This window comes from Mycobacterium sp. NGS61 (assembly GCF_059812325.1).
In genome coordinates this window covers 1-54,697 of the sequence record NZ_JCALCL010000010.1, presented here as the reverse complement: position 1 = coordinate 54,697, position 54,697 = coordinate 1, and the positions used below count along the sequence as shown (strand labels likewise).

Annotated in this window: 64 protein-coding genes and 1 tRNA gene (1 of these 65 cut by a window edge); 25 read left to right on the top strand and 40 right to left on the bottom strand. The window is 66.9% G+C overall.

Translation table 11 applies throughout. From position 1 onward, the window contains the following. The 4 genes in view from AC5Y3Z_RS19405 to ssd are tightly spaced (each overlapping or abutting the next) and all read right to left on the bottom strand, a layout consistent with a single transcriptional unit that may run on beyond the window. Positions 1–301 carry the 5' portion of a type II secretion system F family protein gene (locus tag AC5Y3Z_RS19405; protein ID WP_473139887.1) on the bottom strand. The gene continues 281 nt to the left of window position 1, outside the view, so only the first 301 of its 582 coding nucleotides appear in the window; it begins with the start codon at positions 299–301; its stop codon lies off the left edge, out of view. Beyond that, entirely contained in the window at positions 298–1,098 is an 801-nt protein-coding gene (locus tag AC5Y3Z_RS19400) for a type II secretion system F family protein (RefSeq protein WP_473139888.1), read from the bottom strand. Before AC5Y3Z_RS19400 ends, AC5Y3Z_RS19405 begins: the two co-directional genes overlap by 4 nt. Continuing rightward, positions 1,095–2,261 (bottom strand): TadA family conjugal transfer-associated ATPase, encoded by a 1,167-nt coding sequence (locus AC5Y3Z_RS19395; RefSeq protein ID WP_473139889.1) that lies wholly within the window; start codon positions 2,259–2,261, stop codon positions 1,095–1,097. Before AC5Y3Z_RS19395 ends, AC5Y3Z_RS19400 begins: the two co-directional genes overlap by 4 nt. After that, a complete protein-coding gene (gene ssd, locus AC5Y3Z_RS19390) occupies positions 2,258–3,310 on the bottom strand; it encodes a septum site-determining protein Ssd (RefSeq protein ID WP_463828774.1) in 1,053 nt (350 codons plus the stop codon). Before ssd ends, AC5Y3Z_RS19395 begins: the two co-directional genes overlap by 4 nt. 482 nt (positions 3,311–3,792) lie before the next feature. Here ssd and AC5Y3Z_RS19385 point away from each other — a divergent pair, with 482 nt between their 5' ends. Next, positions 3,793–4,650 carry an HAD-IB family hydrolase gene (locus AC5Y3Z_RS19385; protein WP_463828765.1) on the top strand — a complete coding sequence of 286 codons (858 nt, stop codon included), beginning with the start codon at positions 3,793–3,795 and terminating at the stop codon, positions 4,648–4,650. Positions 4,651–5,107: 457 nt separating this feature from the next. On the opposite strand, the gene AC5Y3Z_RS19380 is transcribed toward AC5Y3Z_RS19385, so the two are convergent. Genes AC5Y3Z_RS19380 through AC5Y3Z_RS19360 form a run of 5 tightly spaced genes read right to left on the bottom strand, consistent with a single transcriptional unit; the run spans position 5,108 to position 10,879 of the window. Next, the gene (locus tag AC5Y3Z_RS19380; RefSeq protein WP_463828773.1) at positions 5,108–5,860 is read right to left on the bottom strand and encodes a Fic family protein; all 753 of its coding nucleotides are present in this window, start codon (positions 5,858–5,860) and stop codon (positions 5,108–5,110) included. Positions 5,861–5,895: 35 nt separating this feature from the next. Continuing rightward, the gene (locus AC5Y3Z_RS19375; protein ID WP_473139890.1) at positions 5,896–7,530 is read right to left on the bottom strand and encodes a dipeptide ABC transporter ATP-binding protein; all 1,635 of its coding nucleotides are present in this window, start codon (positions 7,528–7,530) and stop codon (positions 5,896–5,898) included. Then, positions 7,527–8,348: an ABC transporter permease gene (locus AC5Y3Z_RS19370; protein ID WP_463828763.1), complete on the bottom strand. Its 822-nt coding sequence runs from the start codon at positions 8,346–8,348 to the stop codon at positions 7,527–7,529. The genes AC5Y3Z_RS19375 and AC5Y3Z_RS19370 overlap by 4 nt, the downstream gene beginning before the upstream one ends. Continuing rightward, positions 8,341–9,267, bottom strand: coding sequence for an ABC transporter permease (locus AC5Y3Z_RS19365; RefSeq protein WP_463828762.1), 927 nt, complete (start codon positions 9,265–9,267; stop codon positions 8,341–8,343). Before AC5Y3Z_RS19365 ends, AC5Y3Z_RS19370 begins: the two co-directional genes overlap by 8 nt. Before the next feature lies 1 nt (position 9,268). Next, a complete protein-coding gene (locus AC5Y3Z_RS19360; RefSeq protein WP_473139891.1) occupies positions 9,269–10,879 on the bottom strand; it encodes a peptide ABC transporter substrate-binding protein in 1,611 nt (536 codons plus the stop codon). Positions 10,880–10,905: 26 nt separating this feature from the next. On the opposite strand from AC5Y3Z_RS19360, the gene acs reads away from it, so the two are divergent. Next, positions 10,906–12,858: an acetate--CoA ligase gene (gene acs / locus AC5Y3Z_RS19355; protein WP_473139892.1), complete on the top strand. Its 1,953-nt coding sequence runs from the start codon at positions 10,906–10,908 to the stop codon at positions 12,856–12,858. A gap of 1 nt (position 12,859) precedes the next feature. Here the strand turns inward: acs and AC5Y3Z_RS19350 are convergent, their stop codons facing one another. Continuing rightward, positions 12,860–13,522, bottom strand: coding sequence for a S1 family peptidase (locus AC5Y3Z_RS19350; RefSeq protein WP_463828772.1), 663 nt, complete (start codon positions 13,520–13,522; stop codon positions 12,860–12,862). A gap of 245 nt (positions 13,523–13,767) precedes the next feature. Between AC5Y3Z_RS19350 and AC5Y3Z_RS19345 the strand changes: the two genes are divergently transcribed. Further along, positions 13,768–14,292, top strand: coding sequence for a phage holin family protein (locus AC5Y3Z_RS19345; RefSeq protein WP_463828759.1), 525 nt, complete (start codon positions 13,768–13,770; stop codon positions 14,290–14,292). After that, positions 14,293–15,237 carry an alpha/beta fold hydrolase gene (locus tag AC5Y3Z_RS19340; RefSeq protein WP_463828758.1) on the top strand — a complete coding sequence of 315 codons (945 nt, stop codon included), beginning with the start codon at positions 14,293–14,295 and terminating at the stop codon, positions 15,235–15,237. Here AC5Y3Z_RS19340 and marP read toward each other — a convergent pair. The 4 genes from marP to nth are packed head-to-tail and all read right to left on the bottom strand — an operon-like array spanning position 15,230 to position 18,593. Further along, a complete protein-coding gene (marP, locus tag AC5Y3Z_RS19335; protein ID WP_463828757.1) occupies positions 15,230–16,426 on the bottom strand; it encodes an acid resistance serine protease MarP in 1,197 nt (398 codons plus the stop codon). The two genes, AC5Y3Z_RS19340 and marP, sit on opposite strands and share 8 nt — an antisense overlap. Positions 16,427–16,431: 5 nt before the next feature. Next, entirely contained in the window at positions 16,432–17,259 is an 828-nt protein-coding gene (locus AC5Y3Z_RS19330) for an NUDIX hydrolase (protein ID WP_463828756.1), read from the bottom strand. Then, complete coding sequence (locus AC5Y3Z_RS19325) at positions 17,256–17,903, bottom strand: TlpA family protein disulfide reductase (protein WP_473139893.1); 648 nt, start codon at positions 17,901–17,903, stop codon at positions 17,256–17,258. Before AC5Y3Z_RS19325 ends, AC5Y3Z_RS19330 begins: the two co-directional genes overlap by 4 nt. A 9-nt stretch (positions 17,904–17,912) precedes the next feature. Then, entirely contained in the window at positions 17,913–18,593 is a 681-nt protein-coding gene (nth, locus tag AC5Y3Z_RS19320; RefSeq protein WP_463828771.1) for an endonuclease III, read from the bottom strand. Positions 18,594–18,776: 183 nt separating this feature from the next. Here nth and AC5Y3Z_RS19315 point away from each other — a divergent pair, with 183 nt between their 5' ends. Both AC5Y3Z_RS19315 and crp read left to right on the top strand, forming a co-directional pair. Then, positions 18,777–19,079 carry a hypothetical protein gene (locus AC5Y3Z_RS19315; RefSeq protein ID WP_463828770.1) on the top strand — a complete coding sequence of 101 codons (303 nt, stop codon included), beginning with the start codon at positions 18,777–18,779 and terminating at the stop codon, positions 19,077–19,079. A 108-nt stretch (positions 19,080–19,187) separates the two neighbouring features. Then, positions 19,188–19,862 carry a cAMP-activated global transcriptional regulator CRP gene (gene crp / locus AC5Y3Z_RS19310; RefSeq protein ID WP_463828754.1) on the top strand — a complete coding sequence of 225 codons (675 nt, stop codon included), beginning with the start codon at positions 19,188–19,190 and terminating at the stop codon, positions 19,860–19,862. Here crp and AC5Y3Z_RS19305 read toward each other — a convergent pair. The 3 genes from AC5Y3Z_RS19305 to sp36 are packed head-to-tail and all read right to left on the bottom strand — an operon-like array spanning position 19,859 to position 21,273. Beyond that, positions 19,859–20,653 (bottom strand): MBL fold metallo-hydrolase, encoded by a 795-nt coding sequence (locus tag AC5Y3Z_RS19305; RefSeq protein ID WP_463828753.1) that lies wholly within the window; start codon positions 20,651–20,653, stop codon positions 19,859–19,861. The genes crp and AC5Y3Z_RS19305 overlap by 4 nt on opposite strands. A gap of 6 nt (positions 20,654–20,659) precedes the next feature. Further along, positions 20,660–21,115 carry a RidA family protein gene (locus AC5Y3Z_RS19300; protein WP_463828752.1) on the bottom strand — a complete coding sequence of 152 codons (456 nt, stop codon included), beginning with the start codon at positions 21,113–21,115 and terminating at the stop codon, positions 20,660–20,662. After that, entirely contained in the window at positions 21,112–21,273 is a 162-nt protein-coding gene (gene sp36 / locus AC5Y3Z_RS19295) for a Sp36 family protein (RefSeq protein ID WP_120794267.1), read from the bottom strand. Before sp36 ends, AC5Y3Z_RS19300 begins: the two co-directional genes overlap by 4 nt. A 76-nt stretch (positions 21,274–21,349) precedes the next feature. On the opposite strand from sp36, the gene bagA reads away from it, so the two are divergent. Both bagA and bagB read left to right on the top strand, forming a co-directional pair. Beyond that, on the top strand, positions 21,350–22,372 hold the full coding sequence (gene bagA / locus AC5Y3Z_RS19290) for an ATPase BagA (RefSeq protein ID WP_463828751.1): 1,023 nt from the start codon (positions 21,350–21,352) through the stop codon (positions 22,370–22,372). Then, entirely contained in the window at positions 22,369–23,511 is a 1,143-nt protein-coding gene (gene bagB, locus AC5Y3Z_RS19285; RefSeq protein ID WP_473139894.1) for an ATPase BagB, read from the top strand. The genes bagA and bagB overlap by 4 nt, the downstream gene beginning before the upstream one ends. A 469-nt stretch (positions 23,512–23,980) precedes the next feature. Here bagB and AC5Y3Z_RS19280 read toward each other — a convergent pair whose 3' ends face one another. Beyond that, positions 23,981–24,331 (bottom strand): WhiB family transcriptional regulator, encoded by a 351-nt coding sequence (locus tag AC5Y3Z_RS19280; RefSeq protein ID WP_463828749.1) that lies wholly within the window; start codon positions 24,329–24,331, stop codon positions 23,981–23,983. Between the two features lie 360 nt (positions 24,332–24,691). On the opposite strand from AC5Y3Z_RS19280, the gene ponA2 reads away from it, so the two are divergent. From ponA2 to AC5Y3Z_RS19260, 4 genes are all read left to right on the top strand, one after another. Next, complete coding sequence (gene ponA2, locus AC5Y3Z_RS19275) at positions 24,692–27,124, top strand: transglycosylase/D,D-transpeptidase PonA2 (RefSeq protein WP_463828748.1); 2,433 nt, start codon at positions 24,692–24,694, stop codon at positions 27,122–27,124. 43 nt (positions 27,125–27,167) lie between these two features. Further along, a complete protein-coding gene (locus tag AC5Y3Z_RS19270; protein WP_463828769.1) occupies positions 27,168–28,127 on the top strand; it encodes a metallophosphoesterase in 960 nt (319 codons plus the stop codon). Continuing rightward, positions 28,124–29,230, top strand: coding sequence for an L-cysteine desulfhydrase Cds1 (gene cds1 / locus AC5Y3Z_RS19265; protein WP_473139895.1), 1,107 nt, complete (start codon positions 28,124–28,126; stop codon positions 29,228–29,230). The genes AC5Y3Z_RS19270 and cds1 overlap by 4 nt, the downstream gene beginning before the upstream one ends. Positions 29,231–29,283: 53 nt before the next feature. Continuing rightward, positions 29,284–29,357, top strand: a tRNA-Pro gene (locus AC5Y3Z_RS19260). A 65-nt stretch (positions 29,358–29,422) separates the two neighbouring features. Here AC5Y3Z_RS19260 and AC5Y3Z_RS19255 read toward each other — a convergent pair. The 5 genes from AC5Y3Z_RS19255 to AC5Y3Z_RS19235 form a co-directional block, all read right to left on the bottom strand. After that, the gene (locus AC5Y3Z_RS19255) at positions 29,423–29,578 is read right to left on the bottom strand and encodes a hypothetical protein (RefSeq protein WP_463828746.1); all 156 of its coding nucleotides are present in this window, start codon (positions 29,576–29,578) and stop codon (positions 29,423–29,425) included. 68 nt (positions 29,579–29,646) lie between these two features. Next, the gene (locus AC5Y3Z_RS19250; protein WP_473139917.1) at positions 29,647–31,032 is read right to left on the bottom strand and encodes a cytochrome P450; all 1,386 of its coding nucleotides are present in this window, start codon (positions 31,030–31,032) and stop codon (positions 29,647–29,649) included. 25 nt (positions 31,033–31,057) lie between these two features. Further along, positions 31,058–31,357 carry a DUF4193 domain-containing protein gene (locus AC5Y3Z_RS19245; RefSeq protein ID WP_463828745.1) on the bottom strand — a complete coding sequence of 100 codons (300 nt, stop codon included), beginning with the start codon at positions 31,355–31,357 and terminating at the stop codon, positions 31,058–31,060. A 135-nt stretch (positions 31,358–31,492) separates the two neighbouring features. Further along, a complete protein-coding gene (locus tag AC5Y3Z_RS19240) occupies positions 31,493–31,786 on the bottom strand; it encodes a hypothetical protein (protein ID WP_473139896.1) in 294 nt (97 codons plus the stop codon). Between the two features lie 158 nt (positions 31,787–31,944). Next, positions 31,945–32,223, bottom strand: coding sequence for a WGxxGxxG family protein (locus tag AC5Y3Z_RS19235; protein WP_473139897.1), 279 nt, complete (start codon positions 32,221–32,223; stop codon positions 31,945–31,947). Between the two features lie 191 nt (positions 32,224–32,414). Between AC5Y3Z_RS19235 and AC5Y3Z_RS19230 the strand changes: the two genes are divergently transcribed. Next, positions 32,415–32,954 carry a cysteine hydrolase family protein gene (locus AC5Y3Z_RS19230; RefSeq protein ID WP_463828742.1) on the top strand — a complete coding sequence of 180 codons (540 nt, stop codon included), beginning with the start codon at positions 32,415–32,417 and terminating at the stop codon, positions 32,952–32,954. A 33-nt stretch (positions 32,955–32,987) separates the two neighbouring features. Further along, a complete protein-coding gene (locus AC5Y3Z_RS19225) occupies positions 32,988–33,158 on the top strand; it encodes a hypothetical protein (protein ID WP_473139898.1) in 171 nt (56 codons plus the stop codon). Between the two features lies 1 nt (position 33,159). Here the strand turns inward: AC5Y3Z_RS19225 and AC5Y3Z_RS19220 are convergent, their stop codons facing one another. Genes AC5Y3Z_RS19220 through AC5Y3Z_RS19200 form a run of 5 tightly spaced genes read right to left on the bottom strand, consistent with a single transcriptional unit; the run spans position 33,160 to position 36,971 of the window. Continuing rightward, complete coding sequence (locus tag AC5Y3Z_RS19220) at positions 33,160–33,921, bottom strand: endonuclease/exonuclease/phosphatase family protein (RefSeq protein WP_473139899.1); 762 nt, start codon at positions 33,919–33,921, stop codon at positions 33,160–33,162. Between the two features lie 2 nt (positions 33,922–33,923). Then, positions 33,924–34,553 (bottom strand): SAM-dependent methyltransferase, encoded by a 630-nt coding sequence (locus AC5Y3Z_RS19215; RefSeq protein WP_473139900.1) that lies wholly within the window; start codon positions 34,551–34,553, stop codon positions 33,924–33,926. Then, positions 34,550–35,302, bottom strand: a complete 753-nt coding sequence (locus tag AC5Y3Z_RS19210; protein ID WP_473139901.1) for a PIG-L deacetylase family protein — start codon at positions 35,300–35,302, stop codon at positions 34,550–34,552. The genes AC5Y3Z_RS19215 and AC5Y3Z_RS19210 overlap by 4 nt, the downstream gene beginning before the upstream one ends. Further along, positions 35,299–36,246, bottom strand: a complete 948-nt coding sequence (locus tag AC5Y3Z_RS19205) for an acyl-CoA dehydrogenase family protein (RefSeq protein WP_473139902.1) — start codon at positions 36,244–36,246, stop codon at positions 35,299–35,301. Before AC5Y3Z_RS19205 ends, AC5Y3Z_RS19210 begins: the two co-directional genes overlap by 4 nt. Next, entirely contained in the window at positions 36,243–36,971 is a 729-nt protein-coding gene (locus AC5Y3Z_RS19200) for a glycosyltransferase family 2 protein (RefSeq protein WP_463828736.1), read from the bottom strand. The genes AC5Y3Z_RS19205 and AC5Y3Z_RS19200 overlap by 4 nt, the downstream gene beginning before the upstream one ends. An 86-nt stretch (positions 36,972–37,057) precedes the next feature. On the opposite strand from AC5Y3Z_RS19200, the gene AC5Y3Z_RS19195 reads away from it, so the two are divergent. Both AC5Y3Z_RS19195 and AC5Y3Z_RS19190 read left to right on the top strand, forming a co-directional pair. Beyond that, on the top strand, positions 37,058–37,597 hold the full coding sequence (locus AC5Y3Z_RS19195; protein ID WP_473139903.1) for a hypothetical protein: 540 nt from the start codon (positions 37,058–37,060) through the stop codon (positions 37,595–37,597). Between the two features lie 29 nt (positions 37,598–37,626). Next, the gene (locus AC5Y3Z_RS19190) at positions 37,627–37,770 is read left to right on the top strand and encodes a hypothetical protein (protein ID WP_463828734.1); all 144 of its coding nucleotides are present in this window, start codon (positions 37,627–37,629) and stop codon (positions 37,768–37,770) included. Between the two features lie 7 nt (positions 37,771–37,777). On the opposite strand, the gene AC5Y3Z_RS19185 is transcribed toward AC5Y3Z_RS19190, so the two are convergent. Further along, complete coding sequence (locus AC5Y3Z_RS19185) at positions 37,778–38,035, bottom strand: DUF7218 family protein (RefSeq protein ID WP_473139904.1); 258 nt, start codon at positions 38,033–38,035, stop codon at positions 37,778–37,780. A 185-nt stretch (positions 38,036–38,220) separates the two neighbouring features. Here AC5Y3Z_RS19185 and mbp1 point away from each other — a divergent pair, with 185 nt between their 5' ends. The 3 genes from mbp1 (at position 38,221) to AC5Y3Z_RS19170 (ending at position 40,818) form a co-directional block, all read left to right on the top strand. Further along, entirely contained in the window at positions 38,221–38,451 is a 231-nt protein-coding gene (mbp1, locus tag AC5Y3Z_RS19180; RefSeq protein ID WP_463828732.1) for a microaggregate-binding protein 1, read from the top strand. Positions 38,452–38,634: 183 nt separating this feature from the next. After that, the gene (locus tag AC5Y3Z_RS19175; protein ID WP_473139905.1) at positions 38,635–39,831 is read left to right on the top strand and encodes a glycosyltransferase; all 1,197 of its coding nucleotides are present in this window, start codon (positions 38,635–38,637) and stop codon (positions 39,829–39,831) included. 6 nt (positions 39,832–39,837) lie between these two features. Further along, a complete protein-coding gene (locus AC5Y3Z_RS19170) occupies positions 39,838–40,818 on the top strand; it encodes a helix-turn-helix transcriptional regulator (protein WP_473139906.1) in 981 nt (326 codons plus the stop codon). Here AC5Y3Z_RS19170 and AC5Y3Z_RS19165 read toward each other — a convergent pair whose 3' ends face one another. The 5 genes from AC5Y3Z_RS19165 to AC5Y3Z_RS19145 all read right to left on the bottom strand — a co-directional run bounded on the left by AC5Y3Z_RS19165 (position 40,819) and on the right by AC5Y3Z_RS19145 (position 44,242). Further along, the gene (locus AC5Y3Z_RS19165) at positions 40,819–41,457 is read right to left on the bottom strand and encodes a PAS and ANTAR domain-containing protein (protein WP_463828729.1); all 639 of its coding nucleotides are present in this window, start codon (positions 41,455–41,457) and stop codon (positions 40,819–40,821) included. Between the two features lie 49 nt (positions 41,458–41,506). Continuing rightward, the gene (locus tag AC5Y3Z_RS19160; protein WP_463828728.1) at positions 41,507–42,562 is read right to left on the bottom strand and encodes a DNA topoisomerase IB; all 1,056 of its coding nucleotides are present in this window, start codon (positions 42,560–42,562) and stop codon (positions 41,507–41,509) included. A gap of 66 nt (positions 42,563–42,628) precedes the next feature. Next, a complete protein-coding gene (locus AC5Y3Z_RS19155; RefSeq protein ID WP_463828727.1) occupies positions 42,629–43,123 on the bottom strand; it encodes a DUF6328 family protein in 495 nt (164 codons plus the stop codon). A gap of 65 nt (positions 43,124–43,188) precedes the next feature. Continuing rightward, entirely contained in the window at positions 43,189–43,587 is a 399-nt protein-coding gene (locus AC5Y3Z_RS19150) for a heme-binding protein (RefSeq protein ID WP_473139907.1), read from the bottom strand. A gap of 286 nt (positions 43,588–43,873) precedes the next feature. Continuing rightward, positions 43,874–44,242 carry an STAS domain-containing protein gene (locus AC5Y3Z_RS19145; RefSeq protein ID WP_463828725.1) on the bottom strand — a complete coding sequence of 123 codons (369 nt, stop codon included), beginning with the start codon at positions 44,240–44,242 and terminating at the stop codon, positions 43,874–43,876. Positions 44,243–44,397: 155 nt separating this feature from the next. Here AC5Y3Z_RS19145 and AC5Y3Z_RS19140 point away from each other — a divergent pair, with 155 nt between their 5' ends. From AC5Y3Z_RS19140 to AC5Y3Z_RS19115, 6 genes are read left to right on the top strand one after another with little or no spacing between them, the layout of a single operon-like run. Next, positions 44,398–45,279 (top strand): STAS domain-containing protein, encoded by an 882-nt coding sequence (locus AC5Y3Z_RS19140; RefSeq protein WP_463828767.1) that lies wholly within the window; start codon positions 44,398–44,400, stop codon positions 45,277–45,279. A gap of 11 nt (positions 45,280–45,290) precedes the next feature. Beyond that, positions 45,291–45,680, top strand: coding sequence for an STAS domain-containing protein (locus AC5Y3Z_RS19135; RefSeq protein ID WP_463828724.1), 390 nt, complete (start codon positions 45,291–45,293; stop codon positions 45,678–45,680). Then, the gene (locus AC5Y3Z_RS19130) at positions 45,670–46,080 is read left to right on the top strand and encodes an anti-sigma regulatory factor (protein WP_463828723.1); all 411 of its coding nucleotides are present in this window, start codon (positions 45,670–45,672) and stop codon (positions 46,078–46,080) included. The genes AC5Y3Z_RS19135 and AC5Y3Z_RS19130 overlap by 11 nt, the downstream gene beginning before the upstream one ends. Before the next feature lie 31 nt (positions 46,081–46,111). Beyond that, on the top strand, positions 46,112–46,711 hold the full coding sequence (locus AC5Y3Z_RS19125; RefSeq protein WP_463828766.1) for a SpoIIE family protein phosphatase: 600 nt from the start codon (positions 46,112–46,114) through the stop codon (positions 46,709–46,711). Continuing rightward, complete coding sequence (locus AC5Y3Z_RS19120) at positions 46,708–48,927, top strand: SpoIIE family protein phosphatase (protein ID WP_500001844.1); 2,220 nt, start codon at positions 46,708–46,710, stop codon at positions 48,925–48,927. The genes AC5Y3Z_RS19125 and AC5Y3Z_RS19120 overlap by 4 nt, the downstream gene beginning before the upstream one ends. 17 nt (positions 48,928–48,944) lie before the next feature. Next, positions 48,945–49,964, top strand: a complete 1,020-nt coding sequence (locus AC5Y3Z_RS19115; RefSeq protein ID WP_463828721.1) for an iron-containing redox enzyme family protein — start codon at positions 48,945–48,947, stop codon at positions 49,962–49,964. Here the strand turns inward: AC5Y3Z_RS19115 and AC5Y3Z_RS19110 are convergent. The 6 genes from AC5Y3Z_RS19110 to AC5Y3Z_RS19085 form a co-directional block, all read right to left on the bottom strand. Then, positions 49,957–50,163: a CDGSH iron-sulfur domain-containing protein gene (locus AC5Y3Z_RS19110; RefSeq protein ID WP_473139909.1), complete on the bottom strand. Its 207-nt coding sequence runs from the start codon at positions 50,161–50,163 to the stop codon at positions 49,957–49,959. The genes AC5Y3Z_RS19115 and AC5Y3Z_RS19110 overlap by 8 nt on opposite strands. After that, on the bottom strand, positions 50,160–50,852 hold the full coding sequence (locus tag AC5Y3Z_RS19105; RefSeq protein ID WP_463828719.1) for a HemK2/MTQ2 family protein methyltransferase: 693 nt from the start codon (positions 50,850–50,852) through the stop codon (positions 50,160–50,162). The genes AC5Y3Z_RS19110 and AC5Y3Z_RS19105 overlap by 4 nt, the downstream gene beginning before the upstream one ends. A 56-nt stretch (positions 50,853–50,908) precedes the next feature. Continuing rightward, positions 50,909–51,469 (bottom strand): type 1 glutamine amidotransferase domain-containing protein, encoded by a 561-nt coding sequence (locus tag AC5Y3Z_RS19100; protein ID WP_463828718.1) that lies wholly within the window; start codon positions 51,467–51,469, stop codon positions 50,909–50,911. 13 nt (positions 51,470–51,482) lie between these two features. Next, on the bottom strand, positions 51,483–52,652 hold the full coding sequence (locus AC5Y3Z_RS19095) for a zinc-dependent alcohol dehydrogenase (protein ID WP_473139910.1): 1,170 nt from the start codon (positions 52,650–52,652) through the stop codon (positions 51,483–51,485). After that, complete coding sequence (locus AC5Y3Z_RS19090) at positions 52,649–53,500, bottom strand: SRPBCC family protein (protein ID WP_499960853.1); 852 nt, start codon at positions 53,498–53,500, stop codon at positions 52,649–52,651. The genes AC5Y3Z_RS19095 and AC5Y3Z_RS19090 overlap by 4 nt, the downstream gene beginning before the upstream one ends. 169 nt (positions 53,501–53,669) lie before the next feature. Beyond that, entirely contained in the window at positions 53,670–54,656 is a 987-nt protein-coding gene (locus AC5Y3Z_RS19085; RefSeq protein ID WP_463828715.1) for an LLM class F420-dependent oxidoreductase, read from the bottom strand. Positions 54,657–54,697: the final 41 nt, after the last annotated feature.

Genomic DNA, 54,697 nt, shown 5'->3' with positions numbered 1-54,697 from the left:
ACCAGGCGACGCCGGCGTCAGCGCCCAGCGCCAGCAGGTCGGCGGCCCGCCGCAGCACCGCAGCAAGGCGAGGCGGCGCGGATCCGGCGGTGGCGGACGCTGCCGTCGACACCGCCATGCCGGCCGTCAGGCATACCGCGAGCACGTCCAAGGTGGATGCCGCCCCCAGCGGATCCGGCCCGCCCGACGCGCGGGGCGGCGACTGCGCCGCGTGGGCAGCCAACCCGGCCCGATGACGTGCCGCCGCAGGTCCCGCCCCGCACCACAGGGCGGCGGCCAGCAAGAGCGCGGCGCTAGTCATGACGGAGTCACCCGATCGGTGATCCGATCCGACCACCACAGCCCGGTGCAGATCAGCGTGGTACCGACAAGCAGGAACCACCCCCCGGGCGCGGAGCACAGAAACGTCAACGGCCGCGCCCCGATCAGTTGCCCGAGCGCCACGCCGAGCACCGGCAGCCCGGCCAGAATGACCGCAGTGGCGCGCGCACCGGCCAGGCCCGCACCCACCTTTGCCGAAAACCGTTGCCGCTCAGTGATATCGCGTTGCGCGGCCCGCATCAGCCCGGCGATAGCCAGGCCGTGTTCACTGGCCAGCTGCCAGCACACCGCGATGCGTTCCCAATGGGCAGGCATTGCCGACGTGTGCGCGGCCGCGCGTAGGCCGGCCGGCACGTCGGCACCCATCCTGGCCCGCGCCGCGACGCCCCGCAGCGCGACCGACACTGCGCCGCCGGTTTCCCCGGCGGCGGCCTCGAAGGCCCGCACCGGGTGGGCACCCACCCGGAGTTCGCCGACCAGGACCTCGAGGGCGGCTTCCAGCGCCGCGCCCTCTGCCATCGCACTGCGGGCGTTGCGTCGACGCCGGTACCGCACCCCCGTCGTAGCCCCGACCACAGCCAGCGCGGCGGCTACCGTCACCGGCAAAACCGTCGCAGCCAGCATGAACACGCAGCCGCACAACCAACCGACACCGCGGGCAGTGACCGCGAATCGACGGTGGACGGCACCCTCCGCCCTGAGACGACGCCGCGGCGAGCCGGGCGCCACCAGCAAGGCCATCGCCAACAGCAGAGCGGCGAGCTGCCAACCCGTCATGGCCGCGCCCCGGCCGGCAACAACGCGAGCAGATCCGCTGCGGGAGCGGCCATCCCGTGATCGGCGTGCCACGCCGGCACCGCGTGCACCCGCCCGTCCCCGGCCTGCCGTAGCGTGGCGATCTCGACCAGCCGGCGTCGTCCGGACCGGTCGCGCGAGACATGCAACAGCACCCGCACGGCCGCGGCGAGCTGGGTGTGCAGCGCGGCCCGGTCCAGCCCGCCGAGCGCGCCGAGCGCCTCCAGCCGGGCCGGTACCTCACCCGGGCTGTTGGCATGCACGGTGCCCGCACCGCCTTCGTGTCCGGTGTTCAGCGCGGCCAGCAGGTCGACCACTTCGGCGCCTCTGACCTCTCCGACCACGATCCGGTCCGGGCGCATGCGCAGCGCCTGGCGGACGAGTTGGCGCACGGTCACCTCACCGACACCTTCGACGTTGGCCCGCCGCGCGACCAGCTTCACCAGATGTGGGTGTGCCGGCGCCAACTCGGCGGCATCCTCGACGCACACGATCCGCTCGGCCGGTGAGACCGCGCCGAGCATCGCGGCCAACAGCGTCGTCTTGCCGGCCCCGGTGCCACCGCACACCAGGAACGCCAGCCGGGCGGCGATGATCCCGGCCACCAGCTCGGCGGCTACGGGGGTCAACGCCCCGGCGGCGGCCAGCGCCGCGAGATCCTGCGTTGCCGGCCGCAACACCCGCAGGGACAGGCAGGTACCGCCCGCCGCCACCGGCGGCAACACCGCGTGCAGGCGCACCGCGAACCCGCGTGCGCCGATCCCGGCCAGCTGTCCGTCCACCCACGGCTGGGCATCGTCGAGCCGCTGGCCGGCCGCCAGCGCCAGCCGTTGCGCCAACCGCCGCACCGCCGCCTCGTCGGGAAACCGAATATTGCTGCGTCGCAATGCGTTTCCATCATCAACCCACACCGAGTCGGGCGCGGTCACCATGACATCGGTGGTGCCGTCGGCGCACAGCAATGGTTCCAGGATGCCGGCGCCGGTCAGTTCGGTCTGCAGCAGCCGCAGGTTCGCCAGCACCTCGGTGTCGCCGAGAATGCCGCCGGACTCGGCGCGAATCGCCGCGGCCACCACGTTGGGCCGCAGCGGTCCCGACTCGGTTGCCAGCCGTTCCCGGACGCGTTCGATCAGCGGGCCGTTCATGCCGCGCGGCCGTCCAGCGTCGTTCGGCCGCTTGCCAACACGCCGACGACGCGGCGCGCCGCCGCCGCCAACGCCGATCGCCGCCCCAGCCGCAGCCCGGCGTGCTCCAGTCGTTCGGCGAGGTGCGGTTCGGCACGCATCGATGCCAGCAACGGCACGCCCGCGATCTCGGCGACCTCGGCCGCACGCAACCCCCCTGGGGACGGACCGCGCACCACCGCGCCGACATTCGGATTGATCGCGGCCAGCACCGGCGCGATCGTGGCAGTGGCTGCGCAAGCCCGCACATCACACCGGCTGACCAGCACCACCAGATCGGCGGCGGCCAGTGCGACGTGGCTGGCCTCGGACAGACGCCGCGGCAGGTCGCACACCACGGTGACTCCGCCGCGGCGGCCGGCTTCGGCGATCGCCTCCACCGGTGCGGCGTCCAGCTCGCGGCCGTGCCGGGTGCCGGACAGGACACTGATCTCGCGGCGCCGCGGCAGCACGTCCCGCACCGCCGACCAGTTCAGCCGACCACCCTGCAGCGCCAGGTCGGGCCACCGCAGCCCCGGCGACGCCTCGTCGCCCATCAACAGGTCGATGCCGCCACCCCACGGATCCAGGTCGAGTAGCAGCGACTCTCCGGCGACCTCCGCGACGGCGGCGGCGAACAGCGATGCCCCCGCCCCGCCGCAGCCGCCGACGACCGCAAGGACCTGGCCACGCCGCCTGACATCACGCGCCGATTCGGCCGCTTCCGCCAGTGCGCACACCAGGTCCGCTTCCTGCTCGGGCATCCGCAGCACCTGCTCGGCGCCGACGGCGACGGCGGCCGCCCAGGTCGCCGTGCCGGACTCAGCACCGGTCAACACGCTCACGTGGGCGCGACGGGGCAGCGCGGACTGCGCACAGCACTGCGCTGCGTCCGAATCGAGCACCACCGCGGCCGCGGCCAGCCACGTTTTCCTGCTCACCGGGGTGTGGGCACCGGTATGCACCACCCGCGCGCCGACGGCGGCGCCGACGCGATCCAGCTCCTCGCGCAGATGCGAATCGGTCAGCATCGCCAGCACGCCGGAGCCGGCGGTGCGCGGGGAATTGGTCACCCTTCTACGCTGGCGCGCCACCGGTATTGCCCGCCAGTGCCGAAGGCCAATTTGTGGAGAAAGTCCGGTCTGTGTACAAATGTTCGCTGAATGGCGCGACTTCGCGACCAAGCGCTATTTCGGCAATGGTCGACAAACGGGTTCTGAGACCCGTAGCGGTGAATTTCTTACCCCAGAAAAGGGACGACCCCCGCCAGGGGGGGAGGAGGCGAGGGTCGTCGTGTATCAGCCCCGGGGGGTCGGGCTGATACACCCTCGGCTCACGGCCGAGTAATGCTTACTATACACATGCCAGCCGGGCTTCACGCAAGTACTCAACCAACCGAAAGTGCCGCCTGAGCCGTGAAAACACCGACCGGAGAAAGACACCCTTCGTATTCGTGCGCTCAATTCGGGCCGGAGATCACGGGTTTGCCGCATCCCGGACCTATGCTGGATCGGTGACCGTCCCCGACCCGGCCGCGCAGCAGCAAGTCTCGCCGCAAATACCGGGACCGACAGTGCCGGGCCTGCGCACCGCCGCTTTCTTCGATTTGGACAAGACCATCATCGCCAAGTCGAGCACGCTGGCGTTCAGCAAACCCTTCTTTGCGCAGGGGCTGCTTAACCGTCGTGCCGTTTTGAAGTCCAGCTACGCGCAATTCATCTTCCTGCTCTCCGGGGCAGATCATGACCAGATGGACCGAATGCGAGCTCACCTGGCCAATATGTGCATCGGGTGGGACGTCGAACAGGTCAAGTCGATCGTCAGCGAGACGCTGCACGACATCGTGACGCCGCTGGTGTTCGCCGAGGCCGCCGATCTGATCGCTGCGCACAAATTGTGTGGCCGTGACGTCGTGGTGGTATCGGCATCGGGTGAGGAGATCGTCGCGCCGATCGCCCGTGCCCTGGGCGCCACGCATGCCATGGCGACCCGGATGGTGGTCGAGGATGGCAAGTACACCGGCGAGATCGCGTTCTACTGCTACGGCGAAGGCAAGGTCCAAGCGATCCGCGAGCTGGCCGTGCGCGAGGGGTATCCGCTGGAGCACTGCTACGCGTACTCCGACTCGATCACCGACCTGCCGATGCTGGAGATCGTCGGCCACCCGTCGGTCGTCAACCCTGACCGCGGGTTGCGCAGGGAGGCCCTGGACCGCGGCTGGCCGGTGTTGTCGTTCTCCCGGCCGGTCTCGTTGCGCGACCGGATCCCGGCGCCGTCGGGTGCCGCGATCGCGACGACGGCCGCGGTGGGTGTCACCGCGGTGGCTGCCGGCGCCGTCACCTACGCGCTGTTGCGGCGCTTCGCGTTCTAGTCTCCGGCGACAGGCGCCGACGGACGTCGCCCCAGCTTTCCCAAACGCCACGGCAGCAAACACTTTTCGCGCACGAGCCGAATCCGTTGCGCAACTTTGAGGCGTCAGCCCCTTGCTGTGCCAGTGCTCTAGTAGTACAAAGGAGACACGGCAGCCCGGTGAGGCCAAGGTCGATCCGGAAGAGAAGGTTCGATCTCCCGACCCGGGCACCCAGCACGGTTCCCGGCACCCACGCGGAGTCATAGCCGCGATAATGGCAGAAGTGTTGCGGGCCTGCGTAATTGCGAAGATGGAATGCCGCGACGGCCCTTTGGGTGGGGCTGCAGCAGGAAGTGTCGCAAACGCGCCGAGGCCACCCACGCAGCCCACATAATGCACGCTTGGTAACCGAGAACCGTGTTGGCGGGCGGCGATTCGAAATCTTCGTGTCGCCGCCCGCTTCGCATTTGTCGCAGGGTTATTTCGGCGGGCCGCCGGTTACTGATTCAGCAATCATCAGCGCCTCCTGCGCACCGGCTCTCATCGCCCGGCAACACAGCACCAACCACGCCGCGACTCCGTCGGGCGAGCCCGAGGCGAACTTCAGCGCGGCGTCCCGGTACGCGGCGGACTGCCGCATCCAGTTCACCTCCGGCACTCCCAGCCCGTGCGGATCGAGCCCCCGTGCGATCGTCACCAACCGCGACACCGCGCGGGCCACCACCCCGTCACCGCTGCCGAATGGCTTGAGCGTCAACAACTCCCCGTGCGCCACCGCAGCAACTACGGCCGCCGATGCTGCTGTCGGGCGAGTCACCAGGTCGGCCAGCAACTCGAGGCGCGGACCGATCTCCGGATCGGTCCGCGGCCGGCCGAGCCGGTCGGCGTCGACCTGGTCGGCGGCGGCAAGCATGTGCAATCGGGCCAGTGCCTGCAGCGGCGCCTTCTGCCAGACCGCGATCAGCGGGCCGCTGCCACCTTCCAGCGCCTGGGCCACCCGCAGCGCACCGCCGAACACGGGATCACTGACGCCACCGTGCTGGGTGGCGGCCTCCGCCACGTCGTCCAGGCGCACCGGCCCGCCGTCGAGCACCGACGACGCCCGTGCCGCGCGCAACGACGCCTCGGCGGCGGTCACCGGCCAGCCGCGCAGGTTGGCCCGGTGCCGGTGCGCCCGACCCAGCGCCTCACGCGCCCGGTCGCTGGCTTCGGCGACACCGGGCAGGTCCATCAGCGGAGCCAGCGGGTCGGTCACAGAGAGCCAAACTAGCGGGACGCCGCCGGGGCGCCGGGGATGGCCTCCAACAACTGCCGGGTGTAGTCGTGCTGTGGCGCGGTGAAAACCTGTTCAGTGGCGGCGTGTTCGACCACCCGCCCGTCCCGCATCACCAGCACGTCGTCGGAGATCTGGCGGATCACCGCCAGATCGTGGCTGATGAACAGATACGTCAGGCCCAGCTCGGCCTGCAGTTCGGCCAGCAGGTTCAGGATCTGCGCCTGCACCAGCACGTCGAGCGCGGAGACCGCCTCGTCGCACACCAACACATCGGGCCGCAGCGCCAGCGCCCGCGCGATCGCCACCCGTTGCCGTTGCCCGCCGGACAGTTCGCGGGGCAGCCGGTCAAGCACCGAGGACGGCAGCGCCACCTGGTCGAGCAATTCGCGCACCGCCCGCCGACGCTGGGCACGGTCGCCGACCCGGTGGATCCGCAGTGGCTCCTCCACCGCGCGGGCCACCGAGTACATCGGGTCCAGGCTGCTGTAGGGATTCTGGAAGACCGGCTGCACCCGACGGCGAAACGCCAATTCTGCGCGGCGGTCCAGCGTGGTGACATCGGTCCCGTCGAAAACCACGCTGCCCGACGTCGGCCGCAACAGGCCCAGCACCATCCGCGCCAGCGTCGACTTGCCCGACCCCGACTCGCCGACCACGGCCAGGGTGCCGGCCCGGGCCAGCCGGAACGAGACGGCGTCGACGGCGCGAAATTCCGCGCGACGCCACGGCACGCCGGGTGATTCGCGGTAGGTCTTGGTCAACTCCGACACGACGAGGATGTCCGCGGAACCCCCAGCGTGCTCGGTCGCCGTCGCTGCTACCCGTTCCCGAATCTGGGCTGAGCGCTTGTCCCGAGCCCGCAGCGACGGCGCGGCGGCCACCAGCCGACGCGTGTACTCGTGTTGCGGGTAGCGCAGAATCTCCTGCGCTGCACCGGATTCCACCACGACACCACGATGCACCACGATCACGGACTCGGCCCGCTGCGCCGCCAGCGCCAGGTCGTGGGTGATCAGCAGCAGCGCAGTCCCCAGTTCGTCGGTGAGGTGGCCGAGATGGTCGAGGACCTGGCGTTGCACGGTGACGTCCAGCGCCGACGTCGGTTCGTCGGCGATCAGCAGCCGCGGCCGGCCGGCGAGTCCGATCGCGATCAGCGCGCGCTGGCACATCCCGCCGGACAGCTGGTGTGGATACCGGCCGGCCTGCCGGGCCGGGTCGCGCATCCCCGCCTCGGCGAGCAGCTCAACCGCGCGCCGTCGCGCCGCACGCCCATCGGCATTGGCCCGCAACGCTTCTCGAACCTGAAAGCCGACTTTCCAGACCGGGTTGAGGTTGGTCATCGGATCCTGCGGCACATAGCCGATCTCCCGGCCCCGGATGTCACGCATCGCGCGTTCACCGGCCCGGGTGATGTCGCGGCCGTCGAAAACAATGCGGCCGGCGGTGATTCGGCCACCGGGCGCGAGCAGTCCCAGAACGGCCGCCGCCGCGGTGGACTTGCCCGACCCCGATTCCCCCACCACCGCGACGGTCTGCCCGGGCAACACCGAGAAAGACATCCCGCGGACCGCCTGCTGGTCGCCGAAGCGGACCTCCAGACCCGCTACCGACAACAGCGCGCTCATGCCCGCCACGCCCGGGACGCCGGATCCAGACCGTCGCGCAGCGCGTCCCCCATGACCATGAACGCCAGCACCGTGATCGCCAGCGCGCCGGCGGGATAGAACAGGATGGGTGAACCGGCCCGCAGCCGCATCTGCGCCACGTTGATGTCGCCACCCCAGGAGACCACCGACGGCGGTAACCCGACACCGAGGTAGGACAACGTCGCCTCGGTCACGATGAAGGCGCCCAAGGCGATGGTGGCCACCGCGATGACGGGGCCTATCGCGTTCGGCACCGCATGCCGGAGCAGGATACGAAACCTGCCCAGCCCCAATGCTTTCGCCGCCAGCACGTAATCGCTGCCCCGTACCTGGAGAATCGAGCTGCGCGCGATCCTGGCCACCTGCGGCCAGCCGAACAACGCCAGGATGGCGATCACCGTCCACACCGTTCGGTGCCGCAGCACCTGCATGAGCACAATGGCGGCCAACAGCAGCGGCAACCCGAAGAACACGTCGGTCAGGCGGGACACCACCGCGTCGAGCCAGCCACCGTAAAAGCCGGCCAGGGCGCCCAACACCCCGCCGACGACGAACACGGCCATCGTTGCGCCGAGCCCGACCATCACCGACGCCCGGGCGCCATAGATGGTGCGCGCGTAGATGTCATGGCCCTGCAGGTCCGTGCCGAACCAGTGCGCGGCCGACGGGGGCAGCAGGCTCTGACCCGGGTCGGCGTAGGTGGGGTCGGCCCCGGTGAACAACGACGGAAACGCCGCTACGAGCAGGATCAGCACGATCATTGCCGCAGCGATGACGAACTTGGGTCGCCTATACATACCGGATCCTGGGATCCAGCGCGGCGTAGAGCAGATCCACCAGCAGATTGCTCACCAGGTAGATCAGCACCAGCACCGTGACGATCGACACCACTGTAGGCGCCTCCTGCCTGGTGACCGCCTGATACAGCACACCGCCGACGCCGTGGATGTTGAAAATCCCTTCGGTCACTATGGCGCCACCCATCAGCGCGCCCAGGTCGGCACCCAGGAACGTCACCACCGGGATCAGCGAATTGCGCAGGATGTGCACGGTGACCACCCGCGACCGCGACAACCCCTTGGCGGTGGCGGTGCGCACATAGTCGGCGTGGGCATTGGCGGCCACTGCGGAGCGGGTCAGCCGCACCACGTAGGCGAAGGACACCAGACCCAGAACGATGCCGGGCAGCAGCAGCCGGTCGAAGCTGGCCCGTCCCCCGACCGTGACGGGCGCCCACCCCAGCCGGACCCCGAACACGAACTGCGCCAGGAAGCCCAACACGAAAATCGGGATCGCGATGATGACCAGTCCGGCGACCAGCACCGTGGCATCGAAGACACCGCCCTGGCGCAGTCCGGCGATCACGCCGAACCCGATCCCCAGCACCGCCTCCACCACCAGAGCGATCAGCGCCAGCCGTATCGTCACCGGAAAGGCATGTGCCAGAACGGCGCTGACCGGAAGACCGGAGTACGCGCGGCCCAGATCGCCGTGCAGCAGGCCACCCAGGTAGCGCAGGTACTGCACCAGGAAGGGGTCGTCGAGGTGGTATTGGGCGCGTAGTTGCGCGGCGACCGCCGGGCTCAACGGCCGGTCGCCGGCGATGGCGGCCACCGGATCGCCGGGCAGCAGGAACACCATGCCGTAGATCAGCAGGGTGGCGCCCAGGAAAACCGGCACCATCACCGCGATCCGGCGCAGCACATACCAGCCCATGTCAGCCCTTGTGCAGGTTCTCGTAGTCGGGCAGACCGTTCCAGGTGGGCTGCACATTGCTCACCTGAGCCGACCAACCGATCACACTGATGTAGTACCACAGCGGAATGGCAGGCATGTCGCGCAACAGAATTCGCTGTGCGATGTTGACCCGCAGATCGGCCTCGTGCACGTCGGGCGCCGCTTCGGCGGCGGCCAGCGCGGCGTCGAACTCCCGACTGGAGTACCCCACATCGTTGGAACCGGCGCCGGTGGCGTAGAGCGGTGCGAGGAATTCGATCATCGACGGGTAGTCCCCGATCCAGCCGGCTCGGAAGGCCGTATTGATGGTCCGGTTGGTGATTTGGGTGCGGAACCCGGCGAACGTGGGCTGTGGCGCCCCGGCCGCGTCAATACCGAGCACGTTCTTGATGCTGTTGGCCACCGCGTCCACCCACTCCTGATGACCGCTGTCGGCGTTGTAGGCGATCGCGTACCGTCCCGTCCACGGCGAGATGGCATTGGCCTGTGCCCAGAGTTGCTGCGCGCGAGCAGGATTGAAGTCCAACGCATCGCTTCCCGGAATGTTCGGATCGAACCCCGGCAGCGAGCTGGCAGTGAAATCCCTTGCCGGCTGCCGTGTTCCGCTGAATATCTGTTGGCAGATCTGCGGGCGGTTGATGGCCGCCGACAGGGCCAGTCGGCGCAACCGGCCCTCCTCGCCGCCGAAGTGGGGCAACCGCAGCGGTGTGTCCACCGACTGGCTGACCGCGACCGGCGCCTTGACGGCATTGCCACCCAGGTCGCGCTGATAGATAGGCAACGCGCTGGACGGAATCGTATCCAGCACATCCAGATTGCCCGACAGCAGGTCGGCGTACGCGGTGTCCAGGTTGGCGTAGAACTCGAACCGCAGACCTTTGTTGTGCGGCTTGCGGTTGCCGTGGTAGTCGGGGTTGGGCACCAGGTCGATCTTGACGTTGTGTTCCCATGCCGGCCCGTGGGCACTGTCGGCGAGTCGGTAAGGCCCGTTGCCGACCGGGCTGCGGCCGAATGCCGCCATGTCGCGAAATGCCATGGGCGGCAACGGGTAGAAGGCGCTGTGCCCCAGGCTCATGATGAAGTCGATGGTCGGTGCCTGCAGCCGGACGGTGAACTCGAGATCGTTGACGACGCGCAGCCCGGACATGCTGGTAGGCCGGCCGTCCCCGGGTGGGCCGGCCACTTCGTCGTAGCCGGCGATCGGGCTGAAGAAGTTCTGCTGCAGTTGGGCGTTGGCGCTCAACGCCCCGTAGTTCCACGCGTCGACGAACGAATGAGCGGTGACCGGCGAGCCGTCGGTGAACTTCCATCCCGGTTTGAGCACAATGCGGTAGTTGATGTTGTCGGTGCTCTCGATCGACTCGGCCACCTCCGGGGATGGCCGGCCCGCCGCGTCGTACGACATCAGGCCCGCGAACAACCGGTCGATGATGCGGCCGCCGTTGGAGTCGTTGGTGCCGGTCGGGATCAGCGGGTTGGGTGGCTCGGCACCATTGACCACCACCACCTCGGGTGTCAGCATGCCGCCGCCACAGCCCGCCAAGTGAGCAGACACCAGCAGGGCGGCCAGCGCGGCCCGCATCCGACGCATGACAGCGACCCTAATAGGCTCGCTACGTGACAGACGCCACCGCCGAAGGCCCGTCTACTTACCCACCGCCCGAGCACTTCGTCGACCAGGCCAACGCCCGCGCGGAGCTCTACGAGAAGGCCGCCGAAGACCGCCTGGCGTTCTGGGCCGAACAGGCCGACCGGCTGGCCTGGGAGACGCCGTTCACCGAGGTGCTGGACTGGTCGGACGCGCCGTTCGCCAAATGGTTCGTCGGAGGCAAGCTCAACGTCGCCTACAACTGTGTGGATCGCCATGTCGAAGCCGGCCACGGCGACCGGGTCGCGTTCCACTGGGAAGGCGAGCCCGACGACCACCGGCGCACCTTCACCTACGCGGACCTGCAGACAGAAGTGTGCAAGGCGGCCAACGCGCTGACCGACCTCGGCCTGGTGGCCGGGGACAGAGTGGCCATCTACCTACCGCTGATCCCCGAGGCGGTGATCGCGATGCTGGCCTGCGCCCGGCTGGGCGTCATGCACACCGTGGTGTTCGGCGGCTTCACCGCGCACGCGCTGCAGGCCCGGATCGCCGACGCCGACGCCAAGCTGTTGATCACCGCCGACGGCCAGTTCCGCCGCGGCAAGCCCGCACCGCTGAAAGAGGCCGCCGACGAGGCAGTCTCGGTCGACGGCAGCCCGGTCGAGCACGTGCTGGTGGTGCGGCGCACCGGGGTCGACGTGTCCTGGGACGACGACCGCGATCTGTGGTGGCACGATGTCGTCGACGCGGCCGCCCCGGAGCACGTGGCCGAGGCCTTCGATGCCGAGCAGCCGTTGTTCCTGCTCTACACCTCGGGCACCACCGGCAAGCCCAAAGGGATCGTGCACACCAGCGGCGGTTACCTGACCCAGTGCGCCTACACCATGCACGCGATCTTCGACGTCAAGCCGGACAGCGACGTGTTCTGGTGCACCGCCGACATCGGCTGGGTCACCGGACACACCTACGGCGTCTACGGGCCGCTGTCCAGCGGCATCACCGAGGTGCTCTACGAGGGCACCCCGAACACCCCGAGCCAGCACCGGCATTTCGAGATCATCGAAAGATACGGCGTCACAATCTATTACACGGCTCCTACGCTGATCCGCACGTTCATGAAGTGGGGGCGGGAGATTCCGGACGCGCATGACCTGTCCAGCGTGCGACTGCTGGGCACGGTCGGCGAGATCATCAATCCCGAAGCCTGGCGCTGGTACCGCGACGTGATCGGCGGCGGGCGGGTGCCGGTGGTCGACACCTGGTGGCAGACCGAGACCGGTGCGGCGATGATCTCCCCGCTGCCCGGCGTGGCCGCCGCGAAACCCGGTTCGGCGATGGCGGCGCTGCCGGGCATCTCGGCGAAGATCGTCGACGACCACGGCGAACCGCTACCTCCCGACAAGGAGGGGGAAGAGCACGTCACCGGTTACCTCGTTCTGGACCAGCCGTGGCCGGGGATGTTGCGCGGTATTTGGGGCGACCCGGAGCGGTACCAGAAGACCTACTGGTCCAAGTACGCCGAGCACGGCTACTACTTCGCCGGCGACGGCGCCCGGTTCGACCCCGACGGCGACATCTGGGTCCTGGGCCGCATCGACGACGTGATGAACATATCCGGGCACCGGATCTCCACCGCCGAGGTGGAGTCCGCGCTCGTCGGACATTCCGGGGTGGCCGAGGCCGCGGTGGTGGGGGTCACCGACGACACCACCGGCCAGGCCATCTGCGCGTTCGTCGTGCTGCGGGAAGACTACGAAGCCAGTGACCGTACCGTCGAGGATCTACGCGGCGAGGTCGCCCACGAGATCTCCCCGATCGCCAAGCCGCGCGAGGTCCACATCGTGCCCGAGCTGCCCAAGACCCGCAGCGGCAAGATCATGCGGCGACTGTTGCGCGACATCGCCGAGAACCGGGAACTGGGCGACACCTCGACGTTGCTGGACCCCGATGTATTCGACGCGATCCGCGAGGCGAAGTAGCTCAGTCGGCGATCGGCACGAATCCTGAACCGGGCCGGTTCTTGGCGTTGATGTCGGCCAGGTCGGCATTGATCGACATCACCACCGCGGGCGTGTGGAGCGGGATGTACTTGGTGACACAGGTGGGCAGATTGTCGCTGAAAGCGCCGTGAATCATCCCGACCAGCATGTTGTCCACCGTCACCGGCGCACCGGAATCCCCCGGTCCACCGCAGACCTGCATCAGGATGGTGCCTGGGTCCTGCCCGGGTCCCCAGGTCACCCCGCACGAGTTGCCGGTGGTGCGGCCCTGCTTGCAGGCGACCTGACCGGCCGTTGGTTCGGGGCCGATGCCGTTGACGGCAAAGCCGTTGAAGTTCGCCACCGGCGTCACCTTGGCCGGATCGAACCTGATCACCGCGTAGTCCAGACCGTCGTTGCCGGCGACCATGGTGCCCACCTGGCCCCGGTTCTCGGCCCCCTCGGCGGCGACCGGCGCGCCGGGACCCCCGCAGTGCGCGGAGCTGAACCCGATGAGGTCGCCGAACTTGTCGTGCCCGATGGCGGTCAGCGTGCACAGGGTGCCGGTGTTGACGACGATGCCCGCACCGGCGCCGAGCGGGACTTTGTCGTCGGCGGCCGCGGTGCTGACGGGCAGGATCAGAAGGCCCAGGAACGCGGCCATCACCGCCGCGACCCGGAGGGGCTTTCGGCCGCTGGGCGCCTTCTGCAAAGTGATACTCCCGTCAGGATGGTCGAAAAGAGGAAGAAGATGGATGAGAGGTTCGGAGAACAGTCCGCCCAGTGTATTGGCCGGGTTCGCCGCGGGTTCGGCTGGCCTCGTCGGGCATCGGGCCACATGGCAACATGAACCGCGACGACTGACGCGCCACCGGAGCTGCAGGGGCGTTGCAACGGAGAGGATCGTCTGTGAGCAAACCTGACAAGAACGGTGTGCCCAACACTCTGACCACGATTCCGCTGGCCGACCCGCATGCCAGGGTCGGCGACCCGTCGGTGGGCGACCTCATCAAGGACGTCACGACGCAGATGTCGACGCTGGTGCGCGCCGAGGTGGAATTGGCCCGCGCCGAAATCACCCGGGATGTCAAGAAAGGGCTGACCGGCAGCGTCTTCTTCATCTCCGCGCTGGTCATCTTGTTCTACTCCACCTTCTTCTTGTTCTTCTTCCTCGCCGAACTCCTCGACACCTGGCTGTGGCGCTGGGCGGCGTTCCTGATCGTCTTCGCGATCATGGTGGTGGTCACCGCCGTGCTCGCGCTGTTCGGTTTCCTCAAGGTTCGCCGAATCCGCGGCCCGCAGCAGACCATCGAATCGGTGAAAGAGGCGCGCACCGCGTTCACTCCGGGGCACGACAAGAACCTTGCCGCGGCACCGCAGTCCAAGGCGATCACGGCCGACGCCAAGACGCCCGCCGATCCCTCGGGTTGGTAGATGGCGGCTCCCGATCCGTCGATGGTCCGGATCGACGGGCCGTGGCGGCATCTGGACGTGCATGCCAACGGCATCCGGTTCCACGTCGTGGAGGCTGACGCCGGCATACCGGCCACCGGGCGGCCGCTGGTGATCCTGCTGCACGGCTTCGGCTCGTTCTGGTGGTCCTGGCGGCACCAACTACGGGACTTGACCGGCGCGCGGGTGGTCGCGGTCGACCTGCGCGGATACGGCGGTAGCGACAAGCCGCCCCGCGGCTACGACGGCTGGACGTTGGCCGGCGATACGGCGGGTCTCATCCGGGCGCTCGGCCACTCTTCGGCGACGCTGATCGGCCACGCCGACGGCGGATTGGCATGCTGGGCCACCGCGCTGCTGCACTCGCGGCTGGTGCGCGCCATCGGTCTGATCAGCTCGCCCCACCCGGCCGCCCTGCGCCGCTCCACGCTGGCCCGGCGCGACCAGGGTCGCGCGCTGCTGCCCACCCTGCTGCGGTATCAGGCGCCGTGGTGGCCCGAGCGGTCGCTCACCAAACACAACGGTGCCGAGATCGAGCGCCTGGTCCGCAGCCGCAGCAGCTCTCCATGGGTTGCCTCCGCAGATTTTTCCCAGACCATCGGTTATCTGCGCACCGCCATCCGGATCCCGGGGGCCGCGCACTGCGCGCTGGAATATCAGCGCTGGGCGGTACGCAGCCAGTTGCGCAGCGAGGGACACCGCTTCATCAAATCGATGGTCGCCCCGCTCGCTGTCCCGCTACTGCACATCCGCGGCGACGCCGACCCCTATGTGCTGGCCGCCCCGGTGGAACGCACCCAGCGCTACGCGCCGCACGGCCGCTACATCTCGGTCACCGGCGCCGGGCATTTCAGCCACGAAGAGGCGCCGCGGGAAGTCACCCGACACCTCATGCGGTTCCTCGATCAGGTGCACCGGGTCAGTTGACGCAGGCTCCGGTGGCCACCGGCTGGCTCGCGCCGATCCTGCCCAGCTGACTGCGCACCTCGTCGGCCGTCAACACGAATCCGGTGTCGGCGTCGTCGACCGCTGCGCCGAACACCACGCCGAGCACGTTGCCGTCGAGGTCGACCAGCGGCCCACCCGAATCGCCCTGTTCCACATTGGCCCGGATGGTGTAGACATCCCGGGTGACCGGCTGTGGGCTGCGGTAGATGTCCGGTCCGCTGAGCTTGATCCGCTCGCGGATCCGGGCCGGGGAGGCGGTGAAGTTGCCGCCACCCGGATAACCCAGTACCACCACGTCGGTGCCGGTCTTGGCGGGGGAGTACTCGAAGACCAGCGGCGTGGCCTGCAGACCCGGCACCGCGAGGATGGCGATGTCCACCGCCGAGTCGTAGGACACCACGGTGGCATCGAGGGTCTTGCCGTTGGCCTGGATCGAGACGCTGTTGGACCCCGCGACCACGTGCGCGTTCGTCATCACCCGTTCCGGGGAGATCACGAATCCGGTGCCTTCGAGCACTTTCTGGCAGCTCTGCGCGATGCTGCGGATCTTGACGACGCTGGGCGCGACGGCGGCCACCACCGGGTTGTTGGCCAGCGCCGGATCCGGGGAGGCGACCGGGATGACCGGGGTGCGGCTGAAGGGTTCCAGCACCGCGGGCAGCCCGGAGGTGTTCAGCAGGCCCGAGAGCCGTTGCCGCAGCGGCTGTTTCAGCCACGACGGGGCCACGTCATTGACCGTGGCGAGCACCTGCGAACCCTTCACCGCGGCGGCGAGTTCGGGCTGGTCCTTGGACTGCGTCAGCGGGGTGGCCAGCAACCAGGCCGCGGTCAACACCACCTGGAGCTGGATAGCTACGCCGATCACCGAGTCGATGGTGCGGATCGGCTTGTTGCGGATCGCCCCGCGCACCGCGCGTCCCAGCACCACGCCGGCGACCTCACCGACTACCACCAGCGCCAGGATCAGGAACAGCGCGGCGAACAACTTCGCCCGCGGCGCGGCGATATGGCTGACGATGTGCGGCGCCAGCAGCACCCCGGCGACCGCGCCCAGCAAGACACCCGCGAACGACAGCACCGACCCCAGCGCGCCGGACCGCCACCCGGAGATCGCTGCGATCAGAGCCACCGCCAGGATCGCGATGTCCAGCCACTGCGACGGGCTCATCGAGTTCACCGCAACCCACCCCTGTTCGTCGGGGTTTGCGCCGCAGGGTCGCCCACCAGCACCATCGCCTCGTCCAGCTCGCGGATGTCGTTGGTGTCCCAGGGCTGTGCCCAACCGGCGACGTCGAGAATGGCAGCAATCACCTGGCCAGTGAATCCCCACACCAGCATCTGGTTCAACAGAAACGCCGGACCGGCCCAGCGCCTGCCCAAGGTGCCGCGGTACACCATCAGCCTGTTCTCCGGATTGATGAAGGCCCGCACCGGCACCCGCGCCACGATCGCCGTCTCGGCGTCGTTGACGACGGTGACCGGACCGGGATCCGGTGAATAGGCCAGCACCGGCACGACATGAAAATTCGACGGCGCGATGAACGTCCGCTCCATCGTCGCCAGCGCGTGCAGCCGGCCGACGTCGATCCCGGTCTCCTCGCGTGCCTCGCGCAGCGCGGTGGCGACGGGTCCGTCGTCGCCGGGGTCGGACGCACCGCCGGGAAACGCGGCCTGCCCGGCGTGGTGACGCAGTGTGGCGGCGCGCACCGTCAGCAGCAGGTCGGCGTCATCGGGCACGCGACCGTCCGCCGGGCCGTCCTGCGGCCCGGAGAACAGCACCAGCACCGCGGCGTCCCGGCCGGTACGGCGCAACGACGATACCGATCTGGCCGCGGTCACCATGGCCAGCACGTCGGCCGGCAGGCGGCGCCGGTAGGCGTCGGGAATCTGGTCGACGTTGTCGACCAGCGGTCGTAACCAGGGCGGGCCGATATCGGGAGTCAGAGGAGTCGCAGCACTCACCGGCGTCTCCCTCCTGTCTCGACAGCCCGGCTCGCTCACCCCGCCCCGTCTCCGATCACGGCCGCGATCTCCTCAGCGCTGCCGAACGCCCGCGGCAGGGTTTGGGCAACGCTACCGTCCGGCCGCAGCACCACCGTCGCAGGCATCACGTTAACAACCCGCAGCGCAGCCGCCACTTTGCGGCGACCGTCCTGCAGGGTCGGCAACCGCACGCCGAGTTCGGTCAACCGCAGCAGCGCGGCTGTCTCGTTCTCGTCCTGATGCACCGTCACCACGGTGACGTCGGAACCGACCCGGCGCTGATATTCGGCCATCGCGGGCAGTTCGGCAGTGCACGGCGCACACCAGTACGCCCACAGGTTGAGCACCACCCGCCGGCCGGTCAACGCTCTGCCCAGGTCCACGGCCGCACCGTCGGCCGCGCACTCCACCACGACGCCCCGCAAGGCGCCCTCGCCCTCCCCCGGTCCCGGCCCCGGGCAGGCCGGCAGTCCGGCGCGCCGGCGTGGGCCGGCCAGCGCTGCGGGGGTGTCGGCGTCGCGGTGTTCACGCTGCACCGGCGCCTGCGTGTGCGCCGGCGGCACCGGCTCCCCGCGCAGTTCGGCCACGAAAGCGACCACCAGCGCGACCACCAACACCAGGACCGCGATCGTCCAGCGAGCCGTGCCGGAAAGTGCTTTCATCCGGGCGCGTTACAACCCGGCCAGGGCCAGCAGGTGGTCGGTTTCGGGTCCTTGGACCAGCGGCGCGGCCAGCAGTGGCTCGGTCGGGCCAAGCCCGTAGGAGGGACAGTCCTTGGCCAGCACGCAGACTCCACAGGCCGGTTTGCGGGCGTGGCACACCCGGCGGCCGTGGAAAATCACCCGGTGACTGAGCAATGTCCATTCCTTGCGCTCGATCAGCTCACCAACGGCGCGCTCGACCTTGACCGGGTCCTCTTCCTCGGTCCATCGCCACCGGCGCACCAACCGCCCGAAATGGGTGTCGACGGTGATGCCGGGAATGCCGAAGGCGTTGCCCAGGATGACGTTGGCCGTCTTGCGGCCCACCCCGGGCAACGTCACCAGTTCGTCCATCGTCCGCGGCACCTCGCCGTCGAACCGCTCGACCAGGGCCTGCCCCAGCCCGATCAGCGACGACGCCTTGTTGCGGAAGAAGCCGGTGGGATGGATCAACGTCTCCAATTCGGCGCGGTCGGCCTGCGCGTAATCCAGCGCCGTGCGGTACTTGGCGAACACCGCCGGGGTGGTCAGATTCACCCGCTTGTCGGTGCTCTGCGCCGACAAGACGGTAGCCACCGCCAGTTCCAGCGGCGACGTGAAATCCAGTTCGCAGTAGACGTGCGGAAACGCTTGCGCCAGAGTGCGATTCATCCGCCGCGCCCGTCGCACCAGACCCGTCCGGGTCTCATTGGACCAGCGCTTGGACGCCTTCGCCGCTGTCACCTACGACAGAGTACTTATTTCGTGATCTGACTGAGACCCCGCCTTGATCGAAGTCCGTGTTTACTCTCCCTTGTGTTGTGGTTGCTGGTGGCCTGCATTCCCGGGTTGCTGATGCTGGCGGCGCTCGGGCTCGGGCGGCTGGAGAAGACCCTTGCCCACGACGCCGTCAGCAGCACGGACGTCGCCGCATTCCGGGAGCAGGCCGAGGCGGTCGACGTGCACACCCTGGCCCGCGAGGGCATGCCCGAGGCCCTGGAGTATCTGCACCGCCGTCATGCTCTGGGACTTGCCGCCGCACCCCAGTCCCGGTTGCTGACCGGGCGCCATCACGCCGAGACATTCTTCGTTGCCGACGTCGTCGGACGAATCGAGACGGGACTCCCCACCCGCATCCGACACGTCAATCGTGTGTAGCGTTGGCAGGCCGCACAGATTGGCCTACCTTTAGAATCGTGTCGGCCGTCACAGGTTGGCCTGCCCGTATCAACTTCGTCACCAACTGAAGAGGCAAGAAGAGGCAACGTGGACGAGATCCTGGCAAGGGCAGGAATCTTCCAAGGGGTTGAGGCCAGCGCGGTCGCCGCGTTGACCAAGCAACTGCAGCCCGTTGATTTCCCCCGTGGACACACGGTTTTCGCTGAAGGCGAGCCGGGTGACCGGCTGTACATCATCGTCGCCGGCAAAGTGAAGATCGGTCGCCGGTCCCCGGACGGCCGGGAGAACCTGCTGACCATCATGGGACCGTCGGACATGTTCGGCGAGCTGTCGATCTTCGACCCGGGCCCCCGGACGTCGAGTGCGACGACGATCACCGAGGTGCGCGCGGTCTCGATGGACCGCGACGCGTTGCGGGCCTGGATCGCTGACCGCCCGGAGATCGCCGAGCAGCTGTTGCGGGTGTTGGCACGGCGGTTGCGCCGCACCAACAACAACCTGGCCGACCTGATCTTCACGGACGTGCCCGGCCGGGTGGCCAAGCAGCTGCTGCAGCTGGCGCAGCGGTTCGGCACCCAGGAGGGTGGCGCGATGCGGGTCACCCACGATCTGACCCAGGAGGAGATCGCCCAGCTGGTGGGCGCCTCCCGGGAGACCGTCAATAAGGCGCTGGCCGATTTCGCGCACCGCGGCTGGATTCGCCTGGAGGGCAAGAGCGTCCTCATCTCGGACTCCGAACGTCTGGCCCGCCGGGCTCGCTAACCGGACTCGGCGCGCAGGTAGTCCAATTGCACCTGCACCGACCACTCGGCCGCGTCCCAGAGCTTCTCGTCGACGTCGGTGTAGACGTGTTCGACGACCTGCCGGGCAGTCGCGTCGTCGCCCAGCGCGCGCAATGCGGCGCGCACCTGCTCGAGCCGCTCGTGCCGGTGGACCAGGTAGTCGTGCGTGACGGCGGTCAGATCGCCGAGGTCGGGCCCGTGCCCGGGCAACACCGTGCGCCGGCCGAGTCCGCGCAATCGCTGCAGTGACTCGAGGTAGTCGGTCAGATTTCCGTCTTCGGAGTCCATCACGGTGGTGCCGCGACCCAGCACCGTGTCGGCGGTCAAAACCGCGTCGTCGAGGATGAAGGACAGTGAGTCGGCGGTATGGCCGGGAGTGGCCATCACCTTGATCGTCAGGCCGGCGGCGTCGATCACCTCGCCGTCGGTGAGATGACCGCCGAGTCCGCGCAGGAACCCGCTGCCCGCCGACCGCACGGTCGCCCCGGTCAGCTCGACCAGCTTGTCGATGCCGTCGGTGTGGTCCGGGTGGCGGTGGCTGATCAGGACCAGGCTGATGCGGCCGAGCGCCGCCACCCGCGCGATGTGCTCGTCGTCGTCGGGCCCGGGGTCCACGATCACCAACTCGTCGCTGCGCGGGCCGCGCAGCACCCAGGTGTTGGTGCCGTCCAGGGTCATCAGACCCGGGTTGTCGGCGAGCAGCACCGAGGCAGTCTCAGTGACCGCCCGCAGCTGACCATAGGCGGGATGCGTCAACGCCGACTCAGTCACGGCCCGTTACCCGACCTCCACGATCAGCTCCACTTCCACCGGCGCGCCCAGGGGCAATTCGGCTACGCCCACTGCCGAACGCGCGTGCACGCCGCTGTCCCCGAAAACCTCGGCGAGCAATTCCGACGCGCCGTTGACCACACCCGGCTGACCGTGGAAACCCGGCGCGGACGCGACGAATCCGACCACCTTGACCACCTTGGTCACCGAGTCCAGGCCCACCAGCGAATCCACCGCGGCCAGAGCGTTGAGCGCGCAGATCCGCGCCAGGCTCTTGCCGACGTCCGGGGTGATGTCGCTGCCGACCGCGCCGGTGGCGGGCAGCTTACCGTCGACCAACGGCAGTTGGCCGGCGGTGTAGACCAGGTTGCCGGTGCGCACCGCGGGAACGTAGGCCGCCAGCGGCGCGGCCACTTGGGGCAGCGTGATGCCCAGCTCCGCGAGCCGGGCAGTGACGCTCACTTGGGGCGTTTGAGATAGGCGACGTGCTGTTCGCCGGTGGGACCTGGCAGCACCGCAACCAGCTCCCAACCGTCGGCGCCCCACTGGTCGAGAATCTGCTTGGTGGCGTGGGTGAGCAGCGGAATCGTCGCGTACTCCCATGTCGTGGGTTGGGTCATGACGCGAGCTTATCGGCCGGTGTTGACCAGCTCCGGCCAGCCCGCTGGCCGGCCGAACCGGTAGGGCTAGCATGCGATGGTGGCAAACACATCGAGCGGCGGTAACTCCGTCGGGTGGCCGTCGCGGCTGTCGAAGGCCCGGCTGCATTTCGTGACGGGCAAGGGCGGCACGGGGAAGTCGACGATCGCGGCCGCGCTGGCACTGACGCTGGCGGCCGGCGGCCGCAAAGTCTTGTTGGTGGAAGTCGAAGGCCGCCAAGGGATTGCGCAACTCTTCGACGTACCGCCGCTGCCATACCAGGAAGTCAAGATCGCCACCGCCGAACGTGGCGGGCAGGTCAACGCGCTGGCGATCGAGCTCGAGGCCGCGTTCCTGGAGTACCTGGACATGTTCTACAACCTGGGACTGGCCGGCCGGGCGATGCGCAGGATCGGTGCCATCGAGTTCGCCACCACCATCGCACCCGGTCTGCGCGACGTGTTGCTCACCGGCAAGATCAAAGAAACGGTCATCCGGCTGGACAAGAACAAGCGGCCGCTCTACGACGCGATCGTCGTCGATGCGCCCCCGACCGGTCGGATCGCCCGCTTTCTGGACGTCACCAAAGCGGTCTCCGACCTCGCCAAGGGCGGCCCGGTGCACTCGCAGGCCGAAGGCGTGGTCAGACTGCTGCACTCCGACCAGACCGCCATCCACCTGGTGACGTTGCTGGAGGCGCTGCCGGTGCAGGAGACGCTGGAAGCGATCGAGGAACTCGCCGAGATGCAGTTGCCCATCGGCAGCGTCATCGTGAACCGCAACATTCCGGCCTACCTCGACTCCGGCGACCTGGCCAAGGCCGCCGAAGGTGTCGTCGACGCGGACTCGGTCCGCGCCGGGCTGGCGACGGCCGGCATCGAATTGGACGACAACGACTTCGCCGGCCTGCTGACCGAGACCATCCAACACGCCACCCGGATCGCCGCGCGCGCCGAGACCGCACAACAGCTCGACGCGCTGCAGGTGCCGAGGCTGGAATTGCCGACCATCTCCGACGGCGTCGATCTGGGCAGCCTGTACGAGCTTTCCGAAGCGCTTGCCCACCAGGGGGTTCGATGACTACGACGCAGTCCCATAAGCCGGAAACCCTTGACATGGCGGCTCTTTTGGCCGACACGTCCAACCGGGTCGTGGTGTGCTGCGGTGCGGGCGGCGTGGGCAAGACCACGACTGCCGCAGCCATCGCGCTGCGGGCAGCCGAATATGGCCGCACCGTAGTGGTTTTGACGATCGACCCGGCCAAACGCCTCGCACAAGCGTTGGGAGTCAACGATCTTGGGAATACGCCGCAGCGGGTACCGCTGGCACCCGAGGTCCCCGGGGAGTTGCACGCGATGATGCTGGACATGCGCCGCACCTTCGACGAGATGGTGATGCAGTACTCGGGTTCCGAACGGGCGCAATCGATTCTGGACAATCAGTTCTATCAGACCGTCGCGACCTCGCTGGCCGGCACGCAGGAGTACATGGCCATGGAGAAACTGGGCCAGCTGCTGGCTCAGGACCGGTGGGACCTGGTGGTCGTGGACACTCCCCCGTCGCGCAACGCGCTGGATTTCCTGGATGCCCCCAAGCGGCTGGGCAGTTTCATGGACAGTCGGCTGTGGCGCCTGCTGCTCGCGCCCGGACGGGGTCTCGGTCGCCTGGTGACGGGTGCCATGGGCCTGGCCATGAAGGCGATGTCGACGATCCTGGGTTCGCAGATGCTCGGGGACGCGGCAGCGTTCGTGCAATCGTTGGACGCGACATTCGGCGGTTTCCGCGAGAAGGCGGACCGCACCTATGCGTTGCTGAAACGGCGCGGCACCCAGTTCGTGGTCGTGTCGGCCGCCGAGCCGGACGCGCTGCGCGAGGCGTCGTTCTTCGTGGACCGGCTGTCCGAGGAGTCCATGCCGCTGGCGGGCCTGGTGTTGAACCGCACCCACCCGATGCTGTGTTCGTTGCCGGCCGAACGGGCCATCGATGCCATCCAGAAGTTAGCGGCCGAGACCGATTTGGAAGCCTCCTCGCTGGCCGCCGCCGTGCTGCAGATTCACGCCGACCGGGCGCAGACCGCCAAGCGGGAGATTCGACTGCTGTCGCGGTTCACCGGCGCCAACCCGCATGTGCCCGTCATCGGGGTGCCGTCGCTGCCGTTCGACGTCTCCGACCTCGAAGCGCTGCGCGCTCTGGCCGACCAGATTACCTCGACCGCATAACCAGCGGCGATACCCCGCCTGGGCGATTTATTTGACGCCGTTACAACGGCAGTAGTTACCATTTGCCCCATCAGTAACGCTCAATAGCAGCTTGACCTGCGCAAATAAGCATCATTTCATGGTGCGATCAACTAACTTGTAACACTTTCGTCATGATGAAGGCTTGCCGTAGCGTCGGTCCGCGCTGGGCTGCAGGCATGCTGCGCGGGGGCGGAATCAGCGTCCACCCGCTGCGCGTTCGCAGGTTTCCGACTCCGCTGAGTCCAGCGTCCGGCACGGCCCCCCACCTGCACCGATATGGGGGTAACCGGCCTTTATTTGACGGCCGTTCAACGGATGCACCAAATGCGACCCCGCCCAGGAGGCCGAAAAAGTGCCTTTGAGCTGCGCATATAAGATTAGGGCCGCAGCATACTGAGGCAGGTTGTAACAGAAAAGTAATAGGGAAGGACGTGCCGTGCGGCCCGGGTCAGATGATGCTGCGACGCCTACGCTTGTCGAAGTAGTCGGACCAGGAGACCACCTCGGGGTGCTGCTTGAGCAGGGCCCGGCGCTGACGTTCGGTCATGCCGCCCCACACGCCGAACTCCACCTTGTTGTCCAGGGCGTCTGCACCGCATTCCTGCATCACCGGGCAGTGCCGGCAGATCACCGCAGCCTTGCGCTGGGCGGCCCCCCGCACGAAGAGTTCGTCGGGATCGGTTGCCCGGCACAGTGCCTGCGATACCCAGGCGACGCGGTCATCGGCTTCGACGCTGCGCAGCAGGTTTCCGGTGGACGTGAGGTTCGTCTTACGAGCGCCCGGGCGCGATCCTGACACGAGCTGATCCCTTTCTCCCGGCCGCGAATCGCGACCGCCTCCTCGGGTACCAGCCGATGATGCGATCTGAGCCACACTGCGCATATCGGTGTTACCTGAATCTCAATGCGTATCTAAGTTAGGTGGTCAGGTGCTAATTGCGCAACAGTCCGATAACGGTTTTTCTGGGACGTCCGTGCCGTCTGGATCGTGATGCGGGCCTCGACGGCCGCCGCGGGCCGCCGTTGGGCCCTCTGACCTGTGATATCGCCGCCAGGTCGGCCGGCGACGTGGTGCGAATCCTGTTCAACACCTGCCGAAGAAAGTTTTCCCACCCCGCACGGCGCGGGGACGTGACGCGAGGTCGCTACTGTAGTACGCATGTCCGAGCGCCCCCCGGTCCCGCTGACGCTGCTGAAGCTGGCGGGGTTCTGTGTGCTCGCCAGCGTGGTCGCGACAGCGTTGATGTTCCCCTTCGCCGGCGGCGTCGGGTTGATGTCGAACCGCGCGTCGGAAGTCGTCGCCAACGGATCGGCGCAACTTCTCGAGGGTCAGGTCCCGGCCGTGTCCACGATGGTGGACGCCAAAGGCAACGTCATCGCCTGGCTGTATTCGCAGCGCCGTTTCGAGGTGCCGTCGGACAAGATCGCCAACACCATGAAGCTGGCGATCGTGTCCATCGAGGACAAGCGGTTCGCCGACCACAACGGTGTGGACTGGAAAGGCACGCTGACCGGGCTGGCCGGTTACGCCTCCGGCGACGTCGAGACCCGCGGCGGCTCGACCCTCGAGCAGCAGTACATCAAGAACTACCAATTGCTGGTGACCGCGCAGACCGACGCGGAGAAGCGGGCGGCCGTCGAGACCACCCCGGCGCGCAAGCTGCGCGAGATCCGGATGGCGCTCACGCTGGACAAGACCTTCACCAAGCCGGAGATCCTGACCCGTTACCTGAACCTGGTGTCGTTCGGCAACAACTCGTTCGGCATCCAGGACGCGGCCCAGACCTACTTCGGCGTCAACGCCATCGACCTGAACTGGCAGCAGGCCGCGCTGCTGGCCGGCATGGTGCAGTCGACCAGCTCGCTCAACCCGTACACCAACCCGGAGGGCGCACTGGCCCGGCGCAATCTGGTGCTAGACACCATGATCGAGAACATTCCCAATGAGGCCGATGCGCTACGCGCAGCCAAAGCGCAGCCGTTGGGCGTCCTGCAACAGCCCAAGGAGTTGCCGCGCGGCTGTATCGCGGCCGGCGACCGGGCGTTCTTCTGCGACTATGTGCAGGAATACCTGTCCCGGGCCGGCATCAGTAAGGAACAAGTGGCCCGCGGCGGCTACCTGATCCGCACCACGCTGGACCCGGACGTGCAGATCCCGGTGAAGGCGGCGATCGACAAGTTCGCGCCCCCGACGCTGAGTGGCATTTCGAGCGTGATGAGCGTGATCCTGCCGGGTAAGACGTCGCACAAAGTGGTCGCGATGGCCAGCAACCGCAAGTACGGCCTGGACACCGAGGCCGGCGAAACCATGCGGCCGCAGCCGTTCTCCCTTGTCGGCGACGGCGCCGGGTCGATCTTCAAGCTGTTCACCACAGCGGCCGCGCTCGACATGGGCATGGGCATCAACGCCAATCTGGAGGTCCCCGGCCGGTTCCAGGCCAAGGGCCTGGGCAGCGGGGGTGCCAAGGGCTGCCCCAAGGACACCTGGTGCGTGGTCAACGCCGGCAACTACCGCGGATCGATGAATGTGACCGATGCGCTGGCCACCTCGCCCAATACCGCGTTCGCCAAGTTGATCTCCCAGATCGGGGTGTCCCGCGCGGTGGACATGGCTATCAAACTGGGCCTGCGGTCCTACGCCAACCCCGGCACCGCCCGCGACTACAACCCGGACAGCAACGAAAGTCTGGCCGACTTCGTCAAGCGACAGAACATCGGCTCCTTCACCCTGGGCCCCATCGAGGTCAACGCGCTGGAGCTGTCCAACGTCGCGGCGACGCTGGCGTCCGGGGGCATGTGGTGCCCGCCCAGCCCGATCGACAAGCTGATCGACCGCAACGGCAATGAGGTGTCGGTCACTACCGAGACCTGCGAACAGGTGGTCCCCGAGGGGCTGGCCAACACCCTGGCCAATGCGATGAGCAAGGACGCCACCGGCAGCGGTACCGCGGCCGGCTCGGCCGGTGCGGCCGGCTGGAACCTGCCGATGTCCGGTAAGACCGGCACCACCGAAGCCCACCGTTCGTCCGGCTTCGTGGGATTCACCAACCGGTACGCGGCCGCCAATTACATCTACGACGACTCCCCGGCACCGACCGACCTGTGTTCGGCGCCGCTGCGCCATTGCGGCAGCGGTGACCTGTACGGCGGTAACGAGCCGGCGCGAACCTGGTTCACTGCGCTGCAACCGATCGCGAACAACTTCGGTGAGGTGCACCTGCCGCCGACCGATCCGCGTTACCTGGACGGTTCACCGGCCGGGCGGGTGCCCAGTGTGGCCGGCCTGGACGTCGACCAGGCCCGGCAGCGGCTCCGGGACGCCGGTTTCCAGGTCGCCGATCAGCCCACCTCGGTCAACAGCTCTGCCAAGTACGGCGAGGTCGTCGGCACCACGCCCAGCGGCCAGACCATCCCCGGCTCGATCGTGACCATCCAGATCAGCAATGGCGTCCCGCCGGCACCGCCGCCGCCGCCCGAGGGGAGTCTGCCGCCGGAAGTGGTCGGATCGCAGGTGGTCGAGATTCCCGGTCTGCCACCTATCACCATCCCGCTGCTGGCACCGCCCCCGCCGGCGGCGCCGCCACCGCCGTAGCGGCCGGTCGGGCAGTAAACTGCCTGGCATGGCTGACGTCCGTCTGACTGCCCCGCTTCCCACGCTGCTACGCGCCGGCGCCGCCGTCGTCGGCTCGGCGGCTGCCGGAATCGGCTACGCCTCACTTGTCGAACGTAACGCGTTCGTGCTGCGCGAGGTGACGATTCCGGTGCTGAGCCCAGGTTCCACACCGCTGCGGGTGCTGCACATCAGCGACCTGCACATGACCCCTAATCAGCGGCGCAAACAGGCCTGGGTGCGCGAGCTGGCCAGTTGGGATCCCGACCTGGTGGTCAACACCGGCGACAACCTCGCCCACCCCAAGGCGGTGCCCGCAGTCGTGCAGTCGCTGGGCGATCTGCTGTCCCGGCCCGGCGTGTTCGTCTTCGGCAGCAATGACTACTTCGGTCCCCGGCCGAAGAATCCGGCCAACTACCTGACCAACCCCGGCCACCGCGTCAAGGGTGAGCCACTGCCCTGGCAGGATCTGCGCGCGGCCTTCACCGAACGCGGCTGGCTCGACCTCACCCACACTCGGCGCGAGTTCGAGGCGGCCGGCCTGCATGTCGCGGCCGCAGGCGTCGACGACCCGCACATCGACCGGGACCGCTACGACACCATCGCGGGTCCGGCCAGTCCCGCGGCCAACCTCAAGCTGGGCCTGGTCCACTCACCCGAGCCACGCGTGCTCGATCGCTTCGCCGCCGACGGTTACCAGCTGGTGATGGCCGGACACACCCACGGCGGGCAACTATGCCTGCCGTTCTACGGCGCCATCGTGACCAACTGCGGCCTGGACCGGTCCCGGGCCAAGGGGCCGTCGCAGTGGGGCGCCAACATGCGCCTGCACGTCTCGGCGGGACTCGGCACTTCGCCGTTCGCGCCGGTGCGATTCTGCTGCCGGCCCGAAGCGACCCTGCTGACCCTGATCGCCACCCCGATGGGCGGCCGCGACTCGACCAGCAACCTGGGCCGACAGCCGACTGCTACGTCGGTTCGTTGACCGACCGGACCCGCATCGCGGTCCGGAGTAAATCTCGCAGCTGGACCGACAATGCGATCCGGTTGATCGAAGCCGACGCGCGGCGCAGTGCCGACACCCATCTGCTGCGCTATCCGCTTCCCTCGGCGTGGGGTGACGACTCCGGCGTCGCGCTGTATCTCAAAGACGAGACGACCCACATCACCGGCAGCCTCAAACACCGGCTGGCCCGCTCGCTGTTCCTCTACGCGCTGTGCAACGCATGGATCGACGAGGGCACCACCGTGGTCGAGGCCTCGTCGGGTTCCACCGCGGTGTCCGAAGCGTATTTCGCTGCGCTGCTGGGTTTGCCCTTCGTCGCCGTGATGCCGGCCGCCACCAGCACGGCAAAGATCGCGCTGATCGAATCCCAAGGTGGCCGTTGCCATTTCGTGGACAATTCCAGCGAGGTCTACGACGAGGCGGTACGGGTCGCCGCCGAGACCGGCGGCCATTACCTCGACCAGTTCACCAACGCCGAACGCGCTACCGACTGGCGGGGCAACAACAACATCGCCGAATCAATCTATCTGCAAATGCGTGAGGAAACCCACCCGATCCCCACCTGGATCGTGGTGGGCGCCGGCACGGGTGGCACCAGCGCGACGATCGGGCGGTACATCCGATATCGCCGGCATTCGACGCGACTGTGCGTCGTCGACCCGGAAAACTCCGCGTTCTTTCCGGCCTTCGCCGATCAGCGCTACGACGTCGTGACGGGAGCGTCGTCTCGGATCGAGGGCATCGGGCGTCCGCGGGTCGAACCGTCGTTCCTGCCGTCGGTGGTCGACCGGATGGTCGCGGTGCCCGACGCGGCCTCGATAGCCGCCGCGCGACACGTCAGCAGCGTTCTGGGGCGCCGGGTGGGCCCCTCCACGGGAACCAATCTGTGGGGAGCCTTCGGTCTGCTGGCCGAGATGGTGGCCGACGGCCGCGGCGGTTCGGTGGTCACCTTGCTCGCCGACAGCGGCGACCGGTATGCCGACACCTATTTCGACGACGACTGGGTGGCTGCTCAGGGGCTCGATCCCGGCGGCCCCGCCCAGGCTCTGGCCGTCTTCGAGCGCTCCTGCCGGTGGGGCTAGCCACGCGTTTGGCGGTGCCGCCGGACGGTGCGATAGGCTGGCCAAGCTTCAAGCGGGGTGTGGCGCAGCTTGGTAGCGCGCTTCGTTCGGGACGAAGAGGCCGTGGGTTCGAATCCCGCCACCCCGACTCGCTGAAGACGAGCAAGGCCACCGACAGTTTTCACTGTCGGTGGCCTTCGCCGCATTCGGGTGCTAGTACCAGACTTTTCGACCGCCGATGGGGCGACCGACCGCGCCCAGAATCCACAACACCACGCCGACGAGCAATAGGATGCCGCCGATTGTGTAAAGAATGCTGATGCCGGTGAAGTAACCGACCACCAGCAACACGATCCCCAGGATAATCACGTCGCGCCCCTTCTGTTGAACGCTGTCTAATTGACTGACAAGTTGTTGAATACCCCGCTGCGCGCAGTTCAATCACGGGGTAGCGCAAGAGGATCTGGACCGCTGGCGTGCGGACGGAATCGCACTCTGGTGCCGCGTCGCGGCGCCAGCATGATGGAGCGACGCACGATCCGCTCGGACGTGCTGTCCACCGCATCGAATTCGCCCTCGCGCACCAGCACCTGCAGCACAGTGATCAGCTCCCGCATGCTGAAAGCCGCACCCAGACAACGTTTTACGCCGCCCCCGAACGGTACCCAGGCATATGTCTGCGGCCGCGATCCCAGGAAGCGCTCCGGCCGGAATTCGCTCGGGCGGTCGTAGACGGCCGGATTCCGATTGATCGCAACGATGTGTACGACGATGCGGGTGCCGGCAGGGACCAGGTAACCGCCCAGTGCGAACGGCTGCGCGGCGACCCGCGCAGTCAGCGGCGCCGGCGGACGCACTCGCAGCGTCTCGTCGATCACTGCCGTCGTGAATGCTTCCTCACCGGCCCAGGCCTCTGCCCGCACCCGGCGCAGCGCGTCCGGATGATGCAGCAGCAGATCGAACACCCAGGCCAACGTCGTCGCGGTGGTTTCGTGACCGGCCAACATCAGGGTGATCAGATCGTCGCGAATTTCGCTGTCCGACAAGACCTGGCCGTCGTCGCCACGCGCGCACATCAACAGAGCCAGGATGTCGCGCTGAGTCGCGAGCGTGGGGTCGGCGCGGCGCGCCGCGATCAGGGGCATGACGACGTCGTCGATCTCCCGGTTGGCCCGGGCGCGCGAAGGCCAGATGCGCAACGTACCGAGGCCTCGCAACGCGTAGCGAACCGTCAATTGCTCTGAGACACCAAGGTTTAACAGCCGATCGAAGGGCTGTCCCAACCGCCGGACTTCGTCGGGATCGTCGACCCCGAAGATCACCCGGACGATCACGTCCAGCATCAACTTCCGTGCGGCATGCAGCATCTCGAAGGGGCGGTCCACGGGCCAGTCCCGCATCGCCGCCCGCGCGGCCTCTTCGATGATGGGCACGTATCCGCTCAGCGCGGACCCGTGCAGCGGCGGCGTGAGCAACTTGCGCCGCCGCAGGTGTTCCGGTTCTTCCTGCACGAACATCGATCCCGATCCGTAGATCGCTGCGGCGGGCCCCACTCCCGCACCGCCGAGTAACACGTCTGTCGGGGCGGTGAAGACTTCTTTCGCAAGTGCCGGATCGGACACGATGGCAACGTCACCGAGGCTGAGGATCGGCATTGTCATCAGCGGTCCATATCGACGGATCAACCGCATCATCCGCCGCTCGCCGCCGAGGAGGTACATCACGGCATACGCGGTTGCGCACGCGCCGCGTAACCCGCGCGGTGCGGGCAGACCGGGCGGCGAAGGTAGCCCCACGGTCGGTGACGCTACTGCATAGCCGATGCCATATGGCTGAGCCGGCTGAGTGTCAGGCGCAGTCCGCGCAGATCTGGCGTCCGCCGGTGGAGACGCGCAACCGGTTGCGATGCTGGACCAAATAGCAGCAGGAGCAAGTGAACTCGTCGGAGCGCTGGGGGATCACCACCACCGACAACTCCTCGCCGGACAGGTCGGCGCCCGGCAACTCGAAGAAGGACGCATCGTTGAGGTCGTCGTCGACGACCGCCGTCGCGAGCTTGGGCATGGACCCCAGTTCGCTGAGCGCATTCTTGTCGGCGGCGTCGGCCTCGGTCACCCGGCGGGCGTCATAATCGCTAACTGTCGGCATAGCTCTTCCCTCCTGAGTGACCGGGCTAGGCACCTAGTGGTCGCCCGTTGGCTCAGGCAGTACCCCGTTCGAATGCTGCTCACACCCACCGGAGAACAAGAAATTGCACATCCGCAAAATTTGCGTGACGCGGACTCAGAGCGCGGGCCAACCACCCGCATAGGACGCCACCGCAGGGACGGTTGTGGTGCGCGCGTAGGCTTTCCGCCGCTGCGTGCGGGAGGCCCAGGCCATCCCGAACCACGGCGACATGATGGCTGCCACCAGGGCGACGCCCGCCATCAGTTCGTGGCCGGTCGCCAGCGCCACCAGACCAGCCAACAGTCCCAGCACCCAGACCGCGGCGGCCGCCACACCCGGCACGCTGATCACCCGACCACCGGTCGTGGTGTCTAGGCGCCCGAGCGGGTCAGACCCGAGATGAACCATGCTGCACTCCCAAGGCCGAAGCGAAAACCAGTATTCAGCTACTATAGCCTATGGATACTGTTGCTTGGCGCACTGAGTGGCGGGTGGCACGCCAGCCGCACGCAGGGACGGGATGCGAATCCCGCTGCCCTACGTGCGGACTGACGTGCTGACGAAACTCAGGGGCGCGTTGCCGGGCCCGTGACGTGCGTCGCAGTGGTGTTGGCGTTCGGCCGGCGGTCACGACGGAGCAGACCGGCCAAGCCGCCCAGCCCGAGCAGTCCGAGCAGTCCCCACTTGCCCGAGTTGTCCTCCTGACGCTGGTTGGTGTCGTTGTCCGCCAATGTGATCGTCGTCGCCGACGGCGCGGGAGCGATCTCGGTGGCGGCGGAAGCGACCCCGGCACCGCCGAACAGCAGGGCGCCGGTGACAGACGTGACAGCAAGGATCTTGTGCATGGTGATACTCCTGAAATGGATGAATAGTGACGCCTGAGACCGAACCGGCTGTTTGAGTTCGACTGGCAACGCGACCTGCGGTGGTATCCGCAACGCTGGCAGGAGATCTACCCGCCCGCGCGTCAGGTAAACCGGATCGCCGAGAAGATTTCAACAGGTGTGCAATGCAGATCCGCGGGTAGCCTGCGACGGTGAGCGACACCGCAGTGCTTGTCATCGACATGTTCAGTGACTACGACCATCCGGATGCCGAGCAGTTGGCCGAAAACGTCGCTGCCGTCATCGATCCCCTGACCGGGCTCATCAACGAGGCGAACGACCGCGACGACGTCGACCTGATCTACGTCAACGACAATCAGGGCGACTTCACCGCAGACCACGACGCCATCATCAGCAAGGCGCTGGCGGGCAAGCGACCGGATCTGGTCAAGCCGTTGGTTCCGGCATCCGGCAGCAATTTTCTGGTCAAGGTGCGGCACAGCGTCTTCTACGCCACATCGGTGGACTATCTGCTGCACCGGTTGGAATCCAAGCGCATCGTGCTGACCGGCCAGGTGACCGAACAGTGCATCCTCTACAGCGCATTGGACGGCTATGTCCGCCACTACGACGTCGTCGTGCCGCCCGATGCGGTGGCTCACATCGACGAGGGACTCGGGTCCGCCGCACTGAAGATGATGGAACGCAATATGAGTGCCGAATTGCTGGCCGTTGCCGACTGCCTGGGCTGACGTGCCCAGCTTGCAAAACCGAAGGGACAGTTCATGACCGAACACAAGCCGCAGAACGCCGAGTCCGACGCGGACTCCGACGACAGAGTCGCCGAGTCACGCGCTGGGCGCGAAGAGGACGGCGACTACGTAGGGCGCACCGGGGCCGACGACGACTTCGACGCCGGGGAAACCGGCGCGGAGGCGCGCAGCAACGACGGCTGAGCTACCGCTGTAGATCGACCATTAGCGGCCGGTGGTCGGAGATGGTCATCAGATCCGCTGTCCCGGCAGCACCGACAAGTTTTCGATCGTCGGTGAGGATGTGGTCGAGCTGGCGGACGGGGTCGGTCGCGGGGAACGTCAGCGCAGTTGCCAACGGCCGCATGCCCGTCCAGCGGTGCACGGCTGCCGGCGTCGCATTGAGGTCGCCCAGCAGCAGGCGCGGCCCGGGCGAACCTCGCAGCGCGCGAGCCAGCCGCCGCAACTGGTACCTGTTCCAGCCCGGCACGAAGGACAGGTGGGTATTGGCCACCGTCATCGGTCCCAGTGGCGTCTGCAACCGCGCGATGACCGCCGCCCGTGGTTCCTCGTCGACAACCACCACTTTTCGGGCTCCCGGGAGGTAGACGGGTAGGCGCATCGGAATTCGGGGTAGCCGCACCACCTGCCAACTCGACGCCGGGAACCGGGAGAGCAGCGCGATCCCGTAAGCGGCGGTGCCGGGTTGTTCCTGTCCGGTGGCCGCCATCCACGTTGCCCCGGGCGTGCCGGAGATGGCGGCGACAAAGCGGTGCTCGACCGCGGCCATCGCTTCGGCCGCTGCCGCTGTCAGATCGGCCCGGCCGGACCTGGGCTGGTCGACGTCGACTTCCTGTAACGCAAGCACGTCAGGATCGAGTCGCCGCACGCAGTCCTGCAGCCGCTGCAGGTCGACCCCATCGCCCACGGTGCGACCGTGCAGGATGTTGAATGTCGCCACCCGCACGGCTATTCCCCTGCTCCGGGTACTTCTTCTCGTGCCGCCACCGACCGTCCGTCGCCGGTGTCGAATACCTCGATGACGACGTCGGCGTCGCGGTAACCGCCCAGTGATTTGAGCCCCGGGGTGGCGTGCAGGATGTCGTGTGCCTGGTCGCCGGTGAGCGGGTAGTCAGCCACGGGATGCCGCCAGTGGGCGGCGAGCACGGTTGCGCCAGGTCGCAAGCGAGGGCATTCCCGGCGCAGCACGGCAGCCAGCGTGTCGGCGGTGAGGTAGTAGGCGACTTCGCTGAGCACCAGCAGGTCGAAGGGCCCATTGGGCCACGGCTCGTCCAGCGACCCGCGGGACAGTATCACCCGGTCCCGGCAGCCCTGGTCGACAAGCCGTGCGTCGGCGGCGCGGATTGCCGCCTCGGCCACGTCCATCGCGGTGACGTGGGCGCAGCGCGACGCGAGCAACGTGGTCAACGTTCCGATCGAACAGCCCGGCTCAAACGCGTGTCTGTACCGGCGAATTGGCAGCAATGCCAGGGTGATCGCGTATTTGCGTTGTTCGTACCACCGTGACGACAACTGCCAAGGATCGTCGGCGCTCGCATACATGCGGTCGAAGTACGCGTCGGGCAGTCGCGCGGTCATCGAAAGACCAACTCCCCCACCGCCATCAGCCGATCCAGCACCACGGGAGGCAGCACCGCGTCGGGGCCGTGCGGTTCGAACTGACTGCGAAAGCAGTGCGCGGCTCGTTGTTTGCGCTGCATTGCCCGACGGTCCGACGGCAGCGTGTGGGCGCTGTCCCAGGGCACGTCGGGATCACCCGGAGTGGCCCAGTGCCACATCCACACCGGATACTCCAACAGCTGTACCCCGTTGCGCGCGCACGCGGTGACGGCCGCGCGACCCACCGCCTCGTGATCGGGATGCCCGTCGCCCCGCCAAGTCGCCGCACACCAGGTACCGGGCGCGGACCCAGTGAGGATGTCGGTGAGCAGATCGGCGATTCGCTCCTCACACTCGCCCAATCTGCCGTCGGGCAACCCCAGCGATATCGGTGCGGCAACGCCTAATACCATTGCTGCACTGCGTAATTCGCTTCGACGCAGGCTTTCGAGACGGGTCCGCTTTTCAGCAGGCGCGTGCGGCTGCGCGGCACCGCCGTCGCTGACCGAGACCACTTCGACCGCCACCCGCGACGCGACGAGCTGTGCGATGGTGGCGCCCATCCCCAGCGTCTCGTCGTCCGGATGAGCTCCGACGACGACCAGTCGCGTGCACGGACTCAGATCCAGGGGTGGCGGCCGGTCGGCGGCCAGCCACTGCTGTGCGGACGTCCCACCGCTGGCCAGCGGAGTCGCAGCGAACCGGTGTCCGTTGCTCACGGTCCTCAACGGCCGGGCCGCCCGACCAATCGCCCGATCTCCGCCAGGTCACGCTCGGCATGGCTCTGCCGGATGTAGATGCTCAGGTCGGCGACCCGCTGCGCATGCCGCCCGTCCTGGCACAGCGGACCGGGTCCCAGTGCGCGTCCGGTGCGGGTGATCGCCTCGTCGGCCGCGTGTTCCACGACGGCGCGGACCCGCCGGGCCAGTAATTGCGCTGTGCCCGAACGGTCGAACGGATCCGCGTCGATCTGGGCTGCCGTGCCCGCCAGCATCGCGTCCCCGGCCGCCAGCGCGGCGTCGACCGCCCCCAGGTGCGCCAGCGCATACGCGTCGGCCGACTCGCTGCCGGCGCAGCGGTACAGCGGGTCGGCGACCCGGCGGGCACCCCCCAACCAGCACGCGGCAACCCCGATCGCCCCGTGCCAGAAGCCGGGCCGGGTCAGATACTGACCCGGCCTGCCGACCAGGATCGCGTGCACGTTGTTGAACTGCACCGACCGGGTGTCGCTGCCGGCCATTCCGGGGTTCCACCAGGTGCTGGGCAACGGTTTGACCCCGGTATCGGTCAGGGTCACCGCGAACAACCCGCGGCCGCCTTCCGGCAACCGGGCGGTGACCAGCGCATTGGTGCAGAAACCAGCCCCCGAGCACCACACCTTGGTGCCATTGAGCAGATATTCGTCACCGGCGATGCCGGTCGCGGCCAGCACGGCGTCGGAAGCCTCCGCCGCCCACACGCCCCACAATTGGCGCGGCTCAGGTGGTTTGCCGCCCAGCTCGTCCAGGATTGCGACCGCGTCGACGTGCGCCTCCGCGATGCGGGCGGCCGGGATGTCCTCCTCGGCCAGCTTGGCCAGGCGCTGCCAGCGTTCGGCCGTGTGTCCCGAGGCGGGCAACGGCATCTCGAGCAGTCCGGATTCCAGCCAGTGCTGGACCAGTCCCGCGGTCATGAGCGGTCCCCTGCCATCGACTTCTTCCCGGCACCGGCCAAGGTGCGCAAGTGGTGTGCGAAACCGCGCGGTGCGCGGCCCTTGGTGCGCGCTGACGTGATCACCGACTGCGCAGCGTCGCGGCGTATCCGGTATCCGGCGGCCTCAAAACGCCCGACGAGTTCGACGTCCTCACCGGACGACAGCGCGCGAAACCCACCGACGTCCCAGTACGCCCGGGAATCGAATCCCATATTCGCGCCGTGCACGTGATCGTGCTCACCGTTGATGCGCTGGTTGTAGGCCCGCAGATACCGGCGCGCGACTTCGACGCCGTGCCGGCGCCAGTCAGCCACCCGCACCAGGCCGAGATACATATCGGCGCCGCAATCGAGTTGGCGCACCAGCCAATTCGGTTCCACGGTGCTGTCGGCGTCGGTGGTCGCGTACCAGCAGTCGGCGTCGGATCCGAACTGGGTACGGACGAAGTCGAATCCCGCTGCCCGCGCAGCACCGACATTGCGCGCCTCCACCCGAACGAAATGCACGTCGGCGCCGTACCGCCCGGCCAGCTCGGCACTGTCGTCCTCACTGGCGTCCAACACGACGACCACGGTAACCGGTATGGGGGCACACAATGCCGCGGTCAGGACCGCGCGCAAGCAGGCCGGCAGACTCGCGCTCTCGTTGTGGGCGGGAATCACGACCGCAGCGTGGTGGTATGGACGCGGCGCTGCGGTTGACATAGCGAGATGAATTTCCGGTTTGCCCACTGCTTAAACGGCGCTGGTCAGGTTGCCAACGACGGTGCACCGGGTATGTGGTTACCGCGATGACCACTCAATTGCGCGAGGCACTCCGAGTCGCCGCGTCCGCGCTCAAGGAACACGGCCCGCCCTTCGCCTTGGCGGGCGGCTATGCGCTGTGGGCCTACGGTGCGCCCGAACCTACCCACGACGTCGACTTCGTAGTCGCCGAGTGCGATGTGTCCGCTGCTGTCTCGGCGCTGGAGAAGACAGGCCTGACCATCGAGCGGCCACCGGAGGACTGGCTGTTCAAGGCACACAACGGTGACGCGGTGGTCGATGTGCTGCACCGGGTCAACGGCGCACGGGTGGAGCCTGCTGACCTGGATCCGGCCGAAGACCGTGTGGTGCTGGGACTTTCGTTGCCCGTGCTGCCACCGACGGTGGTGTTCATCCAGCGGTTACGCGCTCTGACCGAGCATTACTGTGACTTCGGCCATCTCATTCCGGCGGCGCGAGCAGTGCGGGAGAAGATCGACTGGGCCCTGGTCGAGGCCGAGACGGCCGACAACGACTTCGCAGTCGCGTTCCTCGTGCTGGTCGATCGACTCGGTGTGCGCGCGTGAAATGTGCGCTGCTGGGTATGTCCTAACCCATGGACTCACACCCTGACCGGGACGAAGACCTGGCGAACGTGGTCGACGACCTCGAGGAAAACGTGACGGGCGAGACCGCGGAAGAAAGGCGCGCGGCTGAACCGGAGCCGCCGGACAGCGCTAAGCAGGAACCGCCGGATTGATCTCCGGTCAGTGGTTGCGCAGCTTCGCGACCAGCTTGTCCTTGGTCAGACCTGAATATCCGGATATGCCAAGTTCTTTGGCCCGCTTCTTCAACTCCGGCACCGTCCAGTCGTCGTAGGATCCCGACTTGCCGCCCTTGCGGCTGACTTTGGACTTGCCTTGACCGGCAGCCGCATTGGAGATCCGTGCCGCCTTCTCTTTCGAATCACCCTGTTTACGCAAGTCTTTGTAGAGTTTCTCGTTCTTGATCGACGAGTTCGGCATACTTATCACCCTCCTGCCCGGTGCTCGGAAAACCGCAGCTAGGTTGCCCCGTTACGGCGCAATCTAACCGCGCCGGTGATTCACCGAGATTCACCGACGGCCGCTGGTTTGGCCGGGTCGCCACCGGGAACACGGGACTCGACTGGCCGAAATGGACTGGCACCACATACGAAAGGAATGAATCGATGGGCGACAGCGGACCCGAAGAAGGCGCCAAAGGCGTTGCCGAAGGCATCAAGGGCAAGGCCAAAGAGGTCATCGGAAACGTGACCGGCAAAGAGGACCTGGCCAACGAGGGTGAGGCGCAGCAGGACAAGGCCGACGCCCAGCGGGACGCGGCGAAGAAGGAAGCCGAAGCCGAATCCGCGCGGGGCGGAGCTGAGGCAGCCGAGGAGCGCCAGAAGTCCAACCAGTAGTTCCTGGTCAGGTGCGCCGGCGGTAGGTACAGCCCGCCGCCGGCGCTCCTGCATGCCCCGATCAGCCTGCGCATCTATCCGAAAAGCGAACCGCTGGGCCGTCGCCGTTTGTCCAAACCATCGAAAGGGGTATCTCCGACTTCTCGTAGTACAGACGAAGGAGTCTCGAGAAATGAACTGTCAGTGAGAGTTGCCGTCGTCAGCGGGGATGACGCGTTTTCTGATTACGAACAATATGGGGTCGCCGACGAGGCATCGTTCTGCGCCGCGCTCGCGGAACAGGGAGTGACCGTCCAGGCACATCGCCGCCGTCGAGACGAATTGATCGCGACACCCGTCAAACCAACTTATCGCCAAGCCTCTGCTGAGGTCGGCCCGTACGATTCGGTGCCGCCGGTGGAGGTTTTGCCGTGGATCGGTCAGTGGTCTGCGATGCTGACCCGGCAGTGGGCGGCGGACCCGCCCGACATCGTGCACGCCTTCGGGTGGCTGGGCGGGTTGGCGGCACAACTGGCCGCCCGACCGGACCGGTTGCCCGTCGTGCAGAGTTTCTACGGTCTCGCGGCGCCGGACGGCACCGCGGCCGACGCGGAACGCGCCCGGATCGAACCGCTGCTGGTCCGCAATGCCGCGTGGGTGACCGGTGGCAGCACTGCCGAGGTAACTACCTTGACCCGGTTACGCCGCCGCCGCGCGCAGCTTTCGGTCCTGTCCACCGGAATCGACGTCGATCTTCACACGCCGCCCGGACCGAGGGTGGTCGACGACGGCTCGTTTCGCATTCTGCAGCTGGCACCGAACAGCATGCCCTGCAACGGATTCGACAAGTCCGTTCGCGCTCTGGTCAAACTTCCCGCCGCGGAGTTGGTGATTGCGCAGACGAACCCCCTGGACGCAACAGACAGACCGACGGCAGCGCTGCGGGAACTCGCCGCCAGACTCGGTGTCCGCGACCGGGTGCACTTCGTCGGACACGTTGTCCCCGAAGATGTTCCGGCTCTCATGCGGTCCGCCCACGTGGTTGCGTGCACACCCCGACGGGCGCCGCAGGCGACGACGGCGTTGCAAGCCATGGCCAGCGGAGTGGTAGTAGTCGGTGCCGCCGTGGACGCTCTGAACGATGTGGTGATCAACGGGGTCACCGGACTACTGGTGTCCCCCGATGATTCTCGCGAATTAGCGTCAGCCCTGCGCGCTCTTGAGCACCAGAGCTTTCAGCGGGACAGCATGGGTTCGGCCGGCCGCTCCCGGGCGGTGTCGCGGTTCAGCTGGAATCGGGTCGCGATGGATGCACTCAGCATCTATCACCAGACCCTGTCGCGACACCTGGGGGTGCCACTAGACCCGGCAGGCCGCGTCAAGTTCCACACCGTGGCATAGGAACAGATGCCTGTGCTACCCGCAAGAAACGGGAATTACTACTCCAGCAACGCAATTCGATACCGGCAATTCCGTACCACCACGTCCGAGACCGCGACCCAGTTCTTCGCCGAGGCGTACCAGCCGGGATGGCGGATCAGCAGTCTGGCGCGCGGCACCTCGATCACCCATCGGCGTTTCGAAGCCGATTGCGTCACGGTGGACGAGTTGCTGGTGGAAGGTCGGGTGGGGTGTGAGATCCGACCCACCGACTCTGTCGTGGCCATTCAGCCGCGCGCGGGTTCGCTGACCGTGGCAGGCGACCCGGGCGCTCGGCTGGAAACAGCAGTGCTCGCCGCCGACGGTCTGCCCTGCGTGCTGCAGGCCAACACCGCACGCTTTCACGTCGTCAGCATGAATCTGCAGCTGTTGAGTCACGTTGCGGCCGAGCGAGGTGGGCCGCTGGCGCAGCGATTCCAGTTCCTGGACTGCCGTCCGCGCACCGACGCTGTTGCCCATTCCTGGAGTCAGGCACTCGATTACGTCATCGCCAGCTTCGGACGCGCGGAGACGACCAGTCAGCCGTTGATCGTTGCGGCGGCAGCGCGCCTGCTCGGTGCTGCGCTGCTCGAGTGCTTCCCATCCAATCTGCACGCCGACCGCGAACTGCTGAGCAACCCGACCCTGCCGCCCAGCCTGAAGGTCGCGGTCTCGTTCGTTCACCGCCACTGCGGAGATGGTATCGGCGTCAACGACATTGCCGACGCGCTGCGCATGACGCCGCGGGCGGTGCAGTACCTGTTCCGGCAACACCTGGGCACGACGCCGACCGAGTATCTGCGGCGCACCCGGTTGCAGCGTGCCCATCAAGACCTCAGCGCCGGCGACCGGTCCACCACCACCGTCGCCGAGATCGCGCAACGCTGGGGCTTCAGCCACACCGGCCGATTCGCCTCGATCTATCGTGCCAGCTACGGGCAGAGCCCACACACCACCCTGCAGCAGTGATCAGTGCCCGTCGCGCGGAGTTCGCAAGAGCCGGTCGACCCGATAGGCAGCGTCGTCTTCGTCGTCCTGCGTGGTGATCTCAGCGACCACCCGCTCGGCGATATTGCGCAGTTTGACGTTGGATTCCTGGGACAGTCTGACTAGTATGTCGAAGGCCGAATCGGAGTTGACGCCGTAGCGCAGCATCAGGATTCCCATGGCCTGGTTGATGACGGCGCGGCGGGAATCGACGGCCAGCAGCGCCTCGCTGAGATGCTTTTGCAGGTCGGCGTCGAACTGGTCGGTGATGTCGATGTAAAAGCCGCCGATTCCGAGCAATCGGCCGTCGGGCCCGGAGAATCGGTCTCCCACCACTACGACAACGTGGGTCTCGCCCCGGGTGTCGATGATCCGGTGTCTGCTGCTGAACGCGGCACCGTGCCGGCGCACCTGCTCGATGAGCTCCGGCACGGTGGGTTTGTCGTCGGGATGTTTGTGCTTGAGCAGCAATTGGGTGTTCGGCGTGACGGTACCGGGTTCGTAACCATGCATCCGGGCGACCTCTTCGGACCACTCCCAACGGTCCTCACGGGTCAGGTAGCGGAATCTACCCACCGCGGGCCACCGGCGGCCCTTCTTTCGCCGCGAATCTGCGCACACCCGCCTCATATTATTCGGCCCCGGTACGCACGGACCCCTTTTGCACGACTCAGGCCGTTTTGGCCAGCCTCGCAGTCCCAGATGCATTGTCACTTCGGGCGACTCGCCGGATCAGCTTGTGGGTGGCCTCTTCCAGAATGAGTTGACCGGCGCCAGCACGACGGGCCCGTGCGGCCCGCTGCACCGCCTTCTCGATGGTCGCTCCCTGCCGGTAACCGCGGACCACCCGCGGATCGACGTAGGAGCCGCGCGCGACCGCCGGGGTGTTGCCCAACTCCGCAGCGACCTCCCGCATGACGGCGGCTTCGATCTTCTTGGCCTGCCGTTCCGATACCGCGGGGTCGGCGTCGGCGAACGCCGCGGCGGCCAGCACCGTGCCGTGCCAGGTGCGCAGGTCCTTCACGCTGTACTCGCTGCCGACCAGCTCCTTGAACCGCGTGTTGATGTCGTCAGCCTTCACCTCGACCCAGTTGGAACCGTTGCGGCACACCAGGAATCGACCGCTGCAGTCGGTCCTGCGTAGCAGCGCGCGTACCGCCCGGACCACTTCGGCGTTCTTGACCTCGTACTGACGTTGCACACCGCTCTTGGCGGGGTAGTCGAACGCCACCGCGTCCTTACTTACCGTCACGTGCTCACACAACAGCGTCGCCAGCCCGTAGGACTCGTTCTCCTCGGCGTACTGCTCACCGCCGGCCCGGAAGTAGCCGAGGTCCAGCAGGTGCAGACCCAACGCCAGCACCCGTTCCCGATTCAGTCCGCGACTGTCCAGGTCGCGTGCGATCTGCTCGCGCCAGGCCGGCAATTTGGTGGACAGCTCCAACACCCGGTCGAACTTCTCCTCGGCGCGTTCCTGTTGCCAGAGCTCGTGATACAGGTATTGCCGGCGGCCGGCTGCGTCGGTCCCGACAGCCTGGATGTGACCGTTGGGATACGGCGAGATCCATACCTTCTTCCAGGCCGGCGGGATGACCAGGTCCTTGATCCGCTGCACCGTCTTGTCATCCGTCAGCAGGTCACCGTCCGGGCCGTAGAAGGCGAAGCCCTTACCGCGGCGCTTGCGGGTGATTCCCGGCTTGCTCAACACACTGCGGCGCAGCCGCATGGTGGGTCCTCCGCATGTCCCCGACTCGCGGTCGGCTGCAGCCTGAATTACCCGCGCGGCCAGCACTTACACCTTGCGCAGCACCAGCGGCACCAGCAGCCAGGCGACGCCCAGCAACGCCAGTGCACAGCTCCCCGCGGTGATGCCGGCAATGTTGCCGGCGACCGCACTGAAGATGATCACCGTCATCCCCGTCAGCGCCAGCCCCAACAGGCACAGCCCCCAGAACGCACAGCGGTGCGCCGCGGAAACCAGGACAGCGGTCCGGTGCCGCCGGAACAGCAGGCGGTGCAGGCCGACCGGTGTGATCAGCATGATCGTCGCACCCACTGAGCACCCGACGGTCACCAGGTACACCACCCGCATGTCGTGGTTCAGCACGTCGAACCGGGTTTGGAACGGCAGCGTCAACAGGAACCCGGTGAGCAGTTGCACACCGGTCTGCACCACTCGCAGCTCTTGCAGCAGGCTGTTCCAGTTGCGGTCGAGCCGCTCGACTTCGGTTTCCCCACGTTCGCGGCGATCCCAGTTCTGGTCCCGTTCCGGATGATCGACATCCATGGCGTGATCATGCCGAACGACCCGCCACCGGGTGGTGGCGGGTCGTTCGGTTCAGTGCGGTTGAATCAGCCGGCCATGAACTCGTGGTAGGCCGACTCCAGGTTCGACGGCAACGCCGTCACATTGCACTGCCGTTCGGTGTCGCCGATCGGCGCCAGAATCCCACGCAGGTCGTGGTACTCGTTGGGATGCGCGGTGAAGTAACCGCGAATGTTGGCGGCCGCCTCACCCCGCGGCTGACCGTAGGCGTCCATTACCACCCGGTTGGCGCCCGGGTGACCGGCGAGGTACTGCTGCGCTGCGCCGGTGACGGACGAGACGGTGGCGTTGACGCCTTCCGGGCTGCAGTCGGGTGCCGCCGCGGCCGATGGCGCGCCGACGATTCCGATAACGACTCCCCCGAGCAGACAACCGGCGCTGACACCGGCCACTCGTCGTGGCGCGACGATACTGCTGAATTTCATAATGATGTGTTCCTCCGCATTAGCGAACTGATCGCCAGGGCTCCCGAGTCCCTGAAATCCAAAGTAGCGGAAGCAAAATCGCGATCGTTTGTTGTTCGCGGCTGCCGAACAAACCAAACCATCCGGGCTCGGGGAAATATGTGACACGAGCAACTCGTGTTGCCCTATTAGCTAAACGAACGAGTAAACGTGCACGCAAACGCTGAGAATTCTCAGAAACTCGGCGGGTTTCTTAACGAATCGTGACCTGAATTCGTGACGCAACCGTTATCTCGATCCGCCCGGGTCAGCGGTTGAGCTTGCCGTCCCGCGCGCCGGTCAGGGCGTCGTCGAGAGACGGGTACAGCGGGAATGTCTTGTCCAGACCGGTCAGATGAATCGGTCGCCGGGTCGCCGGACCCCGGGCCACCACGCCGAACTCCGCAACGTCACCGAGTTTCTCGTAGGTGGCCGCCAGGATTTTCAAGCCCACCGAGCCCAGGAATTCCACCGCGGACAGGTCGATGATCAACGCGGCCGGTCGGTCGACCAACACGCCGTCGATTGCTTCGTCGAGGGCGGGCGCCGTAACCAGGTCGATTTCGCCGCCGATGCTGAGCACGACTACTCCGTCGTGGTCAGAGACCGTGGCGGTGATCGAATCAGGAGCTGACAATGGCGATCCTTCGTCCGGGTGTGGTGCAAGCCTAACCTGCTGCGGTAATGGCGAGAAGAAGAAGACCTCAACATCCTCAACCCTGCACCTCAAGCTAGTCTCCCCATAGCACCCGCGCCCGGCAGGCCTTGGAGGCAACGATGTCTGATTCGACGATGTCTGATTCGACGACGGATTTCACCAGCAATGCCGCCGCCGGCGTCTCCAGCGAAGGCTTGCTGCCGCAGCTGGTCCAGCACCTGAGACGGAACCGGACCGCGCTGCGCGAAGAGTGGGCCCGCAGAATCACCGAAGCCGAACTGCTCACCGCGATGACGCCGGAGGAGATCTTCTCCGAAGCGACCGCCGTCTACGACAACTACGTCGAGGTGCTGGAGACCGGCAGCGTCGAGGCGCTGCAGGACTACGCGCGCGACCTGTCTGAGCGGATCATTCCGCGGGGCGTGGAAACCGACGAAGTCCTCGGCATCGTGCTGCTGTTGCGCGACGTGCTGGCGCGCTCGCTGTTCGAGAAGTATCAGGCCGAGTTCGACATGCTGAACCAGGTGCTGGACGCCTATGAGCCCGCCGCCAACCGGATCGCCAACACCGTGGGCGTCAGCTTCGTCCAGGAGCGCGAACGCATCATCCGCCAGCAGCAGGAGGCCATCCGCGAACTGTCCACGCCGGTGCTGCAGGTGCGCGAACAGCTGCTGATTCTGCCGATCATCGGCGTGTTGGACAGTCAACGCGCCCGGCAGGTCACCGAGCAGTTGCTGCGGGCGATTCGCGCCAACCGGGCCAAGGTGGTCGTCATCGACATCACCGGTGTGCCCACCATCGACTCCACGGTGGCCAACCATCTGGTGCAGACGGTCGACGCGTCCGGGCTGATGGGTGCCAGCGTGATCATCACCGGGCTGTCCTCGGAGATCGCCCTGACGCTGGTGACGATCGGCCTGGACCTGTCCAAGATGAATGCCGTCGGCGACCTGCAGGGTGGGATCGAGGAAGCCGAGCGGCTACTCGGCTACGAAGTCACCCGCACCGGCGAGTAGCCAAGCTCCGCATGCCAGTTCCGATTCTGAAACAGGGCGCGATTCTGATCGCGACGGTGCAGGCCGCGTTGACCGACTCGGACACCGAGCGCCTGCGCGAAGATCTGATGGAGCGGGTCAGCCGGTTTCGCGCGCAGGGCATCGTTGTCGACGTCACCGCCATCGACGTGATGGATTCGTTCGCCGCCCGCTCGCTGCGGACGATCGCGCACATGACCCGGCTGCGTGGGGCGACCACCGTGATCGTGGGTCTGCAGCCCGAGGTCGCCTTCGCCATGGTGCAACTCGGCCTGGCCTTCGACGACATGAGCACCGCGCTGGACCTGGAAGAAGGCATCGCGGTGCTGCACAAGAAACTGGGACTGAATAAGTCGACGATCGGGCGCGACGGTGGCGGGTGAGATTGTGGTCGCCATCAACACCTCGGACGACATCGTCGCCGCCCGCAAAGCCGGGCATCAGCTTGCCCTCGACCTCGGCTTCTCGTTGACCGACGTCACGATGATCTCCACCGCGATCTCCGAGATCGCGCGCAATATCACCAGCTACGCCGGCCGCGGCGAGGTGCGGGTCGCGGTCGCCGACCGGGAGGGCCGCAGGGCGCTGGTGGTGCGCGCCGAGGACGACGGACCCGGCATCGCCGACATCGACCGCGCCATGGAGGACGGTTACACCACCGGGCGCGGGCTGGGTATGGGCCTGCCCGGTGCGCGGCGGCTGATGGATCGGTTGATCGTGGAGTCCGCGCTCGGTCGGGGCACGGTCATCGAGATGTGGAAATGGGTCCCGGCCCGTGCCTGAGCAGGTCCGGTCCGCGGGCCGGTTCGGTCCGATCGAGTGGGCGACGGCGAGTCGGGCACGGCCGGGCGAGCACGTCTGCGGCGATCAGTCGATCGCCGTCGATATCGACAACGACCACGCACTCTTCGGTGTGCTGGACGGCCTCGGTCATGGCCCGGAGGCCGCCAGCGCCGCGCTCACCGCGATCGAGGCACTCGACGGGGCTCGTAGCGAACGCCTCGAGGTGCTCATCCAGCTGTGCCACCGGGTGCTGGAGGGCACCAGGGGTGCCGCGATAACCCTGGCGACGATCGATTTCCAGGCGTCGAAACTCACCTGGACCGGCATCGGCAACGTCAGCGCCCACTTGGTCGCCAAAAGCATCAGCGGCGCCCAGATCCGGTCCAGCGCCCGACTGGCCGGCGGCATCGTCGGCTACCGGATACCGGAAACCCGTCCCGCACAAACGGTTCCGATCCGCACCGGGGATCTCCTGGTCGTCAGCAGTGACGGGATCACCGAAGATCACCTCGACCACATCGACTTCGCCGCGTCGGCCAAAGACATCGCCGAGCAGATACTCACCAAGCACGCCAAGGAAAGTGACGACGCGATGGTTCTTGCCGCGCGGCACCGGGGCATTCCGACATGAGCAGTTCGGACGACTTCCACACCCAGTACCGGTCCGCGCTGAGCAGTTACCTGGATGCCCGCGACGAGGACGTCCTGGCACGGGGTTACGAACTCGGACGCCGGGCGCTGCAGGAACGAATCAGCATGCTCGACATCATCGAGCACACCTTCCAAATGCTCAACGACCTGTCCAGGACCGCTGCCGCCGAGCGCGCCCCCGCCCTGGAATTCCTGCTGCAGACACTGGCGCCGCTGGACGTCGCAACCCGCGGATTCCTGGACGGCACAAAGAAATTCGCGGCCGAGCGGGCCCGGGCAGAGGATCTGGCGGATCGTGACAAATTCCGCACCGCGCTGGTGAACTCACTACAGGAGGGGTTCTTCGTCGCCGACCAGGATGGTGCGGTGATCGAAGTGAACAACGCGTTCGCCGATATCCTCGGCTACGGCGCCGAAGGCCTGCCCTACCCGTGGCCGCAGCCCTGGCTGGTCGATCAGGAGGGCGTCTACCGGCACCAGCGGCGGCTACGCAGCGAAGGCAGCGCCCAGTACGAGATTCCGGTCCGCCACCCGAGCGGCCATCTCTTGTGGGTGGCAGTGAGCATCAACGCAGTCCGCAGCCCCGACGACGAGGGCGACGTCTACGTCGGCACGGTGCGTGACGTCACCGCCCAGCGCGCATTCGCCGCGCGCGAGGGTGCGGTGCTGCGACTGGCCACCTCGGTGGCCGTGGCCAAGAGTGTGGCCGAGGTGCTGCAGGTGACCCTCGAAGAGTGCCGCACCGCCGTCGACGTGCAGCGCGTGGTGGCGGTGTTGTGGCCCAGCGGCGATGGCGAGCCGACCGTCGAGGTCGCCGGCGAACCCGCTGAATCGAGCTGGCGCACAATGGATCCGGTTCTGCGGCAGACTTTCCTGGATGCCCGTCACCAGTTGCCGCTGACGGCCAAGACGGTCGAGTGGCCGGACGCGCCGGGCAAGGCCCGCGGGTTGGTCGTCATGCTGTCCGGCACCGGGGATGTCGCGCTGTGGTTGGAGCTTCGTACGCCGCGCTGGGTCAGCGGGGAGGATCGGTTGCTGGTGACCGTTCTGATCGGCCATCTCAGTCTGGCCATTCAGCATGTCCGCCAGTTCGAGAATGCGCGGGTGACGTCGCTGACGCTGCAGCGGGCCATGCTGCCGCCGATGCAGCCGCCGCCGGGCTTCGCGGTGCGGTATGAACCGGCGGTCGAACCGCTGGAAATCAGCGGCGACTGGTACGACGTGATCGCGATCGACGACCGGCGCATCGGGATCGTCGTCGGTGACTGCGTGGGCCGCGGGTTGCCGGCGGCCGCGATCATGGGTCAGCTGCGCAGCTCGTCGCGGGCCTTGTTGCTCACCGGGGCCAAGCCGGCCGTGCTGCTCGAGCAGCTCGACGCGGCGGCGTCGCTGATTCCGGACGCCTACTGCACGACGGTGTTCCTGGCGATCTTAGACACCGAGTCCGGGGTGCTGGAGTACAGCAATGCCGGCCACATGCCCGCCGTGCTGGTCAAGCCCCGACCGGGGGCGGATTCGGAGACGACGCTGCTGACCAATGCCGGTTCGGTGCCACTTGCCGTGCGCCGCAACACAAGTCGTCCGCAGGCCGCCGAGGTGCTGCCGCCGGGATCGACGCTGATGTTGTTCACCGACGGCTTGGTGGAGCGCCGGCACGAGTCGATCGACGATGGCCTGGCCCGGGTCGCCGAAGTGCTGACCGACGCGGCTCAGTTGCCGGTCGACGCGGTGGCCGAAACGGTGCTGGACAAGCTGGCGCCGCAGGCCGGCTACGACGATGACGTCGCGATGGTGGTCTACCGGCACCAACTGGCGCCGCTGCGCATCGAAACCGATGCCACCGCAGCTCAGCTGGCGCCGGTGCGACGGTGGCTGCGTTCGTGGTTGCGGGCCGCCGAGGTCCCGGAGGAGCTGGCGGGCGACATCGTGCTGGTGGTCGGAGAGGCCTGCACCAACTGCGTCGAGCATGCCTATGCCGGGGAACCCGCCATGAAAATGCTGGTCGAGATGCGTGCCGACCACGGCGAGATCCGGGCGCGGATCGTCGACACCGGTCGTTGGAAACCCCCGGCGGCGAATCCGCGCACTGGCGGGCGTGGCCTGCCGCTGATGCGGGCGATGAGCAAGTCGATGGAAGTCGACCACGGCGTCGACGGCACCACGATCGAGGCCGTCTTCCGTTTGCCTGACCGATAGCGGGGTAAAAGATCGTTGTGACTCATGTGTCGGTAGCCGTGGAGCCTGTCCTGCCCGCGGCACACGGTCCCCTGTCGACGGCGGTGTGCCGCGCGTTGACGGCGCCGGCCGCGCGCGAGCAGTCCGGCCGGATCAGTGCTGCGGTAGGTGACTCCGACCCGTACGGCCTTGACCTGCAGCTGGCGCTGTACCTGTGCTACGAGCTGCACTACCGCGGTTTCGCGTCGGTGGACCCGGGTTGGGAGTGGAATCCCGCTCTGCTGGGTTTCCGGGCCGAATTGGAGCGGGTCTTTCTGGCCGGCGTGCGCCGCGACGTGGGACCCATCGGGCCCACCGACACGGCAGCCGCCGAGATGGACGCCCTGGCAATCGAACCCAAGAACGGCACGGGTCTGTCCTACTACCTGCGGGACAGCGGCACCTGGGAGCAGATGCGGGAGTACTTCGTCCACCGATCGCTGTACCACCTCAAAGAGGGCGACCCGCACGCCTTCGCCATTCCCCGGCTCACCGGTACCGCCAAGGCAGCCTTCGTCGCGGTGGAGTTCGACGAGTACGGAGCCGGCCGGGGTGCCCAGATGCACCAGCAGCTGTTCGCTGACCTACTGGAGGCGGCAGACCTGGATTCGACGTACCTGGGTTATCTGGATTCGGTGCCCGCGGAGGCATTGGCGGTGGTGAACCTGATGTCGATGTTCGGGTTGCACCGCAGGCTGCGGGGTGCGGCGGTCGGTCATTTCGCGGCGACCGAAATCACGTCGCCGCCGGGGTCACGACGGATGGTCGACGCCCTGCACCGCATGCAGGCGCCCGCGGCGTGCGTCGAGTTCTACCGTGAGCACGTGGAGGCGGACGCCGTGCACGAGCACGTGGTGCGCCTCGACGTGGTGGGAGATCTCGTTTCCCGCGAACCGCAGTTGGACTGCGATGTCGTGTTCGGCATCCGCGCCAATGCGGCCGTGGAGAACCGCCTGGCAGATGTCATCATGGCGTCCTGGCAGCGGGGGGAATCGTCGCTGCGGCGGCCGCTCAGCTAGTCAGGTTCTTGACTATGGTCGACCGGCATCTGCGATGGCTGGTATCGCACAGCGGATAGTCCTGGCTGCGCCGACAGGTACAGACCGCCACCATGAAGCGGTCCGATTCCACGACATTGCCGTCGGGCATCTCGATTCGCACCGGACCGGAGACCAGTACCGGACCGTTGGGAATCACCTGCACTCGCGTGGTGCTCATGGCTTGTCTGCTCGAATGACCACGATTTCTTCCTCCCGATGGCCCGGGCGGATGAGCCCCAGTTCCTCGAGCCATTCTGCTCGTGCCGTCAGCACCGGTCCAAACGGAATGAGTTGACTGGCAACGACGTCGGCGTCCAACCCGGTGGCACGCAGCTGGTCGATCGACTGCTGCACACCGGCCAGCGCCGAGTGCACCAGGAGCAGAGATCCGCCGTTGCACAACAACTTTGACGCCGTTTCGCACAGCGGGTCCAGTACTTGCCGACCGTCGGGGCCGGCGTTCCACGCCCACGACGGACCGGCTGCTGCGGGGATACGGTCGGTGTCGTCGAGCGGAGGGGCGGGCACATACGGCGGATTGGAGACCACCACGTCGAACGGGGCGCAATCCAACGCGTCGACCCACGAGCCTTGGCGCACATCGACATCGGCTCCGACGCAGGAAGCGTTGCTGCGTGAATAGCGCACGGCCTGCGGACAGATGTCGAAGGCGGTGATGCTGGCACAACCCATCTGTGCCGCCGAAATCGCGACGTAGCCCGATCCGGTACACAGGTCCAGCACCCGACGGCCCCGGATCAGACCCGTCCACCGCATGGTGTCCACGAGCAGGTGCGAGTCGTGCTGCGGCTGGTAAACCCGTTCGGCAATCGGAGTCGAATCCGAAGCTGGCAACGTGGCTGTCATGGCCAGATTAATGCCCGCAGACGATCGTGTTAAACCTGCTTTGCCAATGCCCGGTGCTATCGGGCGCGCGCCGGAGCCTGGGCAAGCTGCTTGATGACGGCTTTGCAGAACGCGTCGAGGTCCTTCGGTGAGCGACTGGTGATGATGTTTTTGTCCTCCACCACCTCTTCGTCGACCACCCGGGCACCCGCGTTGCGCAGATCGGTGCGGATGCTGCCATACGACGTCATCCGGCGGCCGGCAACCACGCCGGCTTCCACCAGCGTCCAGGGCCCGTGACAGATGGCGGCGACGGGCTTCCCGGAGTCGACGAAGTCCCGCACGAAGGTGACGGCATCTTTGTTGGCGCGTAACTTGTCAGGATTGACCGTGCCGCCGGGCAGAATGAGTCCGTCGTACTCGTCGACCGATGCGTCCGAAACCTTGCGGTCGACCTTGATTGTGCCCGCCGGCTCCAGATCGTGGTTGCGGGCCTCGATTTCACCGTCTTCCAGCGACAACAGGTAAGTCTGGGCTCCGGCCTCCTGCAGCGCCTGGCGGGGTTGCTCGAATTCGACCTTCTCCACCCCGTCGGCGGCCAGAAACGCGATCCGCTTGCCGTCCAATTCATTTGACATGGTTTCCACTCCTTTACGGGTTGAGGATCACCTTGGTGCAGCTGTCCTGCTTGTGCTTGAAGATCTCGTAACCATGCGACGCCTGGTCGAGTTGCAGGTGGTGACTGATGATGACGGTCGGGTCGATCTCGCCCTTGCGGATGCGTTCCAGCAACGGTCGCATATACCTGTGGACGTGGCACTGACCCGCCTTGATGGTCAACGATCGGTTCATGACCGCGCCGATGGGGAACTTGTCGATCAACCCGCCGTAGACGCCGACGATCGAGATCGTTCCGCCGTTGCGGCAACTCATGGCCGCCTCTCGAAGTGCGTGTGGCCGTTCGGTTTCCAGCCGCGCGGCCTGTTTCACCCGGTCATAGGCGTCGACCAGGGTCGATCCGTTGCGGGCCTCCGACCCGACGGCGTCGATGCAGTGGTCCGGTCCGCGGCCGGCCGTCATGTCCTGTAGCTCATCGAGTACCGACGTCTCAGCGAAGTTGAGCGTCGTGGCTCCCAATTTCTGCGCCAGTTCAAGCCGGTACGGGACCTGGTCTATGGCAATGACTTTCGAAGCACCCAGCAACAGGGCGCTGACCATGGCGAATAAACCCACCGGGCCGGCGCCCCATACGGCCACCACATCACCCGGCTGGATGTCGCACATCTCGGCGCCCATGTACCCGGTCGGCAGGATGTCGGAGAGGAAGAGCACCTGATCGTCGGTCAGATCGTCCTCGACCTTCAACGGGCCGACATCGGCGAACGGCACCCGCACGTATTCGGCTTGCCCACCGGCGAAACCGCCCATCATGTGGGAGTAGCCGAAGATACCTGCGGGCGAATGCCCCAGCAACTTCTCTGCCATCCCAGCATTGGGATTGGAGTTCTCGCATAGCGAGTACAGGTCGCGGCTGCACGCCGAACATGCCCCGCATGCGATCGGAAAGGGGACCACCACCCGGTCACCGACCGTGAGGTTGCCGACATTCTTTCCGATTTCGACGACTTCGCCCATGAATTCGTGTCCGAGCACGTCGCCGTGCTTGACGGTGGGGATGTATCCGTCGTAGAGGTGCAGGTCCGACCCGCAGATGGCGGTCGAGGTCACCCTAATGATGGCATCGCGGTCGTTGAGGATCTTCGGGTCCGGAACCGTTTGCACCTCAACGCTATTACGCCCGGCCCACACTGTTGCTTTCATGCTTGACTTCCTTGGTTGGCGGGTTGGGCGTTCTGCTGGTGCATCTGCTGGAAGGAGACTGTCCCGCCGGGCGATCCGTCCGAGCGCGTCACCTGGCCCGTTTCGATGATCTGTTTGAATCGACGGAGATCGTCGTTGACCTGCTGTTGAGGTGACTCACCGAGTAGCGCGGCCGCCGCCTTGGCCAGACCGCCACCCGGCAGTTGATAGCCGATGGTGACTCGGATTTCGGTGCCCCTGCCGGAGCCGTCGGGGGTGAAGTCAACACAGCCGCTGTTGTCAATTCCCGAGCCGGGCAACGACTGCCACGATATCCGCTTGCCGGGCACGTCGTCGACGATCCGCGCGTCCCATCGAATGGGTTGCCCCACCGGAGCGTTCGCGACCCAGTGGGAGCGGCCGTCGGCGTCGATGGTGACCGACTGCAGGTGATGCATGAAGCTGGGCAGGTTTTCCAAGTCCCGCCAATAGTTGTAAACCTCGTCGGGAGAACGCAGTACGGTAACAGCGGCGCGCAGCGATTCATGATGTTGTCCGCCCGCATGGCGCGGGCTTTGACCGCCGGTGGTACTCAGAGCGGCGTACAGATCGAGGCCGCCGATCACCGTGAGGGCGGCGAGGGCGATGCTGCCTCTGGTGCGGCGACCGGGCCCACGCCGGGCTACGCCGGCAGCCAGCACTGCGACGTCAAGTACGTCGCCGGCCACCCGCGTCCACACCAGCTTTTCGGAACCCAGCAAAAGCGCTGCGCCGTGGCCACATTCGCGAACACCCAGCGCCTGGATGATCTTCCGAGCCCGCGGTGTCTCGTCGACACCGGCGAGGTCTGCCACTTTGCTTGGTGCCAATATCTCCGACAAACCAAGCCCAAAACTGGCTACGCCAAGGCCTTTCACCAATGCCACGGTCCTGCTAGCGGACTCATTCATTACCAACACCCCTCGTTCAGACCCGGTAGCGGATCCGACCCGCTCGTGTTACGGCAGCCATACCCGGGCTCTGGCCAGCCAAACCTGCCTAGGTCGAGGCTGCGCGCAACGACTCCAGCAGTGGTTCGGCGGCTTCCTCGAGGAATTGCTGCTGTGTGTCGCCGCCGATTTGGATGAGCGCGACGTCGCTGAAACCGCCTTCCCAGAACGGCTTGACTGCTTCGACGATGGCGTCCAGGTCCGGGCCGCACGGAATGCTCTCGGCGACATCTTCGGGCCGGACGAATTGCGTCGCGCCGGCGAAACCCGCGGGTGTCGGCAGGTCGGCGTTGACGGCCCAGCCGCCGGCAAACCACCGGAACTGGTCGTGTGCGCGCTTGATGGCGGTGTCGCGATCGGGATCCCAGCAGATCGGGATCTGGCCGATCACCCGCCCGGCCCCGGGCCACCCGCCGCTCTGCCGCGCCACATGCCACGCGTCGACCAGTTCGCTGTCGGGCTGCACCGCCACCAAGTGGTCGGCGAGTTTGCCCAGCTTGTCGACGCCCCTGGCACCCGCGAGCGCTACCGCGATGCCGGGCAGCACGTCGGGCACATCCCACAATCGTGCCGAATCCACTTGGAAGTAGTCACCCTTCCAGTCGACCAAGTCCCCGCTGAACAATTCGCGGATGATCTTGATGGCTTCGCGCAGCATGTCCTGCCGTCGCTCGACGGTCGGCCAACCTTTGCCGACCACATGCTCGTTGAGGTTTTCACCGCTGCCCAGACCGAGGGTGAACCGCCCGTCGGCGAGGATCTGAACGGTGGCGGCTTGTTGCGCGACGATCGCCGGGTGATACCGCATCGTCGGGCAGGTCACGTACGAGTAGAGATCTACGTTTTCCGTCGCGTGTGCCACGGCGCCGAGCACCGCCCACGCATTGGGCGCATGGCCCTGGGTAGCAAGCCACGGTGAGAAATGGTCGCTGCATACTTCGAAGTCGAACCCACGTTGTTCGGCCGAAACGGCATCGCGCACAAGCTCTTTCGGACCGCATTGCTCTGTCATCAAGGTATAGCCGAACCGTGCCATACCTAAGCGGGTACCCCGGCCCACCGAGTGCAAACGGTGCC

Coding starts and splice junctions, on each gene's coding strand:
- AC5Y3Z_RS19200 (WP_463828736.1), bottom strand. CDS start 36,971: ATGTCAACCGCAGCGCCGCGTCCATACCACCACGCTGCGGTCGTGATT.
- mbp1 (WP_463828732.1), top strand. CDS start 38,221: ATGGGCGACAGCGGACCCGAAGAAGGCGCCAAAGGCGTTGCCGAAGGC.
- AC5Y3Z_RS19340 (WP_463828758.1), top strand. CDS start 14,293: ATGGCGGCTCCCGATCCGTCGATGGTCCGGATCGACGGGCCGTGGCGG.
- AC5Y3Z_RS19150 (WP_473139907.1), bottom strand. CDS start 43,587: ATGAAATTCAGCAGTATCGTCGCGCCACGACGAGTGGCCGGTGTCAGC.
- AC5Y3Z_RS19085 (WP_463828715.1), bottom strand. CDS start 54,656: ATGGCACGGTTCGGCTATACCTTGATGACAGAGCAATGCGGTCCGAAA.
- AC5Y3Z_RS19240 (WP_473139896.1), bottom strand. CDS start 31,786: ATGGTTCATCTCGGGTCTGACCCGCTCGGGCGCCTAGACACCACGACC.
- AC5Y3Z_RS19245 (WP_463828745.1), bottom strand. CDS start 31,357: ATGCCGACAGTTAGCGATTATGACGCCCGCCGGGTGACCGAGGCCGAC.
- AC5Y3Z_RS19135 (WP_463828724.1), top strand. CDS start 45,291: ATGCCAGTTCCGATTCTGAAACAGGGCGCGATTCTGATCGCGACGGTG.
- AC5Y3Z_RS19100 (WP_463828718.1), bottom strand. CDS start 51,469: ATGTCAAATGAATTGGACGGCAAGCGGATCGCGTTTCTGGCCGCCGAC.
- ssd (WP_463828774.1), bottom strand. CDS start 3,310: ATGCTGACCGATTCGCATCTGCGCGAGGAGCTGGATCGCGTCGGCGCC.
- AC5Y3Z_RS19205 (WP_473139902.1), bottom strand. CDS start 36,246: ATGACCGCGGGACTGGTCCAGCACTGGCTGGAATCCGGACTGCTCGAG.
- AC5Y3Z_RS19195 (WP_473139903.1), top strand. CDS start 37,058: ATGACCACTCAATTGCGCGAGGCACTCCGAGTCGCCGCGTCCGCGCTC.
- bagA (WP_463828751.1), top strand. CDS start 21,350: ATGGTGGCAAACACATCGAGCGGCGGTAACTCCGTCGGGTGGCCGTCG.
- AC5Y3Z_RS19095 (WP_473139910.1), bottom strand. CDS start 52,652: ATGAAAGCAACAGTGTGGGCCGGGCGTAATAGCGTTGAGGTGCAAACG.
- AC5Y3Z_RS19155 (WP_463828727.1), bottom strand. CDS start 43,123: ATGGATGTCGATCATCCGGAACGGGACCAGAACTGGGATCGCCGCGAA.
- AC5Y3Z_RS19315 (WP_463828770.1), top strand. CDS start 18,777: ATGCTGGCGGCGCTCGGGCTCGGGCGGCTGGAGAAGACCCTTGCCCAC.
- AC5Y3Z_RS19360 (WP_473139891.1), bottom strand. CDS start 10,879: ATGCGTCGGATGCGGGCCGCGCTGGCCGCCCTGCTGGTGTCTGCTCAC.
- AC5Y3Z_RS19140 (WP_463828767.1), top strand. CDS start 44,398: ATGTCTGATTCGACGACGGATTTCACCAGCAATGCCGCCGCCGGCGTC.
- nth (WP_463828771.1), bottom strand. CDS start 18,593: ATGAATCGCACTCTGGCGCAAGCGTTTCCGCACGTCTACTGCGAACTG.
- AC5Y3Z_RS19400 (WP_473139888.1), bottom strand. CDS start 1,098: ATGACGGGTTGGCAGCTCGCCGCTCTGCTGTTGGCGATGGCCTTGCTG.
- AC5Y3Z_RS19110 (WP_473139909.1), bottom strand. CDS start 50,163: ATGAGCACCACGCGAGTGCAGGTGATTCCCAACGGTCCGGTACTGGTC.
- AC5Y3Z_RS19375 (WP_473139890.1), bottom strand. CDS start 7,530: ATGAGCGCGCTGTTGTCGGTAGCGGGTCTGGAGGTCCGCTTCGGCGAC.
- AC5Y3Z_RS19325 (WP_473139893.1), bottom strand. CDS start 17,903: ATGAAAGCACTTTCCGGCACGGCTCGCTGGACGATCGCGGTCCTGGTG.
- sp36 (WP_120794267.1), bottom strand. CDS start 21,273: ATGACCCAACCCACGACATGGGAGTACGCGACGATTCCGCTGCTCACC.
- AC5Y3Z_RS19190 (WP_463828734.1), top strand. CDS start 37,627: ATGGACTCACACCCTGACCGGGACGAAGACCTGGCGAACGTGGTCGAC.
- AC5Y3Z_RS19370 (WP_463828763.1), bottom strand. CDS start 8,348: ATGTATAGGCGACCCAAGTTCGTCATCGCTGCGGCAATGATCGTGCTG.
- AC5Y3Z_RS19185 (WP_473139904.1), bottom strand. CDS start 38,035: ATGCCGAACTCGTCGATCAAGAACGAGAAACTCTACAAAGACTTGCGT.
- AC5Y3Z_RS19235 (WP_473139897.1), bottom strand. CDS start 32,223: ATGCACAAGATCCTTGCTGTCACGTCTGTCACCGGCGCCCTGCTGTTC.
- AC5Y3Z_RS19170 (WP_473139906.1), top strand. CDS start 39,838: ATGCCTGTGCTACCCGCAAGAAACGGGAATTACTACTCCAGCAACGCA.
- AC5Y3Z_RS19120 (WP_500001844.1), top strand. CDS start 46,708: ATGAGCAGTTCGGACGACTTCCACACCCAGTACCGGTCCGCGCTGAGC.
- AC5Y3Z_RS19225 (WP_473139898.1), top strand. CDS start 32,988: ATGACCGAACACAAGCCGCAGAACGCCGAGTCCGACGCGGACTCCGAC.
- bagB (WP_473139894.1), top strand. CDS start 22,369: ATGACTACGACGCAGTCCCATAAGCCGGAAACCCTTGACATGGCGGCT.
- AC5Y3Z_RS19350 (WP_463828772.1), bottom strand. CDS start 13,522: ATGGCCGCGTTCCTGGGCCTTCTGATCCTGCCCGTCAGCACCGCGGCC.
- AC5Y3Z_RS19160 (WP_463828728.1), bottom strand. CDS start 42,562: ATGCGGCTGCGCCGCAGTGTGTTGAGCAAGCCGGGAATCACCCGCAAG.
- AC5Y3Z_RS19215 (WP_473139900.1), bottom strand. CDS start 34,553: ATGACCGCGCGACTGCCCGACGCGTACTTCGACCGCATGTATGCGAGC.
- AC5Y3Z_RS19365 (WP_463828762.1), bottom strand. CDS start 9,267: ATGGGCTGGTATGTGCTGCGCCGGATCGCGGTGATGGTGCCGGTTTTC.
- ponA2 (WP_463828748.1), top strand. CDS start 24,692: ATGTCCGAGCGCCCCCCGGTCCCGCTGACGCTGCTGAAGCTGGCGGGG.
- AC5Y3Z_RS19380 (WP_463828773.1), bottom strand. CDS start 5,860: ATGGACCTGCCCGGTGTCGCCGAAGCCAGCGACCGGGCGCGTGAGGCG.
- AC5Y3Z_RS19395 (WP_473139889.1), bottom strand. CDS start 2,261: ATGAACGGCCCGCTGATCGAACGCGTCCGGGAACGGCTGGCAACCGAG.
- marP (WP_463828757.1), bottom strand. CDS start 16,426: ATGAGCCCGTCGCAGTGGCTGGACATCGCGATCCTGGCGGTGGCTCTG.
- AC5Y3Z_RS19105 (WP_463828719.1), bottom strand. CDS start 50,852: ATGACAGCCACGTTGCCAGCTTCGGATTCGACTCCGATTGCCGAACGG.